Source organism: Brevundimonas sp. KH_025 (assembly GCF_057839885.1).
This window is the reverse complement of the sequence record NZ_CM174501.1, coordinates 2,605,068-2,657,500: the sequence shown is the minus strand read 5'-3', so window position 1 is coordinate 2,657,500 and position 52,433 is coordinate 2,605,068. Positions and strand designations below refer to the sequence as shown.

Below are 52,433 nucleotides of genomic sequence, written 5' to 3'. Positions count from 1 at the left end.
GGCTAAGTGGGAAACGATGTGGGATTGCTTTGACAATCAGGAGGTTGGCTTAGAAGCAGCCATCCTTTAAAGAAAGCGTAACAGCTCACTGATCAAGCGATCCTGCGCGGAAAATGTAACGGGGCTAAAGCCATGCGCCGAAGATATGGGTTTGCAGTTTACTGCAAGCGGTAGCGGAGCGTTCCGTAAGCCTGTGAAGGTCAACCGTGAGGTTGGCTGGAGGTATCGGAAGTGAGAATGCTGACATGAGTAACGATAAACAGTGTGAGAAACACTGTCGCCGAAAGACCAAGGGTTCCTGCGTAAAGCTAATCTGCGCAGGGTTAGTCGGCCCCTAAGGCGAGGCTGAAAAGCGTAGTCGATGGGAAGCAGGTAAATATTCCTGCACCAGCTGGAAGTGACGGATGGCATAACTTGTAAGGGCTTATTGGATTGTCCTTGCAGGGGCGTTGTCCCTGGAAATAACTCCAGCAGAGACCGTACCCGAAACCGACACAGGTGGTCAGGTAGAGCATACCAAGGCGCTTGAGAGAACTGTGCTGAAGGAACTCGGCAAATTGCACGCGTAACTTCGGAATAAGCGTGACTCACCCTGCGCAAGCAGGAATGAGTGGCACAAGCCAGGGGGTAGCGACTGTTTAGCAAAAACACAGGGCTCTGCGAAGCAGCAATGCGACGTATAGGGTCTGACGCCTGCCCGGTGCCTGAAGGTTAAAGGGAGGAGTGAAAGCTCCGAACTGAAGCCCAGGTAAACGGCGGCCGTAACTATAACGGTCCTAAGGTAGCGAAATTCCTTGTCGGGTAAGTTCCGACCTGCACGAATGGCGTAACGACTTCCCCACTGTCTCCAGCACAGGCTCAGTGAAATTGAATTCCCCGTGAAGATGCGGGGTTCCCGCGGTCAGACGGAAAGACCCTATGAACCTTTACTATAGCTTCGCCTTGGCGTTAGCGACCGTATGTGTAGGATAGGTGGGAGGCTATGAAACCGGGGCGCCAGCTCTGGTGGAGCCATCCTTGAAATACCACCCTTACTGTCGTTGACGTCTAACCGAGGACCGTTATCCGGTCCCGGGACATGGCGTGGTGGGTAGTTTGACTGGGGCGGTCGCCTCCCAAAGTGTAACGGAGGCGCGCGATGGTGAGCTCAGAGCGGTCGGAAATCGCTCGTCGAGTGCAATGGCATAAGCTCGCCTGACTGCGAGACTGACAAGTCGAGCAGAGACGAAAGTCGGCCATAGTGATCCGGTGGTCCCGAGTGGAAGGGCCATCGCTCAACGGATAAAAGGTACTCTAGGGATAACAGGCTGATTTTGCCCAAGAGTCCATATCGACGGCAAAGTTTGGCACCTCGATGTCGGCTCATCACATCCTGGGGCTGGAGCAGGTCCCAAGGGTATGGCTGTTCGCCATTTAAAGTGGTACGTGAGCTGGGTTCAGAACGTCGTGAGACAGTTTGGTCCCTATCTGCCGTGGGTGTTCGAAGCTTGAGAGGATCTGTCCCTAGTACGAGAGGACCGGGATGGACATACCTCTGGTGGACCTGTCATGGCGCCAGCCGTGCAGCAGGGTAGCTAAGTATGGAATAGATAACCGCTGAAAGCATCTAAGCGGGAAACTAACCTCAAAACAAGGCTTCGCTGAGGATCGTGGAAGACTACCACGTTGATAGGCCAGGTGTGGAAGTGCGGCGACGCATGAAGCTTACTGGTACTAATAATCCGATCGGCTTGATCGTTTCTCAGCAAAACTCATTCGGTTCTACTTGCCGATAACAAAACGCGACGATGTCTTCTCATTATATTCGGGCTAACGCGCATTCGCGCTGCTTCAGCCCGGATGCTTTTTTATGTGTCTGGTTGACCCCGTGGCTATGTCGGAGGTTCCACACCCGATCCCATTCCGAACTCGGTCGTTAAGCCCTCCAGAGCCAATGGTACTTCGTCTCAAGGCGCGGGAGAGTAGGTCGCCGCGGGGTCTACCAGATACATAAAGAAGTCTTCTCATATTTCTTGTCCTACCGCCCTTTGGGTTACTTGAGGACGAGGATCGAACCACATTCTTCCTTCGCACACCGCCTTGCCGCGGGATGGAGCAGCCCGGTAGCTCGTCAGGCTCATAACCTGAAGGTCGCAGGTTCAAATCCTGCTCCCGCACCCAAGATCCAAAACCCCCGCAGCCCCAAGCTGCGGGGGTTTTCTTGTCTGGGCTGCCCTCACGCCCAGGAGGGCCGACAGGCTGCCGCCCAGTCGACAAGCTCAACCAACTTGCGCTGCTCCGTGCGAGCCCAATGTCGTCCGAGCCGGCGGGTGTTTGGACCGCCCTTGTTCGTCCAGCCGGGCCCGGGCTGACCGGGGGCTTGAGAAAATTGACCGCCAACGCCGCGCGTCGCGGCCCGTGGTCTCATCGGTGGTCGTCGGCAACGACGGCGCGACCGCAAACCTCCGGGCGATCAGCATCGAGCCAGAAATCTATCCGCCCGGCCATGGCGGCGGCCGCCATGGCCGGCGGTCGTTCTACCGGCCTCGCCCGCTGTCGATGAAGACCTTCACCGAGGCGGTGTTGCGGCCCTGGGCGCGGGCGCCGTCGCAGGCGATCGCCTGGATATAGGAGGTGAGGCTGTTCGGGGCGATGTCTTCCCACCCAGCCGTGGCGTTCTCGATGCGGTCGATCTCTGCGCCGTCGGCGCCGTATTCCAGTTCCAGCACGACGCGGGACTGTTTGGCGGCGCAGCGAAGGGCGACGTCTTCCTCCGAGTGGCTGTAGTCGCCGGCGGCGCCGTCGAGCGGCACCCGGGCGATGCGGATCGTCGTGTCGTCGCCGAGCGTGCTGAGGCCGCCGACGTCGGCGAGATAGATCGTGCGGGCGCTACGCGAGAAGACGTTCCAGTCTTCCGCAGCGGCGGCGGTCCCCGCAAGGGCAGCGGCGCCGGTAAGAACGAGGCTAAGGATAACGGGCTTCATCTGAATCCTCCCCAGAATGGCCGGATATCACACCTGAACGGATGAAATTTCAACCGGCGAAGATCGACCAATTGTCGCGATCAGGAGGTAGTGTGGATGCATGAAGCGCATCCTCCTGGTCCTGTTTCTGTTGTTTCTTCCGGCCGCTGTGCGGGCGGAGCCGGCCGTCGGATTTCAGTCCGAGCGTATTGTTGTCGAGGCGCGGGGCGGCGGACCTGATGTCATCCTGATCCCTGGCCTGGCCTCCACCTCGGCCATCTGGGACCGTACGGCGCGGGCGCTTGAGGGGCGTTACAGGGTGCATCTGGTGACCGTGCGCGGCTTTGGCGACGTGCCGCCGTCGGCGAACGGCTCCGGCCTGGTCGGCGGTCCGGCGGCGGCGGAGGTCCGGCGCTATATCGCTGAACAGGGACTGAGCCGGCCCGCCGTCATCGGTCATTCCATGGGCGGCCAGATCGCCCTGCGGGTCGCCGCCGACGCCGGTCCGCGCGTGGGCCGGATCATGGTGGTGGACGCCTCGCCCTTTTTTCCGTCGCTGATCAGCGCGGGGGCGACGAGCAGCGATGTCGAGCCTCTGGCGCGGCTGGCCTATCAGGGGCTGCTGCTGTTCGGCGACGAGGCGCTGAAGACCCAAGCTCAGGGTATGGGGGCGGACATGGGCGGCGCGGCGGACAGCCTGTTCAACACCCTCGGCTGGCAAGGCGGCGACCGGCGCACCCTGGCCCAGGGCCTGTATGAGGTGATGACCGTGGACCTGCGGTCGCGCCTGCCGGCCATCACCGCCCCGGTCACCGTGGTCTATGGCTGGAGCGCCGACGATCGCAGTCCGCGCAGCCATATCGACGGCCTGTTCCGCGCCGGCTATCGCTCCCTGCCGCGCCAGGCCGCCTTCGAGCGGATCGAGGGGGCCGAACACATGGTCATGATCGACCAGCCGCGCCGCTTCCAGGCGGCGGTGGAGCGGTTCCTGCGTTGAAGGCTCAATCCGCCGCGCGCAGGGCCTCCAGCACGCCCTTGCCGTAGCGTTCCAGCTTGCCGGCGCCGACGCCGGAGATGCGGCCCAGGGCGTTGAGATCGCGCGGCTCGCTGAGGGCGATCTCGACCAGGGTCTTGTCCTGGAAGATGACGTAGGGCGGGACGTGCTGTTCGGCGGCGCGGTCGCGACGCCAGGCGCGCAGGACCTCGAAGCGGGCGCGCACGTCCGTGTCCAGCGCCTCGGCGGCCAGGTTGCGGCCGGCGTTGCGGCGCGGGCGTTCGGCCTCGACCACGCGGACCGGGGCCTTGCGGACCTGGATCGGGCGCTCGCCGCGATAGACGGCGCGGACGGCCTCGGGATCGCCCAACTGGATGATGGGCTTGCCCTCGTTCGGGTCCTCGACCAGCAGGCCCTCGAACAGCAGGTGGTCGATGACGTCGCGCCAGCCGGTCAGCGACAGGTCGGCGCCGATGGCCCAGGTGGACAGGTTCGACTCCCAGTTCTGGACGTCCTTGGTCTTGCCCAGCAGGTGATCGACGACGCGGGTGCGGCCGAAGCGCTCTCCCAGACGCTGCACCGCCGCCAGGGCCTTCTGCGCCGGGACCACGGCGTCGAAGGTGGCGGGCGGATCGCCGCAGATGTCGCAGACGCCGCAGGGCTGGGCGTCCTGTTCGCCGAAGTAGCGACGCACCGCCTGGGGCCGGCAGACGGCGCCGTCGAGCATGGCGAACAGCTGGCGGACCTTGCGGGTCTGGACCTGTTTGACTTCCTCGGCCATCGGTCGGCCTTCGAGGCGACGCAGGGACCAGGCGATGTCGGACGGGCCGTAGAGGGTGATGCCTTCGGCCGGTTCGCCGTCGCGTCCGGCGCGGCCGATCTCCTGCCAGTAGGCTTCCAGCGATCCCGGCGGATCGGCGTGGATGACGAAGCGGACGTCGGGTTTGTCCACCCCCATGCCGAAGGCGATGGTGGCGACCATGACGGCGCCGTCCTCGGCCAGGAAGCGCTCCAGCCGTTTGTCGCGGTCCTTGGCGTCGAAACCGGCGTGATAGGCGATGGCGTTGGTCCCGGCGTCGCGCAGAGTTTGCGCCACGCGCTCGCAGCCGTCGCGGCTGCCGCAATAGACCACGCCGGACTTGCCGCGCCGCTCGCGGACCAGTTCGACCACGGCGGCGTCGGTGCGGGCGCGCGAGCCGTTGATCTTGCGCTCGGCCGACAGTTGCAGGTTGGGGCGGGCGAAGCTGTCGACGAAGACGCGGGCTTCGCCGAGGCGCAGCGAGGCGAGAATGTCGTCGCGGGTGCGGGCGTCGGCGGTGGCGGTGACGGCGATGCGGGGGACGCCGGGGAAGACCTCTGCCAGACGGCCTAGGCTTCGGTAGTCGGGGCGGAAGTCGTGGCCCCACTGCGAGACGCAGTGGGCTTCGTCGATGGCGATCAGGCTGAGGTCGATCTCGGACAGGCGTTCCAGCATGGAGCCGGCGGCCAGACCTTCCGGCGAGACGTAGAGCAGGTCCAGCTCGCCGGAGCGGGCGGCGCGCCAGATGGCCGAGCGCTCCTCCATCGGCACGCCGGAATCGAGGCGGGCGGCGGCCACGCCCTGCTGCTTCAGGGCCTCGACCTGATCGGTCATCAGGGCGATCAGCGGCGACACCACCAGACCGACGCCGGGGCGCAGGATGGCCGGGATCTGGTAGCAGACGCTCTTGCCGCCGCCGGTCGGCAGGACGGCCATGACGTCGCGCCCGGCCAGAACCTCGGCCACGACGTGCGCTTGCAGCCCACGGAAATCGGCATGGCCCCAGACCCGGCCCAGAACCTCGCGCGCGTCGCTCAGGTCGAGCGGAGCGGGCGAAGCGAAACGGCGGGGGTCGGCGAGCATCGGCGGGTTGTGCCTGATCTGTTCCGGGGTGTCACGGCTCGCCCTTCGCGAAGAGGCAGGAAAAGGGTATGGGGCGCCCCATGACCACCATTCTCTATGGCCGCCCGCCGGCGGTGTTCGACGTTCCGACCGGGGCCGTGCAGACCTCGCCCCTGATCCCCGGCTCGACCGCGCTGGAAGACCTCGCCCCCGGTTCGGTGGACGAGGCGATGATCTACGCCCCGCCCGGTGTGGTTGAGCGGCGCTATACCCTGGCGATGGCGCTGCGGGCGCTGAAGGTCGGCGGACGGCTGGACGTCATGGCGCACAAGAGCAAGGGCGGCTCGCGTCTGGGCAAGGAACTGAAGGACTTCGGTCTGGAAGTCGGCGAGACGGCCAAGGCCCACCATCGCCGCTGCATCGTGACGCGGCCCGAGACGATCGAGGGTCTGGACGCGGCGATCGCGGCGGGCAGCCTGAAGCAGGTTGAGGGGCTGGAGGCCTGGTCGCAGCCGGGCGTCTTCGCCTGGGACCGGGTCGATCCGGGCACGGCCCTGCTGGCCGGGGTCATGCCGCCGCTGAAGGGCGCGGGCGCCGATCTGGGCTGCGGCTTCGGGGCCCTGTCGCTGGTGGCGCTGCGGTCGCCGGCGGTGACGAGCTTGCGTCTGGTGGACATCGACCGGCGCGCCATCGCGGCGGCGCAGAAGAACGTCGAGGACCCGCGCGTCGCCTTCGAATGGGCCGATGTGCGGACCCTGCCGACGGCGGGCGAACTGAACTTCATCATCAGCAATCCGCCCTTCCATGACGGCGGAACCGAGGATCGGCGTCTGGGTCAGAACTTCATCCGTCAGGCGGCGGCCCTGCTGAAGACCGGCGGCGTGCTGTGGCTGGTGGCCAACCGGCACCTTCCCTATGAGGCCGAACTGAACGCGGCCTTCAAGCGGGTGAAGCCGCTGCTCGACAAGGGCGGCTACAAGATTTTCGAGGCGGTGAAGTAAGTGGCAAAGATCCCGACGTCGCGCGTCGATAAACTGCTCGGCTCCATGGGCTATGGCTCGCGGGCCGAGATGGCGCGGATGGGCAAGGCGGGCGGGATCGTGCTGGACGGCGTCGACCTGACGGATGTGTCCAAGCGCATTCCGGTGACGCCTGACCTGCCGAGCCGGATGGAGATCGACGGCGAGCCGCTGGACCCGGTTCAGGGTCTGGTCATGCTGCTGAACAAGCCGCTGGGCATGACCTGTTCGCGCAAGGAAGACGGGTCGCTGGTCTATGACATCCTGCCGGATCGGTGGAAGCGTCGCGACCCGGCCATCTCGACCATCGGCCGGCTGGACAAGCAGACGACCGGCCTGCTGCTGCTGACCGACGACGGCGACCTGCTGCACCGGGTGATCTCGCCCAAGCGCCACGTGGCCAAGGTCTATCGCGCGACGCTGGCCCGGCCCCTGACTGGCACCGAAGGGGCGCTGTTCGCCTCGGGCGATCTGGTGCTGGAGGGCGAGGACAAGCCGCTGTCGCCCGCCATTCTGGAGGTGGTGTCGCCGACCGAGGCCCTGCTGACCGTGACCGAAGGCCGCTATCATCAGGTGCGCCGGATGTTCGCCGCCGCCGGCAACCACGTCGAGGCCCTGCAGCGCAAACGGATGGGCGGACTGGTCCTGCCCGACGATCTGGCGCCGGGGGAATGGCGGCTGCTGACGCCGGACGAGATCGAGCTGATCTTCGCCTGACATCCCGTCATCCCGGCCGAAGCGTCAGCGGAGAGCCGGGACCGCCCAAGACGCCGCCCTTAGCGCTTCCTGCGGTCCCGGATAGCGGCTGCGCCGCTTCCGGGATGACGAAGAGGGGAGGGCGACGCTTGACCTCGCCTCCTCCCTCGCGCACCTCCCTCCCATGACCCAGCCTAGGACCTTGGCCAAGATCTGCGGACTGACGACGCCCGAGACGCTGGATGCGGCGCTTCAAGGCGGCGCGGCCTTTGTCGGGGCGGTGGTGTTTGAAAAAAGCCCCCGCCACATTCCGCCGCTGCACGCCGCGACCCTGTTCGATAGGGCGCGCAAGCGGGCGAAGATCGTGGCGGTTCTGGTCGATCCCGACGACGCTCTGCTGACCGAGGTGGGGCTGATCCTGCGGCCCGACCTGGTCCAACTTCATGGGCATGAGACGCCCGAGCGCGCGGCCGAGGTGCGGCGGCTGACCGGGGCGGGGATCATCAAGGCCCTGCCGATCCGGGGCGAGGCTGACTTCGCGTCGGTGCCGGATTGGGCGGGCGTGGCCGACCACCTGCTGTTCGACGCCAAGCCGCCCGAGGGGTCGGCCCTGCCCGGCGGGGTCGGGGCCTCGTTCGACTGGTCGCTGATGGCCGGGCGGGCGCTGCCGGCAAACTGGTTCCTCGCGGGCGGGCTGGACCCGGTAAATATCACCGAGGCGGTGCGGATTTCTGGGGCGCCTTTGGTCGATGTCTCCTCTGGCGTCGAAAGCGCGCCCGGTGTTAAGGACCCTGACCTGATCAAAGCCTTCCTCAAGGCCGTATCCCGGTCCTGATTTCGTCGCCTTCCCGCGAAAGACTGCCGCTCGTGAACGCAATCCTCCCGAATTCCTACGCCTGGCCTGACGCCGAGGGCCGCTTCGGCCCCTATGGCGGCCGCTTCGTGCCCGAAACCCTGATGCCTCTGATCCATGAGCTTCAGGCGGCCTATGACGCGGCCAAGGCCGACCCGAGTTTCCAGGCCGAGCTGGACGGCTTCCTGACCCATTACGTCGGTCGCGAGAGCCCGCTCTATTTCGCCGAGCGCCTGACCGACCATTTCGGCGGGGCCAAGATCTGGCTGAAGCGCGAGGACCTGAACCACACGGGCGCGCACAAGATCAACAACTGTATGGGCCAGATTCTTCTGGCCCGCCGCATGGGCAAGACGCGGATCATCGCCGAGACCGGCGCCGGTCAGCACGGCGTGGCCTCGGCCACCGTCTGCGCCCGCTTCGGCCTGCCCTGCACCGTCTACATGGGCGCGGTCGACGTCGAGCGTCAGCAGCCCAACGTCTTCCGCATGAAACTGCTGGGGGCCGAGGTCGAGGCCGTCACGGCGGGGGCGGCGACGCTGAAGGACGCCATGAACGAGGCGATGCGTGACTGGGTCACCAACGTCGAGGACACCTATTACATCATCGGCACGGCGGCGGGCCCGGCCCCCTATCCGGCCATGGTGCGCGACTTCCAGTCGGTCATCGGCAAGGAGATCAAGCGTCAGTCGCTGGCCCAGATCGGGCGCCTGCCCGACGCCGTGGTGGCCTGCATTGGCGGCGGCTCCAACGCCATCGGCGCCATGCACCCCTTCATCGAGGACGAGGGCGTGCGCCTGATCGGCGTCGAGGCGGCGGGCCATGGTCTGGATACGCCCGAACATGCCGCCAGCCTGAAGGGCGGCCGCCCCGGCGTGCTGCACGGCAACCGCACCTATCTGTTGCAGGACGCCGACGGCCAGATCCTCGAGGGCCACTCGATCTCGGCCGGTCTCGACTATCCGGGCATCGGGCCGGAGCACGCCTGGCTGAACGACCTGGGGCGCGGCGAATACCTGTCGGCCACCGACGACGAGGCGCTGGAGGCCTTCCAACTGCTGTCGAAACTGGAAGGCATCATTCCGGCGCTGGAGCCTTCGCACGCGCTCGCCCGCATCGGCGAGGTCGCCAAGGACGTGGGCAAGGACGGCGACGTCGTCCTGGTCCTGTCGGGCCGGGGCGACAAGGACATTTTCACCGTGGCCAAACACCTGGGCGTGGAGCTTTGAGCATGAAGACCCTTCTGATCGCGGCCCTGGCCGCCGCTGTGTCGCCGACCCTGACGCTGGCTCAGACGGCGGCGCCGGCTGCTCCGGCCCCCGCCGCTCAGGCTGCGCCGGGGCCGCAAGGCGCGCCCGCCGCCGACACGCCGCTGCTGGGTGTGGCCCAGGCGGCGCCGGACTGCGGCAACCTGCACGGACTGAACGGCCGCGCCTTCTGCGTCACCGCGCCGCTGGCCGGCATCGGCGCCCTGGCCGACAGCTACATCGCCCATTTCGAGAGCCAGGGCTGGCTGCCCGCGGGCGGCGACGACAACCGCGTGGTTCTGATCAAGCGCAAGGACGGCGGCGTCTGCGACGGGCTGCAGATGGTGGCCTTCTACGACACGGCGGGTCCCTCGGCGCCGGAAACGCCCGGCTACCTCGGCTTCGCCACTATTCCGGGCAACGTCTGCGCCGGCCAGACGGCGGCGGCAGGAGCGACGCCCCAGTGACGACCGCTCGCATCGACGCCCGTTTCGCCGCGCTGAAGGCTGAAGGCCGGGCTGGCTTTATCCCTTACGTCATGACCGGCGATCCCAGCCGCGACGAGGCGCTGGAGATTCTGCGCGGCCTGCCCGCCGCCGGGGCCGACCTGATCGAACTGGGTCTGGCCTTCTCGGACCCGATGGCCGAGGGGCCGCCGATCCAGCGCGCCGCCCTGCGCGGGCTGGCGGCGGGGATGACCCTGCGCGGCACGCTCGATCTGGTGGCCGACTTCCGGGCGGGCGACGACGCCACCCCGGTCATCCTGATGGGCTATCTCAACCCGGTCGAGAGCTACGGCTACGAAGCCTTCGCGCGTGACGCGGCCGCTGCGGGCGTGGACGGCCTGATCGTCGTCGACTGCCCGCCGGAAGAAGCCGGGCCGTTGGCCGCCGCTCTGGACGCGCAAGCCGTCTCGCTGATCCGTCTGGCCACGCCGACCTCGGACGACGACCGGCTGAAGGTCATCGCGCGCGGCACCTCGGGCTTTGTCTACTACGTCTCGGTCGCGGGCGTGACGGGCGTGAAGGAGGCGCAGGCCGCCTCCGTCGCCCCCGCCGTCGAACGCGTTCGCAGGGCCGCGAACCTGCCGGTCGCCGTCGGCTTCGGCGTCAAGACGCCCGAACGCGCCGCCGAGATCGCCCGCGTGGCCGATGCGGTGGTGGCCGGGTCGGTCTTCGTCGACGAAGTCGCCGCCGCCCTTGAGGCGAACGAACCCGCCGTCCCCCGCGTTCTGGCCAAGGTGAAGGCTCTGGCCGATGCGGTTCGCACCGCCAGAACTAGTGCTTCCGTCGCGGAAACCGTCTAAAGGCGCGCTCATGGTCGACAAGAATCCTGAGAACAAGCCGCGCGGCGGCTGGCTTTCCCGCTTCGCTCCCGGCGTGCGCAAGATCGTCAGCCGGCGCGACACGCCCGACAATCTGTGGGTCAAGGACCCGGACAGCGGCGAGATGCTGTTCCGCACCGATCTGGAGGCGGCCCTGTGGGTCACGCCGTCGGGCCGCCACATGCGGATCAACGCCCCGACGCGCCTGAAGGCCACCTTCGACGACGGCAAGTTCGAGAGCATCGACACGCCCGACGTGCCGGAAGACCCGCTGAAGTTCTCGGACGGCAAGCCTTATCGCGACCGCCTGAGTGCGGCGCGCAAGGCGGCGGGCCGCAAGGACACGATGGCGATTGGTTTCGGCAAGATCGACGGCGTGGCCGCGGTCGTCATCGTCCAGGACTTCACCTTCATGGGCGGGTCGCTGGGCATGGCGGCGGGCGAGGCCTTTGTCGCCGCAGCCCGTGAAGCCGTGAAGCGCGGCGTGCCCTTCGTCTGCTTCACCGCCGCCGGCGGCGCGCGGATGCAGGAAGGCGCGCTGAGCCTGATGCAGATGGCCCGCACCACCCTGGCCGTGCAGGAAGTGAAGGCGGCGCAGCTGCCCTATATCGTCGTCCTGACCGACCCGACCACGGGGGGCGTCACCGCCTCCTACGCCATGCTGGGCGACGTCCATCTCGCCGAGCCGGGCGCCCTGATCGGCTTCGCCGGTCCGCGCGTGATCGAGACCACCATCCGCGAGAAACTGCCGCCGGGCTTCCAGCGCGCCGAATATCTGCAAGGCAAGGGGATGGTCGACAAGGTCGTGGCGCGCGGCGAGCTGCCGACCGTCCTAGGCCAGGTCATGTCCATGCTGATGGGCGGCAAGCGCAAGGCGGCCTAAAGCCACCGCATGGACCCGATCTCGCAACGCCTTCTGGCCCGTCACCCGCAACGCATCGACCTGTCGCTGGAGCGGATGCGGGCCCTGTGCGCGGCGCTAGGCAACCCGCAGGATCGCCTGCCGCCGGTGGTCCATGTCGCCGGCACCAACGGCAAGGGCTCGACCGTCGCCCTGATCCGCGCCATCGCCGAAGCGGCGGGCCTGCGGGTCCACGCCTACACCTCGCCGCATCTGGTGCGTTTCAACGAGCGCATCCGACTGGCCGGGACGCTGATCAGCGACGAGGCGTTGAACGCCGTGCTGGACCGGGTCGAGGCCGCCATGGCTGAAACGGGGGGCGAGGCCACCGTCTTCGAAAGCACGACCGCCGCCGCCTTCCTGGCCATGAGCGAGACCCCCGCCGACCTAGCGATCATCGAGGTCGGTCTGGGCGGACTGCTGGACGCCACCAACGTCATCGACCGGCCGCTGCTCAGCGTCATCACCCCCGTTGATCTGGACCACGCCGAGTTCCTGGGCGACAAGATCGAGGGCGTCGCCGCCGAGAAGGCGGGCATCCTCAAGGCCGGGGCGCGCGGCGTCATCGCCCGTCAGTCCGAGGCCGTCATGGCGGTGATCGAACGCCGCGCGGCCGAGGTCTGCTCGCCCCTGACCGTCATGGGCGTGGACTTCGACGCCTGGGCCGAGCGCGGCGGACTGGTCTATCAGGATCAGGAGCGCTTCCTCGACCTGCCGGCGCCCGCCCTCAGCGGTCCGCACCAGTTCGACAACGCGGGCGTGGCCGTGGCCGCCGCCCTGGAACTGGACCTGCCCGAAGCCGCCATAGCCGAAGGGCTGAAAGCCGTGCGCTGGCCGGCGCGGATGCAGCGTCTGACCGCCGGTCCCTATGCCGAAAAGGCGCAAGCCGCCGACGCCGAGCTGTGGCTGGACGGCGGGCATAATCCCCACGCCGGGCGGGCCATGGCCCGGACCCTGGCCGAGCGTCAGGCAAGGGCGCCGCGCCCCCTGGCCCTGATCGTCGCCATGCTGGCCAACAAGGACGCGGGCGGCTTCTTCGAGGCGCTGAAGGGCACCGAGGCCCAAGTCTTCACCGTCGGCTTCGACGGCGCCGCCGCCGATCCGACGGCCCTGGCTGCGGTGGCGCAAGGCCGCGGCTTCGGCGCCCTGGCGGCGGGTTCGGTGGACGAGGCGCTTGATCGCGCCCTGGCCCTCGGCGCCGGCCGCGTCGTCATCTGCGGCTCGCTCTATCTGGCCGGCGAAGTCCTGGGCGCCAGCCCCGAGACCTTCCCCGTCTAGGGGGCCGGTCTGAAGCGCGCATGAAAAAGGCGGCGGGCCATTCGGCGCCGCCGCCTGATTTGGTCGTCTGAGGCTTATCAGTCGGCTTTCACGCCGGCTTCGGCCAGCCATTCGACGATCTTGCCCTTGGGCATGGCGCCGACCTTCATCGAGGCCAGTTGGCCGTCCTTGAACAGCATCAGGGTCGGGATGCCTTTGACGCCCATCTTGGACGGGGTCATGGGGCTGTCGTCGATGTTGATCTTGGCGATCGTCACCTGACCGGCCAGTTCGTCGGCGATCTGCTCCAGCGCCGGGCCGATCTGCTTGCAGGGGCCGCACCACTCGGCCCAGAAGTCCACCAGGACGGGGGTCGAGGATTTCAGGACGTCGGCGTCGAAGCTCTCGTCGGTGACTTTGACAGTCGCCATGAATGGCTCTCCTTTAGGGGTGCTATCGCTCGGCCCGCGGGGCCTCGCTGCTTGAGCACCGAATAAGTGGCGCGCCGAGGATCAGTTCAGCGTTCAGAGGCAGATGTGGGAGCGAATCCCGCACAAATCAACGCGCATTTGAAAGAGCCGCGTCCATCAGGCTTTGCGGCACGGCCATCAGCTTCGGTCCGTCGGTCCAGACCAGGGCCGCCTCGACCGCGCGGTCGGGATAGAGGCGACGCAGCACCGCCGTATAGACCGCCATCTGCAGCACATAGGCCGGGTCGGCGTCCTCGACATGATCCGGGGCCGGGCGGTTGGACTTGAAGTCCACCACCAGCACCCGCTCGGGCGTGACCACCAGCCGGTCGATGCGGCCCGAGATCGAGACGCCGGACGGCAGGTCGGGCGAGGAGCCGGTCAGGGCGACCTCGGCGCGGGAGCCCTCGCCGAAGACGGGATTGAACCGCGCGTCGTCCAGCACGGCGAAGGCGGCGGCGATCATCTCGGTCCGCTGCTCGTCCGACAGGTCGCGCTCGCGGGCCAGCATCCGCGTGGCGGCGTCGGGTCGGTCGGGCGAGGCGATGTCCGGCAACCGCTCCAGCAGACGGTGGATCAGGTCCCCGCGCCGGAACCGGCCCAGACCGGCGCCGGGGCCCTCGCCGCGCGCCAGAGGCGAGGGGGCGGGGATGCGCTTCTGCTCCTGCATCTGCGACGGCGAGGCGAAGCGGGCGGCGGCGTCGCGGGCGGGCGTCCGGCGGGTCCAGTCGGGGGCTTCGGGGCGGGCCTCGGCCGCAGCGGCGACGGCGGGCAGGACGTCGAGATCGACGCCGAAGCGGCGGACGTTGCTGTCCAGCGTGCGGACCTCGTCGCCGAGACGGTTGAAGGTCTCTTCGATCACCGACCACCAGTCGCCGGGTTCGGGCGAGCGTTTCGAGCCGCGGCCCATGACGATGACCCGGTCGCGGGCGCGGGTCAGGGCGACGTAGAGCAGGCGCAGGGATTCGTCGCTGACGCGGGCCTCGCGGGCGTCGCGGGCGGCCCTGGACGCGGCGCAGTCCTCCTTCGACGAGCCGGGACACATCAGCCAGGCCTCACCGTCGTCGGTGGCGACCGGCATCAGGGACGGGCCCTGGGCCTTCGCCTTCATCGTGGTGTCGGGCAGGATGACGACGGGCGCCTCCAGACCCTTGGCGCCGTGGACGGTCATGACGCGGACCTCGCCGCGTGGGCCTTCCAGTTCGCGCTTCACCTCGACGTCGGCGGCTTCCAGCAGGGCGAGGCAGGTCTCCAGATCGACCCCGCCCCGGTTCTCGGCGGCCAGCACCTGATTCAGGGTCTCGTCGATGGCTTCCTCGGCCTCGCGGCCTAGGCGCGTCAGGACCCGGGCGCGGCCCGAGACCCCCGTGTCGTCCACCCGGTTCAGCAGGGTCGAGAAGAAGGCGAACGGATCGCCGTCGCGCGCCGCGCGGGCGCTCAGGCACAGCTCCAGCGCGCGGCGCCATTCGGGGCGTTCCTCGGCGCGTTGCTTCAGTTCGCGCCACAGGCCCTGACGCTTCTCGCGCCCGGCCAGATCATAGAGCGAGGCCTCGTCCACGTCGCAGAAGGGGCTGCGCAGCACCTCGGCCAGCGACAGGTCGTCGCCGGGGAAGAGCGCAAACCGGGCCAGGGCGATCAGGTCGTCGAAGACGATGTGGCTGGACAGCTTCAACCGGTCGGCCCCGGCGACGGGGACGCCCGCGCTCTTCAGGGCGCGGATGATCTCCTCGAAGGTGGCGTCGCGACGACGGACCAGAATGAGGAAGTCGCCGTAGCCGCTGGCGCGGGGCTGGCGGGTCGAACGGTCATAGACGACAGCGCCGGTCTCGACCTGTCGTTTGATCTCCTGGGCCAGGGCGGCGGCCATGCGCTTGCGGGCGCCGGCCACGCCTTCCTGATCGACCGGGTCGTCCCAGGCGTCGCGCTCGGGCGGGGCCTCGTCCATGAACAGGGGCCACAGGTCGACGCCGCCGCGCTGGCCGACGCGGGCGGGCAGGTGGCGGGGAATGTCGCCCGCTTCGCCCACCAGGGCGCGGGTCCGCTCGGGATCGGCGAAGGCGTGGTCGACGAAGGCGAGGACGTCCTCGGTCGAGCGATAGGAGGTCTCCAGCGGCACGCCTTCGAAGGCGGCGCCGGAGCCTCGGACCATCGCGTCATAGACCTGGGCTTCCTGCCGCAGCCGCTCGGGCCGGGCGCCCTGGAAGGAGTAGATCGACTGCTTCTCGTCGCCCACGGCGAAGACGGTCCGGTCGGCAGCCTCGCCCGAGAAGAACTCGCCGGTCAGGGCGCGCATGATGGCCCACTGCTCGGGCGCCGTGTCCTGGGCCTCGTCGATCAGGACGTGGTCGATGCCGCCGTCCAGCTTGTACAGGACCCAGGCGGCGGTCGAGCGTTGGGTCAGCAGGTCGACCGTCTTGGCCACCAGGTCGGAGAAGTCCAGCGCCCCGCGCTCGGCCTTGGCGGCCTCGTAGAAGGCGGCGTGGGCCACGGCGAGGGTCAGCAGCTTGATGGTGTCGGCGGCGACCTTGGCGGCGCGCACCACATCCAGCGTCGCCAGATACTTGTCCTGCAGATCGGTCAGCCAGCCGCCGGCGTCGGGCGGGGCCTGCTTGGTCGCCATCGACTTGCGCGGCGAGCCGGTCCCCGTGAGGAAGACGACGCCGAGACCGTGGAAGCTCCACTCGTGGTCCAGGGCGTGGATCAGTTCGGCGGCGCGATCCTTGTCGGTCTTGCCGCCGGTCGCCATCAGCTCGGCCATGCGGCGGACCTCGCCCCGGTCCAGCCAGCGGATGAAGTCGGCCTCGATGTCGTCGGGCGTCTGTTCGGGATCGGCGCCGGTCAGGAGGTGCGGGCCGGGGGCCGAGCCGTCGCCGACGCGGGCGACATAGTCGGTCAGGTCGGCGCGTTTGGCCTCGATCATGGCCAGCAGGCTCTCGAACCGGCCCCAGTCCAGCTCGACGGCGAAATGGCTATAGGCCTGACCCACCGGACCATCGGGGTCCCTCAGCGCGGCGCGGGCCAGCTCCTCGCGCGCGGCATGGCTGAGGGCGATGGCGGCCTCGTTCTCCAGCACGGTGAAGCGCGGCGAGACGCCGGCCTCGATGGGGAAGCGCCGCAGCAGCTTTTCGCAGAAGGCGTGGATGGTCTGGATCTTCAGCCCGCCCGGCGTCTCCAGCGCGCGGGCGAACAGGCGGCGCGCCTCGGACAGGCGGGCCGGGTTGAGGTCAGCGGGATCGCTGGCGTCCAGTTTGGCCAGTTCGGCCGACAGGGCGGCGTCGTCCATGACCGCCCACTTGCCCAGGGTCTCGAACAGGCGGGCCTGCATCTCGGCGGCGGCGGCCTTGGTGTAGGTGACGCACAGGATGGCCGAGGCCCCGGCCCCGCCCAGCAGAAGCCGGGCCACGCGGCTCACCAGGGTGGTGGTCTTGCCCGAGCCGGCGTTGGCAGTGACGAAGACCGACAGGGCGGGATCGGCGGCGCGGATCTGCGGATCGGGGCGCGCGGTCATCTGCGGAGTGGCGATGTTCATTCGCTGTCGCCTTCTTCGCCGCCGACGACGTGCCATTCCCAGACGCGGGCCAGATGGTCGTAGTTGCCGCCGTAATTGCCCATGAACTGCGGCGCAGCCCAGGAGACGTAGGGCGTGTCGGGATGGTCGAAACGGGCGACCCGTTTCTTCAGGCCTTCGAGCGCGGCTTCGCCCAGCGCCGCAGCCTCCGGCCCCGAGGCGCGCACCGCGACCTCGCCCGCCTTCTTGCGTCCGACGACGCGAACGTAAGTCAGTTCGTCGGCAGGGACGGGACCATTGGTGTCCTTGAACCCGCCGTCGGCCAGGATGGCGGCGGTCAGGGTCAGTTGCGGCGCGAAGCCCGCCTTGACCTGCTTGCCCGAGGGCACGCCGCCGGTCTTGAAGTCCATGATGGCGGCGCCGGTCGCGCCGACTTCGATGCGGTCGGCGTAGGCCTTCATGGTGAAGGGGCCTGCGGGGGCGTCGAACGTCATGGTCCCCTGCTGTTCGATCAGCAGGTTGACGCCGCGCGCCCGACGCTCGACCTCGAACCCGGCCAGCCAGCGGGCGCAGTTGCGCGCCAGCGGCGTCTCGCGCGCCATGGCGGCGTCCTCGAAGCCGTGGGCGGTCAGCTCCTCGATCAGCAACTTCTCGATCTCGGTTTCGCAGTCGTCGGGCAGGACGTGGGGCCACATCAGGGTCATGCGCTCGATGGCTTTGTGCACCGCATTGCCGCGCGCCATCGCCTCGGCCGAGGCGCCGGGCCGGTCCATGATGTTCAGGCCCAGCACCCACTGGGCGTAGATGGCGTAGGGGTCGCGGACCCAGCGCTCGATGCGGGTGACATAGAGGCTGCGCGGGCGGCGATCGACCGGCGGGCGCGGCATGGGACGCGGGGCGAAGCGGGCGGCGCCGGGCGGCGGGGCGTCCAGGGCGCGGGTCCAGTCGGCCAGACCCTCGGGCTTGGGAATGGCGACGGGCGTTTTTTCCGCATGGGCGCCGCGCGTCAGCATCTCCAGCCGCCACAGCCAGCGCGAGCGCACGGCGGGCTGGCCGCCGCGCCGCTCGCAATGGATCAGGACGGCCTCGTCGGCGCAGGCGGCCTGGACGAAGTCCTGCGCCGTCTGGCCCAGACGCCGCTCGGGCGTGGGCAGGCCCAGGGTCTTGCGCATCGGCCGCGACAGGAAGGGATCGACGGGGGCGGGCCGGGGCCAGACGCCTTCCTCCAGCCCGGCCAGGATCATGCGGTCGGCGCGGGTCAGGCGGGCCTCGATGGCGCCGAGAATGCGCAGGCGCGGATGGGTGGCGCCGCCGGTGCGCACCGTCTCCTCGCCCAGCAGGCCGGCGGTCAGGGCGGCGAAGTCGGCGCGGCTGACCTCGCCCAGCGACCCGCCGCCGTCGATCAGGGCGGACAGGAGGGAGGCGGCGGCCTCGCCGTCGGGGCCGGCCCAGGCGTTCTGACCGGCCAGGGCCTCGATCAGGGCGGTCAGGGTGCGGGCGGCGGCGTCGGGGGCGGCGGCCCCGGAAGCGTTTGGCGTGAAGATGGACAGGGCGTCGGCGGCTAGGGTCTCCAGCCGGGCGGCCAGGGCGCGGGCGCCGGACAGGCGGGCGGCTTTCCACTCGGGCAGGGGCTGACCGCCGCGTCCCGGCTCGGCGGCTTTGAGCAGGCGCTTTTGCACCTCGGCCCAGTCGCGCGGACGCGGGCCGCGCAGGGCGTGCTCCTCCAGCGCCGAGGCGGCGTCGGGCAGAGACGTGCCGTCGAGGTCGAGCCGGGTCAGCGGATGCTTGATCAGGGCCAGCAGGGTCTGGGGCTTCAGCGGCGTCTCGATGAAGCGGGCGCACAGATCGACCAGAACCCCCGCGCTCATTCGTGACAGGGGGGCGCCGGTCGAGGCGTCGGGGATGATGCCCCAGCGCGCCAGCCGGGCCTCGACCCGACGCGACAGGTCCAGATCGGGTGTGACGAGGGCGCAGGTCTCGCCGGGGCGTTCCAGCGTCTCCCGCATCAGGAGGGCGATGGCCGTGGCGGCTTCTTCCTCGGCGCGGACGGAGAGGGACGACAGGCCCTTCAAGCCCTCGGCGATGGGGTCGGCGGCTTGCCCGGCCTCGGCGGCGTCGGCGCGCAGGCGGGCGATCTCGGCGCGCCAGTCGTCGGTGGCCTCGGCGGGACGGAGGGCTTCGTTGATGAGGCGCTGGCGCGCGAGGCCGCGCGCCTCGATGCGGGGTTCGACGGCGAGCTTGAACCAGGGGCGGGCCTGATCGCGCGAGACCTCGGCGCGGGCCAGCAGGGCCTTCAGCGCCGCCTGCGGATGCTGGTCGTCGATCCGGTCCCAGACGCCGTCGGCCAGAGCGAGGTCGAGGCCGGGCAGGACCACCACGCCCTGCGGCGCCCGGGCCACGGCGGCCAGGACGTCGGCGGCGGCGGGGACGGTGCCGGTCGAGCCGGCGGCGATGACGGGCTGCTGCGGCGGGCGCGCGTCCCAGGCCTCGGCCAGACGGCGCAGCAGGGTGGCGCGGCGCCAGGCCGGGTCGACCAGACCGAGCGCCGCCAGCCGTCTGGGCCAGGCCTCGACGGCGAGGCCGAGGAAGCGGGCGCTGTCCTGCCAGTGGGCGGCCAGATCCTGTTCGGCCAGGGTGGCGATGCGCGACAGGTCGGAGACTTCCTCGAGCTGGCAGGAATCGAGGAAGCCGCCGAGGGCGTCGGCCATCTCCAAGGCGCGCAGGGGCTTCAGGCCCGGCTCGAACTCCTCGGCGATCATCCGCGCCATCTCGAAGCGGCGCGTCAGGGCGGGGATGGCGGGGGGCAGGTCCAGCCCCAGCTCGCCGGGGGCGAAGGGCGGCTCGTCCTCCTCCAGATCACCGAGCGGGCGGACCTGAGGCAGCAGGACAGGGCGGTCGCCGGCCAGTCGGCCGAGCGCCGAGGAGAAGGCGCGGGCGGCGCGGCGGTTGGGCAGCAGGATCGTGGCGTCGGTCAGGGTCTCGGGCGTCTGATCGCCCAGCCAGTCCAGCACGCCCGCCGCGAGGTCTTCGAGGAAGGGCCGCCATGCGGGCACGGCGCGCCAGCGCGGACCGGACCCGGCGAACGGATCGAAACGGCCCCCCGACATGGTCAGGCTTCTGCTTTCAGGCGCGCTTCGGCTTCGTCGCGGGCCTGCGGATCGCCGACGTGCATCCAGTCGCCGTCCAGCACGCAGCCGAACAGGCGGCCCTCGGCGGCGGATTGGCGCCACAGGGGGCTGAGCGAGAAGGGACCGTCGGGGCCGGCGTCGGCGTAGCCGGGCCGGGTGATGTGGACGCCCATGTAGGCGAAGGGGGCGCTTGCCGCCTCGCCCCGGAAGGTGAGCTGGCCGTCGTCGCCGAGGAAGAAGTCGCCGCCGCCCTCGAAGCCGATGGAGCCTTCGCGCCGGGCCAGCAGCAGGGCGGCGTCCATCCGCTCCGGGTCCCACAGGCGGATCAGGTCGGCCAGGGCGTCGCCCCGATCGATCCAGACGCTGTCGATATTGGCCACGAAGACGGGGTCGTCGCCGAGCAGGGGGCGAGCCTTCTTCAGCCCGCCGCCGGTCTCCAGCAGTTGGGCGCGCTCGTCGGAGATGACGACTGCCGGATGTGTGCGGGCGGCCAGATGGCTTTCCAGCCGGTCGGCGAACCAGTGGACGTTGACCACGGCCTTCTCGACGCCCGCATCGGTCAGCCGGTCGAGGACGTGGTCGATCAGGGCGCGGCCGCCGACCTCGACCAGGGCCTTGGGCCGGTCATTAGTCAGCGGGCGCATCCGCGTGCCGAGCCCGGCGGCGAGGACCATGGCGGTCTTTGGAGCGGTCATGCGCGTTCCCCTTTGCCGTCATCCCGGCCGCAGCGGAGCGGAGAGCCGGGACCGCCCAAGACGGCGGCGTTTCCTGCGGTCCCGGATCGGCCTTTCAGGCCGTCCGGGATGACGGGGGAGGGAGAGTTCATCGACGGACATCCTCCGGCACGTGGCGGTCCATCCAGGCGGCGACGGCTTCGAGGCCCGGGGCCTTCAGGTTGGCGTTCAGGTGGGCCCACATACGCGGCATGAAGGCGGCGTATTTCGGCTTGCCGTCGCGGGCGATCAGGCGGGCGAAGACGCCCAGAATCCGCGCCTCGTTCAGCGCCGCCAGACCATTATAGGACGCCATGAAGGCCTCGCGATCGGTCTCGGGCCGCAGGGCGAAATAGTGGTCCAGCGCCAGGGCTTCCAGCTCGGGCGAGACGTCGCGGCGGGCGTCCTGCAAGAGGGAGTGGAGGTCCCACGACGGGTGGGCCTTCACCGCGTCCTGGAAGTCGATCAGGCCGACCGAGGCGGCGCCGGTCTTGCCGTCCAGCCGGATCAGGTTCTCGGCGTGATAGTCGCGGTGGGCCATGACGGTCGCGCCCGCCTCGCCCGCCGCCGTGACCGGGGCCCAGACGTCGCGCCATTCGGCGACGGCGTCGTCATTGAAGCTCAGCGACGGGATCAGTTTCGGCAGCCATTCGACAAAGAGGTCGGCGCCGCCTTGCAGCGCCGTCTGGTCATAGGTCAGCAGGGGCCAGTCGCCCGCAGCGCCCGTCAGGACATCCGGCGTCGGGGCGGCGTGCAGCACGGCCAGGGCCTCGACGGCGGCGCGGTAGAGGGGGGCTTCCTCGGCGCCCTCGTTGATGACCTTGGCGAACAGGGCGTCGCCGAAGTCCTCGATCACGGCCAGGCCGTTGGGGGCGTCGACGGCGACGATCTCGGGCGCGGACAGGCCGAGCGACTTCAGATGGGCGGCGACGGCGGCGAAGGCCTCGATGCGGCCGGCCGACAGGCGGGCGACGGCGTTCCAGCCGTGGGCGTGGCGCTCGGCGGGCGACCACGACGGGTCGCAGGGCTGGCTCTCGGCGGCGGGGGCCTGATCCATCAGCATCAGGGTGGCGCCCGAGGCCGTGGTCAGCCGCTCGTAACGGCGCGTCGAGGCGTCACCGGGCAGGGGCGCGCGGACGGCCTCGGCCAGACCGGCCGAGCGCAGGAAGTCGAGACGGAGGGCTTCGCGGTCAGACATGGAGTTCCTTCAGTTTCGCTTCCCACGCGCCCACGCCAATAGCGGTCGCAAGGCGGCCCGCGCCATCCTCGGCGATGGTCAGGGCCAGTCGGTCGGGGCCGAGCATCCGGCCGGGGTCGACGCCCAGCCGTTCGGGCCATTCGATCAGGGCGCAGCCCTCGTCCAGCGCCTCGTCCAGACCGATCTCGAAGGCTTCTTCCGGGCGGCTGAGGCGATAGAGGTCGAAATGGGCGATCGCCGGATCGCTATCGTAGAACTGGACCAGGGTGAAGGTCGGGCTGGGCACGTCCTCGTCGGGGTGGGTGAGGGCGCGGATCAGGCCGCGCGCCAGGGTCGACTTGCCCATGCCGAGCGGGCCGTAGAGCAGGACGGAGTCTCCGGGTTCCAGCAGGGGGGCGATGGCCTGACCCAGACGGGTGGTGGCGTCGGCGTCGGAAAGCGTGAAGGTCGTCATTCGAACACCGCGTCGGGATCGGCGGCCAGGACGCGCTCGACGAAGGCCTTCAGCGCCTCGGTGGCGCGGGCGGCGTCGATGTCGAGCGCCTCGGGCGCGATGGGCAGGCCGACGCTGAGGTCGAACTCGCGGCCCTGCTTGTTGAGCAGTTCGTGGAAGAGGGTGATGTCGCGCAGTTCCTGCGAGAAGCGGTCGAACAGGTGGAACAGGCGGCTGGACGGGCCGGCGACGTGGATCGGCGTGACCGGGGCGGCGTATTTGCGCGCCAGAGACGCCGCCGTCGTGGCCCATTCGGGATCGGTCAGTCGGCCCTCGGCGTCGACGCGGGCCAGCCGCCCGGCGGGGAACATGACGACGCAGCGTTCGGCCTCGAAGGCTTCCTTGGCCGCCAGCAGGGTGGCGCGGGTCTTCTCGCGGGTGCGCTTGGCCGTGACCCATTCGACCGGGATGACGCTTTCGGCCAGACGCGGCGAGACGCGCAGGGCGTCGGCGTTGGCGAAATAGATGACGTCGTCGCGCACGGTGCGGATGGCGTCGTGCACCGCCAGGCCGTCGGCGATCCCGGTCGGATGGTTGCACACCACCAGGCAGCGGCCCGTGGCGGGCAGGCGGTCCAGATTCAGCGTCTCGGTCTTCAGCGACAACAGGCCGGAGACATGGTCCAGCGCCGCCTGACCGGACAGGGGGCCGATGGCGTCCGCCATGCGTCGGGCCTTGGCGTAGTCCAGCAGGCCGTAGAGAGCGGGGCGGACCAGCGGCCAGGCGGCCGAGCGCGTCAGGCGCGGCGCGCGCTCGGCGATCAGCACGTCGACGATATGACGGGAAGAGGGACTCATGCCCCTGCTTGTCGCTGCTCCGGACGGCGGCGGCAAGCGGCTTGGCGCTCGGGATTCGACGGCCTATCAACAGGCGACGCTGTTTCAGGGATGGGTACGACGATGCAATCACGCTGGATGCTGGCCGCCGCCTTCGGGGCCTTGATGACGGCGGCTTCGCCCGTCTTCGCGCAGACTGTCGCGACCCCCGCCGCCGCTGAGGCGCCCGCCGCGCGCGCCGGGCTCGACGTCAAGGAATTGGCGATGATGGAGCGGGTCGGCGATCCGCGCGTCTCGCCCGACGGCCGTCGCATCCTCTATTCCGTGCGCGCCACCGACTGGGACGGCAACAAGGGCGTCAACGCCCTGTGGTTGGCCGAGGCCGACGGGGCGGCCGCGCCGCGCAAGCTGGCGGTGTCGGAGGGCGGCGTCTCGGGCGCGCGCTGGGCGCCGGACGGCCAGGCCATCTACTTCCTGTCGTCGCGCGGGGGATCGAACCAGGTCTGGCGCGCCGATCGCGAGGGCATGGCGGCCGCGCAGGTGACGACCTTGCCGATCGACGTGTCCGGCTTCCGCATCGCCGAGGACGGCCGTTCGCTGATCCTGGCCGTGTCGGTCTTCACCGATTGTCAGACCCTGCAATGCGTCAAGGACCGTCTGGCCGAGCGCGCCAAGAGCGGCCAGCAGGCCTATGATCGCCTGCCGCTGCGGGTGTTCGACCGCTGGGCTGACGGCCGCCGCACCCACCTGTTCAGCCAGCCGCTGAACGGCTCCGGCCTGGCCGGCGGCGAGGCGCGCGACCTGATGCCTGGGCTGGACGCCGACGTGGCGGCGGGCGACGGCGACTTCACCCTGTCGCGCGACGGCAAGACCCTGATCTATGCGACCCAGACCCAGGGCGCGGGCGAGGCCTTCACCAACAACAGCGACCTGTATCGGGTGTCGCTGGACGGCGGCGCGCCGGTCAATCTGACCGAGGGCAACAAGGGCAGCGACGGCAATCCGGCCTTCTCGCCCGATGGTCGCCGCCTGGCCTGGCTGTCGGCGCCGCGTGAGAACGTCGGCGGGGATCAGGCCGTGGTCATGCTGGCCGACGCCAGCGGCGCCAATGCTCGGCGGCTGACGAACTGGGACCGCGGGCCTTCGGGCCTGACCTGGCGTTCGGACGGCCGGGCGCTTTACGTCACGGCCTCGGACGAGGGGCAGAACCGTCTGTTCGAGATCGACGCCCGTACCGGCGCGGTAAAGGCCCTGACCGGCGACGGCGCGGTCAACGCCTTCGACGAGGCGGCGGGCGTCCTGGCCTACGCCCATGACAGCTTCACCGCCCCGACCCAGGTCTTCGTGTCGAAGAACGGCGCGGAGGCCCGTCAGGCGACCCAGCACAACGCCGAGGTTCTGGCGCGGCTGGACCTGCCGGAAGCCGAGGCCCTGAGCTTCGCCGGCTGGAACAATGAGACGGCGCACGGCTGGGTGTTCAAGCCCGCAGGCTTCGTCGAGGGCCGCAAATATCCGGCCGTCTATCTGATCCACGGCGGGCCCAAGTCGCCCTGGACCGAGAGCTGGTCCTATCGCTGGAACCCGCAGGTCTATACGGCGGCCGGCTATGCGGTGGTCATGGTCAACTTCCATGGCTCGCCGGGCTATGGCCAGGCCTTCACCGACGCCATCAACGACCACTGGGGCGACCGCCCGCTGGAAGACCTGCAGAAGGGCTGGGAGGCGGCGCTTTCGGCCAACGCATGGATCGACGGCGACCGGGCCTGCGCCCTGGGCGCCTCCTACGGCGGCTATATGGTCAACACCATCGCGGGCAAGTGGAACGGGCCGTGGCGCTGCCTGGTCAACCACGCCGGGGTGTTCGACGTGCCGCAACTGATGAACGCCATGGACATCGGCAACTTCATCCATGAGTTCGGCGGCCCCAGCTGGACCCGCAAGGACCTGTACGACGCCTTCAACCCCGAGACCTATGTCGCCGACTGGAAGAAGCCGATGCTGGTGCTGCACGGGTCGAAAGATTTCCGCGTGCCGATGGAGCAGGGACTGGCCACCTTCTCGGCCCTGCAGCGCGAGGGCATCCCCAGCCGCTTCGTCCACGTCCCGGACGAGAACCACTGGGTGCTGAAGCCCCGGACCTGGGTCGACTGGCAGCAGGAGATCCTGGACTGGACCGCGCGCTGGACGGCGGAGGGGCGCAACTAAAGCCGACCTTTGCGGGCGGCGCGCGGCGGTGATAGGCCTTCGGCCAGATCGAAATCCGCTTGAGGAGCGCCCATGCGCCGCCTGTCCCATCTTCTGTCCGGCCTCAGCGCCGTCGCCCTGCTGACGGCCTCGGCCCTGCCCGCCCTGGCCGAGGCGCCCGCTCCGGCGGCGGCCACGGCCCAGGCCACAAGCAACGCCTTCACCTATCAGGACATGATCTCGGCCAACCGGCTGGGCGATCCCCAGGTGTCGCCGGACGGCGAGTGGGTGGTCTATGCGCTGACCCAGACCGACGTGGCCGCCAACCGCCGTTCCAGCGCCCTCTACATCCTGAGCCTGAAGGGCGAGGGCCAGGCGCAGAAGCTGGCCATCTCCGAAGGCGGCGCCAACACCGCCCGCTGGGGCGCCGACGGCAAGCTCTATTTCCTGTCGGGCCGTTCGGGTTCGAGCCAGGTCTGGGTCTCAGCCGACAAGGGCGCAACAGCGACCCAAGTCACCAGCCTGCCGACCGACGTCAACGCCTACCGCGTCAACGGCGCGGGCGACGCGGTGGCCGTGTCGCTGGCCGTCTATCCGGAAGCCGCCGACCTGAACGCCTCGGTCGAGCGCGCCAAGGCCGCCGCCGAAGTGAAATCGACGGGCCAAGTCTATGACCGCATGTTCGTGCGCCACTGGGATACGTGGAGCGACCACACCCAGAACCACCTGTTCGTCCAGACCATCGGCGCTGACGGCAAGGCGGGCGGCGCTCCGGTCTGGGTCACCAAGGGCTTTGACGGCGACACCCCCTCCAAGCCGTTCGGCGACGAGAGCGAGTTCACCTTCGCCCCCGACGGCCGCTCTCTGGTCTTCTCGGCGCGCGAAGCCGGCAAGAGCGAGCCGTGGAGCACGGACTTCGACCTCTACAGCGTGGCCGTCTCGGCGCCGGGCCAACTGACCAATCTGACCGAGTCCAACCCCGCCTGGGACACCGGCCCGGTCTTCTCGCCGGACGGTCAGACCCTGGCCTATCGCGCCATGGCCCGTCCGGGCTTCGAGGCCGACAAGTATTCGATCTTCCTGCGCGACGTCGCCACCGGCCAGACGCGCCAGATCGCCGCCAACTGGGACCGTTCGGCCGACACCCTGCAATGGTCGAAGGACGGCAATACGCTTTACACCACCGCCGGCGACGTCGGTCAGACCCGCCTGTTCGCCATCGACACGCGCAACGGCGCGGTCATGCCCCTGACCGGCGAGGGCCATGTCTCGGCCTTCGGCCAGACGCCGTCGGGCTTCGTCATGGCGGTCGACACCCTGACCTCGCCCAGCGACCTCTATTTCAAGACCTGGCGCGGTCGCGAAATGCCGCGCCGTCTGACCAATGTGAACCCGCAGCTGGCCTCCAAGGCCTTCGGCGAGGCCGAGCAGTTCAGCTTCCCCGGCTGGAACGATGAGACGGTCCACGGCTTCGTCATCAAGCCCGCCAACTACGTCGAAGGCCAGAAGTACCCGGTCGCCTTCCTGATCCACGGCGGGCCGCAGGGTTCGTTCGGCAACGGCTGGTCCTATCGCTGGAACCCCGAGACCTACGCCGGCGCGGGCTATGCGGTGGTGATGATCGATTTCCACGGTTCGACCGGCTACGGCCAGGAATTCACCGACGCCATCAGCCAGCACTGGGGCGACCGCCCGCTGGAAGACCTGCAGAAGGGCTGGGCCGCGGCTCAGGCCAAGTACAGCTTCCTCGACGGCCAGAACGCTTGTGCGCTCGGCGCCTCCTACGGCGGCTATATGATCAACTGGATCGCCGGCAACTGGTCCGACGCGTTCAAATGCCTGGTCAACCACGACGGCGTCTTCGACACCTTCGGCATGGGCTATTCGACCGAGGAGCTGTGGTTCACCGAGTGGGAATACGGCGGCCTGCCGTGGGAGAACCCGGAGGGCTATCAGAAGTTCAACCCGGCCAACCACGTCCAGAACTGGAAGACGCCGATGCTGGTGGTCCAGGGCGACCTCGACTACCGCATCCCGACGGCCCAGGGCCTGTCGACCTTCACCGCCCTGCAACGCCGCGGCATCGACAGCCGTCTGGTCTTCTTCCCCAACGAGAACCACTGGGTGCTGAAGCCGGCCAACAGCCTGCAATGGCACAACGAGGTCTTCGGCTGGCTGGACAAGTATCTGGCCAAGTAGGGCCGGGTCTCTGACCAAGAAGAAGGGCGCGGCCAGCGATGGCCGCGCCCTTTGTCGTTCTGGAATAGGGGTTTAGTGCGCGGCGTAGGCCTGGGTCAGCTGGACGTAGCGGCCATGCTCGCGCTCGGTCATGCAGCGCGGCGTGGTCCAGCCCTGGCCGGCGGCCTTGGCCTCGACGGCCTCGCGCGCGGTCAGGAAGACCGGTTCGGCGCCGTACTGACGAGAGAAGGCGCTGCGGGTGGCGGCGTCAGTCTCGCAGATCAGCACCACGCGCTGCGGCTGGGCGGTCGAGACGCGCGTCGGCTGCGGCCTCTGGCTCTGCGGACTCTGCTCGGGGCTCTGAGCCAGGGCGGGGGCGGCTCCGGCGAGCAGCAGGGCCGAGACGGCGACGGCGATCAGGCGCATGCGATATCCTCCCTTGGCCGGAATTCGCTCCGGACTCAGAGCGAATTATGCGCTCAATTTTCAGAATGTAAATATTATGCGACAAATCGATGAGTGAAGTGTGACGTTTGCCGGCGGGTGGCGGCCGGGGATTGAGCGGAAGCAGCGCTTCGTGCCTAAAAAGACGAGTTTCCCCGGTCGTCGGAGCGCCATGACCCGCAGAGGCCTGTTCGTCTCCCTGCTCGGCGGCCTGCTGGCCGCGCCGTTCGGCGGCGCGGCGGCGGCCGGGCGCGCGAAGGGCGGCCTGCGCTATGGCGAGGATCCGCGTCAGACGATCGAGATCCATGCGCCGCGCTGCGCCCTGGGTCTGCCGGTGCTGGTCATGTTCGGCGGCGAGCGGCCCGAGGCGCGCCGGGCCGCGCGGGGACTGGCGAGGCGCGGCTTCGTCGTGGCCCTGGCGGGGCTGCGGACGATGCGGCCCTCGAGCGCGGTCTTCATGGCCGACGCCGCCGCCGCGACCGCCTGGGTCGCAGAACAAGCTGAGGCGTTCGGCGGCGACGCGACGCGGCTGGGCGTCCTGGGTCTGGGCGCGAGCGCGGACGCGGCGTTGATGATCGCTCTGGATCGGCGTTACTTGGCGGCGGTCGGGCGGGACGGCCTGATCCGGGCGGCGGCGGCGCTGGATCGGACCTCCGCCGCGCCGGGGCCTGATCCGACCCTGACGCGGCCGGAAGCCTATGTCCGCGCCGACGCCGCGCCGCTCTGGCTGGGCGGTCGACGCGCGGCCGAGACAGCGCTGGCGGCGCGGATCGAGGCGGTCGGCGGGCGGGCGCGGAGCGTCGTCCGGCCGGACAGCGCCGGTCTGCTGGACGAGGCGGCGGCCTTCTTTCGCCGCGAACTGGCCTAGTCGGCGGTCTCGGCCCGGGTCTTCAGATTGGCCAGTTGCGTCGACAGGACGCCGTCGACCGGGCGGGCCCAGGCTTCCAAGCCGCCCGGCGTATAGCCGCCGACGATATAGGACCAGGTCAGGACGGCGCCTTCGCCCTCGGCCTTGAGGTCGAAGGTCAGCCCGCCGCTCGCGCCCTGACCCTGCAGGGGGCCGAGCCCGCCGCGCAGCACCAGTTTCGATCCCGGCTCGACCAGGGCCGTTTCCAGGTGGCGCGAGACGCGGCCGTCCGCCGCCTGTTCGCACCAGCAGCCGCCGGGGGCCAGGTCGAGCGACAGGCTCGAGCCCTTGAACCAGCGGTGGTCGCGGCTCCACCAGGCGTCGGGCGCGCTCAGCACGGCCCAGACGCGGGCGGGCGGGGCGGCGATGGCGACCGATCCGCCGACCTCGAAACCGCCCGGCGTCGCGGACTTCACCTCGGCCAAGGCGGGTGCGGCGACGAAGGCCAGCAGGGCGGCGGCGGCCGAAATCAGGCGTCTGAGCATGGGTGTCCTCCTGAGCGACAGCGGAACCCTGTCCGGTGCCTTGGGTCAACAGTCGTGTCCTTGTGTTTCCCCCGTCTCGCCATGGTCACGGTTTTCCGCTAGAGGAAGTCATGACAGACAAGATGACCCCCCAGGCGGCGCTGGACCGCCTCGAAACCCTCTACAATCAATCCGTCGCCAATCTGCGCAGTGCAGTGAAGCGCTTTATCGAGACCGGCGAGCGCGCCGATCCCGAGGCGCGGGCCGCCGGCCTGTTCGCCTATCCCCGACTGACCGTCAGCTGGTTCGGCGACCGTCCCCAGGATCTGGAGACGCGGGCCTTCGCCCGCCTGTCGCGCACCGGCGTCTATACGACCACCGTCACCCGCCCCGACCTGTACCGCGCCTATCTGCTGGAACAGCTGACCCTGCTGGCGACCGAATACGGCGCCACGATCACGGTCGAACCGTCGGATCAGGAGATTCCCTTCCCCTATGTGCTGGACGGCTCGGGCGTGGCGCTGGACAGCACCATGACGGCGGCCATCGCCCGCTGGTTCCCGACCACGGAGCTGGCCCATATCGGCGACGAGATCTCGGACGGCCTGTTCGCGCCGGGCGAGGAGTTCCCGCTGGCCCAGTTCGACGGCCTGCGCACCGACTTCTCGCTGGCCCGCCTGCGTCACTACACCGGCACCCCGGTCGAGGACGTGCAGTCCTACGTCCTGTTCACCAACTATCACCGCTACGTCGATGAGTTCGTGCGCTGGGCCTGCGCCCAGCTGGCCGATCCGGACAGCCCTTACGAGACCCTGTCCTGCGCCGGCGGCGTGATCATCGACCGCGCCACGCCGAACCCCGAGACGGCCATTATGGACGCGGCCTGGCGCCGGCATCAGATGCCCGCCTACCACCTGACCGCGCCGGGCGGGACGGGCATCACCCTGGTCAACATCGGGGTCGGGCCGTCGAACGCCAAGACCATCTGCGACCACCTGGCCGTCACCCGGCCGCACGCCTGGATGATGATCGGTCACTGCGGCGGCCTGCGCGCCAGCCAGACCATCGGCGACTATGTCCTGGCCCACGCCTATCTGCGCGACGATCACGTCCTGGACGCGGTGCTGCCGTCGGATATCCCGATCCCGTCGATCGCCGAGGTCCAGCGCGCCCTCTATGACGCGACCAAGCTGGTGTCCGGCGCGCCGGGCGAAGAGGTCAAGAAGCGGCTGCGCACCGGCACCGTCGTCACCACCGACGACCGCAACTGGGAGCTGCGCTATTCCAAGTCGGCCCTGCGCTTCAACCAGAGCCGCGCCGTCGCCATCGACATGGAATCGGCCACCATCGCGGCCCAGGGCTATCGCTTCCGCGTGCCCTACGGGACCCTGCTGTGCGTTTCGGACAAGCCGCTGCACGGCGAGATCAAGCTGCCGGGGCAGGCCAACCGCTTCTACGAAGGCTCGATCTCGGAGCACCTCCAGATCGGCATCCAGGCGGTCGACCTGCTGCGGGCCGAGGGCGCCAAGCTGCACTCGCGCAAGCTGCGGGCCTTCGACGAGCCGCCATTCCGCTAAGAAGAAGGGCGCTAACGCGCGCGACGCGGTCGCGCGCTGCTTGAGCGCAAGTACAGCGGCCTATTGATGAAGGGGCGCTCGGGGATTTCTCCGGGCGCCTTTTCATTCAGCCCTTCCCGAACAGGTAGAGGCCGAAGCCGAGGTAGGGGGCGCCGAAGTCGAGCATCATCTTGATGCGGTGCGCCGTGACGGCGACGCTTGGCGCGTCGGCGTGGTCGGGGTGGGCGTCCAGCCAGTCGGCGATGGCTGTCTCCATGCCCGTGCGATAGGTCGCCCATTCGGCCTCGTCGCTGATCTCGGCCGAGACGACCGCCAACCTCGCCTCGCGCGCGGCCGCTTGCAAGGCGTCATGGCCGACGTAGTAGCCGCCGGTCTCGACCAGTTGGCGCAAGGGCGCGGGCGGTTCGTCCTTCCAGAACAGATCGCCCCACAGCAGGGCGCCGCCCGGCGTCAGATGCTCGGCCAGGGCGGCGAAGACGGCGGCGGGGTCGCGCAGACCCTTGCCCGCCGGCGCGGTCGTGCCGATGGCGACGATCAGGTCGAAGGCGGGCAGGGCCGCCAGCGCCGCCGCCGAGGTCTCGCGCCGCACCGTGATCCGGTCCGGCAAGCCCGCCGCCTGGATGCGCGCGTGGGCGCCCTCGGCCATGACCGGGTCCAGTTCGACGGCCGTGACCCGCGCGTCGAAGGCGCGGGCCAGATGGATCGAGACCTCGCCATAGGCGCAGCCGATGTCCATGACCGGGGCGTCCGGCTGCAGCCCGGCGCGCTTCACGGTCGCCTCCAGCCGCGCCATCGACAGGGCGTTGCAGACGGCCAAGGGTTGATAGGCGATGTGGTGAAAGGCGACGCGCATGGCCAAGGCCTAGATTGCGTCGTGCGCTTCGTCTCAGAAAAAGAACTTTACAACACAAAGTTCTTGATGCACCTTCTGATCAACAGGCAGGGAGAAACCTCATGACCCGCGACCAAGTTCAGTCCGTCCACGACGACATCGCCTATATGAAGGCCCTGGCCCAGGAGGGGCGGCAGGCCCCGCTGCTGGGCGGCTCGATCCTGATCGCCGCCGGTCTGGTGTTCGGCCTGGCCTCCATCGTCGCCTATGGCATCGACAGCGGAATCCTCAATGTGCCGCCGGTCGCCTATGCGGTCTTGTGGGGCGGGGCGATGCTGGTCTTCCTCGTCATCCTCGCTTGGCAGATCCGCCGGACCGATCGCAAGCCCGGCGCTCTGTCGGCCGCCAATCGCGCCGCGGGGGCCGGCTGGATGGGGGTCGGCCTTGGTATCTTCGTCATGTCGCTGTCGATGGCGGTGATTAGTTGGAAGGTGCAGACCGAGATTCCGTTCCTGATCTTTCCCTCGCTGATCTTCGCCCTCTACGGTGCGGGCTGGGCCGTGTCGGCGACCATGAGCGACCAGAAATGGCAGTGGAAGCTGGCGATCGCCTGCTGGATTGCGGCGCCGCTGATCGCCTTCCTGACCGGCAGTCCGCTGATGTGGCTGGGCTATGCGGCGGGACTGTTCCTGTTCGCCCTGCTGCCCGGCGTCCTGCTGGTGCGTCAGGAACCGTCGGAGGTGATCTGATGACGACCGAAGCGGCTCCGGGTTCGGCCGAAACCTTCGACATCGGTCGGATCGACGAGGTCATCCACGGCCGGGTGCGGCTGGGGGTCATGGCCTATCTGTCGGGCGTCGGGACCGCCGACTTCAACGAACTGAAGGCCCGGTTGCAGACCACCGACGGCAATCTGTCGGTGCACTTGCGAAAGCTGGAGGAGGCGGGGTTCGTCGACGTCTCCAAAACCTTCCAGGGCCGCAAGCCCCTCACCCGAGCGACCATGACCGAGGCCGGACGCGACGCCTTCGTCGCCTATCTGGACGCCATGTCCGGTCTGGTCGGCGCTCGCTAGCCTCCCCGTTAGCGTCAATGCGCGAATAGTCTAAGGAAGGCGGTCATGAGCGACCGCCTTCCGCCGTTTCAGGCCATCGACAATTTCCGCGACTATGGCGGTTACGCCGTGGGCGGGGGGCGGATCGCGCGCGGACGCCTGTATCGCTCGGCGCATCAGGCGCGGGCGACCGAAGCCGACCTGGACCGGCTGGCGCGGTTGAGCATCGCCACGGTGGTCGACCTGCGCCGCCCCAGCGAACGGCGCGACCAGCCCTCGCGGCGACCCGCGAACTGGGCCGGGCAGGTGATCGAAAGCGACCATGACGACGGCGGCGAGGCGCCGCACATCACCTTCCTCAAGACCGCCGACCTGACCGAGGATTCCGGCCGCGCCTTCATGACCGCTGTTTATCGCCGCCTGCCGTTCGAACCTGCCCATGTCGAGCTGTTCAGCCGCTATTTCCGCGCCTTGGCCGAGGGCGAAGGCCCGATTCTGATCCACTGCGCGGCGGGCAAGGACCGCACCGGCCTGCTGGCGGCCCTGACCCACAGCCTGCTGGGGGTGTCGCGCGACGACCTGATCGCCGACTATCTGCTGACCAATGTCGCCGTCGATCTGGAGGGCCGGGCCGAGGGCATTGCGCGTCAGCTGACGGCAATGACGGGTCGTCAGGCCTCGCACGGCGCCGTGGTCGCCTTCCTTGGCGTCGAGATCGACTATCTGAACGGGGCCTTCGCCGAGATCACGGCGCAGCACGGCTCGCTCGCCGCCTACCTGGAGCAGGCTCTGGGCGTCGACGCCGCCCTGGCCGAGCGCATTCGGGCGCGGCTGACCGAATGAGCCGGCCCGTCGTCCATATCGAGCGGCTGGACTGGGGCGAGCCGCTGAGCGTCGCCGCCGGGCTGAACCAGCGCGAGGGGGCGCTGGCCCTGCTGGCCGGGGCGGGCGATCCCACGGCGCACGGCGGCCGCTGGTCCTTCATCGCCTGCGAACCGGATCGCGTTCATGTCGGCCCGGTCGACGAGGCGGCGGCGTTCGACGCTCTGCGCCATTCCGATTTCGCGGGCGGCGGCGTGGTCGGCCTGATGAGCTATGACGCCGGGGCGCGCCCGGCGACCGGGCGGCGCGCCGAGGCCTGGCCCGACCTGATGCTGGCCCGCTATCCGGCCCTGCTGGCCTTCGATCATGCGGCGCAGGAAGTTCGCGCCGTGGGACGGGGCGCCGACGCCGCCGAAGCCGAGGCGCAAGGCCGACGCGCGACGGCCTGGCTGGCCGAGGCGGTCACACCGTCGATCCCGTCCGCCCCGGCCGACGCCTTCACAGGCGAGGCCGCGCCCGAAGCCTATGAGGCCGCCGTGGCAGACGTCGTGGCGCGCATCGCGGCGGGCGAGCTGTTTCAGGCCAATATCGCCCGCGCCTGGAGCGGAAGCCTGAACGCGGGGCGCGATCCGTTCGAGGTTTTCCTCAGGCTGTCGGCGGAACGGGGCGCGGCCTATGGGGCCTTCTGGCGGCTGGGCCAGCGGGCCCTGGTGTCCAACTCGCCCGAGCTGTTCCTGACCTTCGATCCTGAGACCGGTCGGATCGAGACGCGGCCGATCAAGGGCACGCGGCCGCGCGACGCCGATCCCGCGCGAGACGCCGAACTGGCCGCTGACCTGGTCGCCAGCGCCAAGGACCGGGCGGAAAACCTGATGATCGTCGATCTGATGCGCAATGATCTGGCGCGGGCGGCGACGCCTGGGTCGGTGCGGGTCGAACGGCTGTTCGAGGTCGAGAGCCATCCGACCGTCCATCATCTGGTCTCGACCGTGACGGCGACGGCGCGGCCCGGCGTCGGCGCGGCCGAGGTGCTGGAGGCCACCTTCCCGCCCGGCTCGATCACCGGGGCGCCCAAGCATCAGGCCATGAAGGTCATCGCGGGCCACGAGCCGCCGCGCGGGCCGTGGTGCGGTTCGCTGTTCGGTCTAGGGCTGACGGGCGAGGGCGGCCTGATCGCCTCGGTCCTGATCCGCACGGCCGCGTTCGAGCTGGGCGACACGAGCTGGCGTTGGCGCGCCCTGGCCGGCGCCGGCATCGTCGCCGACAGCGACCCGCGCGCCGAACGCGAGGAGACCGAGGCCAAGATCCGGGCGCTGCAAGAGGCCCTGGTCGGCCCCTAGCAGTTGCTGCAGAGGACCTTGTCCACCGTCCGCGGCCGCAGATAGTAGCTGCGGTTGAAGTTGATCGGCGTCTTGATCACCTGGGCGAAGGGCGAGGTGTATTTGAACTCTGTCTCGCCGAGGATCAGGCTTTCGCCCTTTTCGATCAGGCCGGGCGGCAGGTCGCTGACGACCGAGGCCTTGACCCGTGCGGTCAGGGCCTTGTTGTTGCCCCGGCTCCAGTCGACGCGCGCCACCCCGTTGGCGTCAATGGTGACGCTGGAGACGCGGATGGACAGGGGCGAGGACGGGAAGGGCCGCATGATCATGTCGCCGATGGCGAAGACGCTGGTCAGGTCCTGGGTCGTGGTCGCGTCCGATTGCGCCACCAGGTCGGCGACGATGGAGGCGGTGTGGCTGGCGCGGCGACTGGCCATATAGCCCTGGCAGAACTCGACCAGGCCGAAGTAGATCACCAGCATCAGCGGCGCGATCAGGGCGAACTCGATCGCCGACACCCCGCGCGCGTCGCGCCAGAATCGCCGGATCTCGCGGGATATCAAGCGCCGGCTCACTGGTAGGGCTCGTTGCGGAAGGCCAGCGACGTCGTCAGCAGCACCTTGTCGTCGGTGGTGCGCGACAGGGCCTGGGCGATGAAGGGCGTGGCGATGGGCTGTTCGTACCAGATCCGCACCAGAATGCGGTCGCCGGGTCCGCCGGGCTGATAGGTGAGCTTGCTCTGGTCGAACACGCCGGACGCCAGGGGGTCGGGCGCGATCGGGGTGCTGAAATTATCGACCACGCGAACGTCGATGAAGGCGCGCGTCGGACAGTCGGCGGCGAAGACGCTCATGCGTTCGCACATCTTCTGCTTGATCGCCGAGGGCGTGAACGCCTGCTGCTGGGCCTGGCCTGTGCGCACCAGGCGCCCGGTGTCGGAGACCGCCGTCTCGACCACGGCGTCCAGCAAGAGCAGCAGTCCCACTTCCAATATGCCGAACAGAAGGATGAAGAAGGGCAGGGCGACCATGGCGAACTCGACCGCCGTGGAGCCCTCGCGGGCGCGCTTGCGTCGCCGCATCAGCGACGGTCGGCCGGGGCGATGGAAAAGCGGCCCGATCATCGGTCAGGGCGCCGGGGCGGCCCGCACGCTGGGCGAGCAGCTGGTTCCGCAGGCCATTTCGGTGGCTTGCGCGCCGCGCCAGACACGGACCGAGCCGGCCGAGCCGGCGCTGACCACGACCTGGCTCTGGAACAGGGGGCGGCCGACGGCGTCGACGGCGACCACTTCGGTCACGCCATAACCCTTGCCCGTGATGAACAGGGTGTTGGCGTCCACCACCGTGACGTCGGCGATCTTGGGATTGGCCACGATCACCGATCCGGCCGGCGCCCGCAGCTGCACGCGGGTGGCGTGGTCGATCTCGACGTTCAGCGGGCGCGACTGGGCGTGAACGGCGGCGGCGGCGCTGAGCGCGACCAGGGCGGAGGCGGCGCCGACGGCGAGCCTCTTGAGGGACCTGGGCATGGGCGACGGCTCCGAAAGAATGAATGGGCGCGCGCGAGCGCTAGGCGTGAAACCTCGCGCCGAAAGATCAAGAAATCCTGAAGGTGGGCTGAAATCGGGCTTGTCGGGATAAATCTATAGTAAACAGGTTAGTAACCATCAAAAAATCGAAGCAGCCATCGTCATTTTACTCGCCCTTAATGATCGGCGGCGCATTGTCGCCATGCAAACGGGGGTCAAGCGGGCAAAACCGGTGACCCTGGTGGTGGAACTGTTGCTCGCTTAGACAAAGAAGGAAGATATCCATGCGTAACTTCATCAAGAACTTCGCCAACGACGAATCCGGCGCCACGGCCATTGAATATGGCCTGATCGCTGCTCTGATCGCCGTCGCGATCGTCGCCGTCCTGACCACCCTCGGCCCGAAACTGGCCGGCGTGTTCACCAAGGTGGAAACCTCGCTGCCGGCCGCCTAAGGTCAGCAACAAGGTCTAAAGGCTGGGGCCGGAACGGAAACGTTCCGGCCTTTTCCTTGTCCGGGCCTCGGCAACCTGCGGAAACTTGACCTTAAAGGTTGTTGTCGCACGGTGGCCGCATGACCGAGCTTTCTCTTGTCCTGTTGAGCATCCTGCCCGTGCTGGTGATCATCGCCGGGTTGCATGACCTGACGACGATGAAGATTCCGAACTGGATCTCGGGTCTGTTGATCCTGGGATTCTTCCCTGCGGCCCTGGTCGTCGGCGTTCCGATGACGGACATGGCGATCGCTCTGGGCGTCGGGTTCGCAGCGCTTCTGGTCGGCATGGGAATGTTCGCCCTGCGTTGGATCGGAGGCGGGGACGCCAAGCTGATGGCGGCGGCCTGTCTGTGGCTGGGGTGGTCGGGCGTCGCGCCCTTCCTGCTGTTCACGGCGCTGGCCGGCGGCGGCTTCTGCCTTCTGCTCATCACCGCCCGGTCGCAGCTTCAGCCCTATGCCGCCAATGCACCCGGCTGGATCTCGCGGTTGATGCAGCCCAAGGGCGACATCCCCTATGGCGTGGCTATCGCCATCGGCGCCTTGCTGGCCTATCCGTCGAGCGTTCTGGTTCAGGCTTTTTCCGGCGTCTGACGTCCGTTCGCTTCGCTTAGGAGCGCGTTAACCGGCGGGCCTCATTGTCGTTAACGGCAGGGGGCGAAGAACCGAATCCGCGTCGCCGCTCATGCCGGAGACCGTCGATGAAGCCCGCCAAGATCGCCGTCATCTGTATCGCCGCCATTTCGGCCGTCGGCCTGGCCCTGGTCGTGCGCGCCATGGGGTCCTCGTCCGGGGAACCCGCCGCGACCGCCGTCGCCGCCGTCGAGGCGCGCCCCATGGCCAAGGTCCTGGTCGCCGCCAAGGATCTGGAGCCGGGCCGCCGTCTGACCGACGGCGACCTGAGCTGGAAGGACTGGCCGGTCGACGAACTCAATCCCGTCTTCATCACCGACGGCAGCGTGCCGGTTCCCGCCGCGCCGACGGCAGCCGCGCCCGCCGACGCCAAGCCCGCCGAGGCGGCCAAGCCGGACGCCAAGGCCGAGGGCGCCGCCGCCCGCGTGACCCGCGCCGCGACCGATCTGGCGACCGGCGGGGCCAAGGCCGACTACATCGGCGCGGTCGTCCGCGAACCCATTCTGGCCGGCGAGCCCATCATCGGCCGCAAGATCGTCCGCGCCGGCGACAGCGGCTACATGGCCGCCTACCTGGAGCCCGGCATGCGGGCCATGGCCATTCGGGTGACGGTCGAGACCGCCGCCGGGGGCTTCATCCTGCCGGGCGACCGGGTCGATGTCCTGCTGACCCGCGAGGTCAAGCTGCCTGCCGGCACGGCCGGCGGCGAGACGTCGAAGTTCGTTTCCGCCACCGTCATGCGGAACGTCAAGGTGCTGGCCATCGACCAGAACACCCGCGCCGCCGAGAACGAGCAGGCCGTGGTCGGCGCCACCGCCACCATGGAAGTCAGCGGCCGCGACGCCGAGATTATGGCCCTGGCCAAGTCCGAGGGCGAACTGTCGCTGGTGCTGCGCTCCTACGCCGACACCGCCGGGCCGTCGGGTCATGTTCCGGGCGCGGTGAACCGCGGCAATGCAGCCGCCTCGGGCGGCGTCGTGCGCGTCTATCGCGAAGGCCAGGCCGAAGCGGTCACGGTCCCATGAGGAAACCAGGCATGAATCGTTTGATCGCGGCGGCCTGCGCCTCGCTGATCGCCCTGGGCGGCGCCGCCTCGGCGCCCCTGGCCCAGACCCGCGCCGCCGTCTCAACGGGCGCGGCGCCTCAGATGGTCAATCTGCCGCGCGGCACCTCCTTTGCGGTGGATCTGCCCGCCGACGCCCGCGACGTGATCGTGTCGAACCCGCAGGTGGCCGAGGCCATGCTGCATTCGCCGCGTCGCATCACCGTCATCGGCGTGGCCGCCGGCGAGACCGACGCCGTCTTCCTGGACGCCGCCGGACGCACCATCCTGGCCCTGCGCGTGCGCGTCGACGCCGGGACCAGCGCCCTTCAGGACACGCTGAGCCGCGTCGCGCCGGGGTCGAACGTTCGCGCCGAAGCGGTGAACGACAGCATCATCCTGACCGGAACCGCCGCCAGCCCGGCCGAGGCCCAACGCGCCGCCCAGGTGGCCCGCGCCTTCGTCTCGGCCCCGGAGAAGGTGGTCAACATGATCAGCGTCGCCGGCTCCGATCAGGTGACGCTGAAGGTGCGCGTCGTCGAGGTGCAGCGCAGCGCCATCAAGCAGCTCGGCTTCGACACCCAGGCGGTGATCGGCCGCATCGGCGACACCCAGTGGCTGCTGGGCAACGCCGCCACCTGGGGCGTCAACGGCTCCCTGCTCGGCGGCATCACCGGCGGCGTGGCGCGCGACACGACCAAGAATTTCCAGATGCAACGGCCCTGCGGCCCCGGCTGGCCCGCGGACGCCATGTGTCAGTTCACGGTCGACGGCCCCGAGGACGCATCCAACTGGGACACGGCCAAGCCCGGCACCGGCCCTGGCTCTGACGGGCTGAACAAGGGTGAGGCCACGATCAAGGCCTTCGAGCGCGTCGGCCTGGTCCGCACCCTGGCTGAGCCCAATCTGACCTCGGTCAACGGCGAGGCGGCCAGCTTCCTGGCCGGCGGTGAATTCCCTCTGCCGACGGGCCGTGACCGCGAAGGCCAGATCTCGGTCGAATACAAGCCCTACGGCGTGGGACTGTCGTTCCGGCCGATCGTCCTGACCGGCGGCCGCATCTCTCTGCAGGTCAAGGTCGAGGTGTCCGAGCTGACCCCGCAGGGCGGCCTGACCATCGGCGCGGGCACGCCTTCGTCGATCACCCTGCCGGGCCTGTCGGTCCGCCGCAGCGAGAACACCATCGAAATCCCCTCGGGCGGGTCGATGATGATCGCCGGGCTGCTGCAGGAGACGACCCGCCAGAACATCGATTCCCTGCCGGGGATGACCAATCTGCCGGTGCTGGGCCAGTTGTTCCGCTCGCGCGACTATCTGATGGGCGAGACCGAACTGGTCGTGATCGTCGAGCCCTATATCGTCAGCCCCACCTCGCCGGGTCGGATGCAGACGCCGGCCGACGGCCTGCGTATCGCCCATGACGCCCAGACCATCTTCTTCGGCCAACTGAACCAGGCCTACGGCTCGCCGGCCCCGACCGCCCAGGGCGCCGGATGGCACGGCCCTGTCGGCTATGTGATCGAGTGAGCGCGATGACCCGCAACGCCAAATCCCTTCTTTCCCTGTCCTCGGCGCTGGCGCTCGGCGGCCTGCTGCTGGCCGGCTGTATGGGCGGCCCCGCCAGCCTGGACGGCGAGCCGCCGCTGACGCCGGCCTCGCGCTACAGCCTGCAGGTCGAGCCGGGCGTGGACCGTATCGCCCTGGCGGTGCACGAGACGGGTCTGTCGGCGAACCAGCAGGCGGCCCTGGCTGATCTGGTCGCCCGCTTCGCCGTCGAAGGCGCCCCTGTTCTGGTGGTCGAGGCTCCGGCCGGCGGCGATCCCGTCGCCGCCGACGCCGCCTGGCGCGTCAAGTCGGCTCTGGAGGCCGCGGGCGCGCCCTCCCACATGATCCGCGTCGTCAGCTATACCGGCCCCGACGCACGCGCGCCGATCCTGGCCGGGTTCGAGACCGTTCGCGCCGTCGTGCCGCAATGCGGGACGCAGTGGGGCAGCCTCAGCCGCACCGGCGACAACCAGTCGTCCGCGAACTTCGGTTGCGCGGTCACCGCCAATCTGGCGGCCCAGATCGCCAACCCGCGCGACATCGTCGCGCCGCGCGCCATGACCCCGGCCGACGCCCAGCGCCGTTCGGTGGTGTTCGATCACTACGCCAAGGGCGAGCGGACCGCCGCGACCCGCGAAGAGCTGATCGTCGGCACACGCATTTCCCGCGCCGTGGATTGATGGACATGACCAAGCCCTTCGCCGCACAGGATTTCGACGCCCTCGACACCTTCGACTTGGACGACGAGTTCATCGACGCCGCCGCCGCGCCGACGCGCGAGCCGCTGCAGTTCACGCCCCCGCCGGGCGCGTCTGTCGCGTCGGCGCCGTCGCCGCTCGAAGAAAGCTACAATCCGGTCGGGCGACTGGTCGCCGAGACCGAGACGGCGGTCGCCGCCGTCGTGTCCCCAATGCCTGCCGTAATGACGCCTGACGAGACCGCCCCAGCCCATCCGATTGACGAGCCCCTGGCCCCGGTCGCCTCCCTGGCGACCTATGAGCCGGCCGGTCTGCCGATCGTCTCGAACGCCGGAGCCGAGGTCTCGATTCCGCGCATCGGCGTTCACGTCTTCGCCGAGCGTCAGGACACCCTGGCCTCGGCCGAGCGCGCGGGCCAGGACCGCCGCATGTCGCGCGCCACGACCCAGATCCGCATCGGCGGGGTCGCCGCCGCCATCGAGGCCTATCAGTCCGAACCGACGCCGCCGCTGATCGTCGTCGAGAGCATGAAGGACGCCCAGACCCTGCTCTGGGAGATCGACCAACTGGCCGAGGTCTGCGACGCCGGCACCAAGGTGGTGATCATCGGCGCCACCAACGACATCCTGTTGTTCCGCGAACTGATGCGGCGCGGCGTCAGCGAATACCTGGTCGCCCCGGTGCAGCCGCTGCAGTTGATCTCGGCCATCGGCGGCCTGTTCGCCGACCCGGCCCAGCCCTTCATCGGCCGCTCGATCGCCTTCGTCGGCGCGCGCGGCGGGGCCGGCGCCTCGGCAGTGGCCCACAACACCGCCTATGCGATGAGCGAGCGGATCGGCGTCAACACCGTCATCGTCGATTACGACCTGCCGTTCGGCACCGCCGGTCTGGACTTCAACCAGGACCCGCTGGGCGGGGTCGCCGACGCCCTGAGCCAGCCCGACCGTCTGGACGCGACCCTGCTGGACCGGATGATGGTCCGCTGCACTGACAAGCTGAGCCTGTTCGCCGCGCCCGCCACCCTGGACGCCGACTGGGAGATCGGGCCCGACGCCTTTGAAGAAGTGACCAGCCGCATCCGCTCCACGGCGCCCTTCGTGGTGCTGGACCTGCCGCACCTGTGGTCGGGCTGGATGCGCAAGACCCTGATCGCGGCCGACGAGGTCGTGGTGGTGGCGACGCCTGATCTGGCGTCTCTGCGCAACGCCAAGAACATGATCGACCTGATCAAGCAGGCGCGTCCCAATGACGCCCCGCCGCGCCTGGTGCTCAACCAGGTCGGCGTGCCCGGCCGCCCCGAGATCCCGGCCAAGGACTTCGGCGCGGCGCTCGGCATCCATCCCAGCCTGATCATCCCCTTTGACGCCAAGGTGTTCGGCGCGGCCGCCAACAACGGCCAGATGATCGTGGACTCGGGGGCCAAGACCAAGGCGGCCGAGGCGTTCGAGACCCTGGCCCAGATCGTGTCGCGTCGCGAACTGCCGACGGCCCCTGTGAAGGGCAAGGCCGCGCCGGCGCCGGGCGCGCCGGCCAAGAAGGGCGGCTCTCTCTTCGCCTCCCTGTTCAGCAAGAAGCGCTGAGGCCATGTTCGGCAAGCGCACCGCCCAACCTGGCGTCGCGGTGGCCCCGCGGCCCGCTCCGGCGCCGGCTCCCCAGCCGGCTGCGGCGGACATGCGCGCGCTTGATCCCGTAGACGCCTTCCCGATCGAGGAACTGGAAGCGGACGCCGCCCCGTCCTCGGCCTCCGCCGACCGGCTGGACGCCCTGGCCGCCCGCCCGCGTCCCGAGGCGGCGGCGCCGACCCCGGGCGGCCCGGCCAAGGGACCGCGCGCCACGCCCGGTCTGGAACAGCTGAAGAAGGCTCAGGCGGTCGCCGAGATCGTCCGCGAACAGTCCGACTATTATCACGCGACGAAGACGACGATCTTCAATGCGTTGATGAACACCATCGACCTGTCCCAGCTGGCGCAGCTGGACACCAAGGCGGCGTCCGAGGAAATCCGCGACATCGTCGCCGAGCTGGTGGCGATCAAGAACGTCTCCATGTCGGTCGCCGAGCAGGAGCACCTGGTTCAGGACATCGTCAACGACGTCCTCGGCTACGGTCCGCTGGAGCCGCTGCTGGGCCGCGACGACATCGCCGACATCATGGTCAACGGCGCCGGCCGGGTCTTCATCGAAGTCGGCGGCAAGGTGCAGCTGACCAACGTCCGCTTCCGCGACAACACCCAGCTGATGAACATCTGCCAGCGGATCGTCAGCCAGGTCGGCCGCCGCGTCGACGAATCCAGCCCGATCTGCGACGCCCGCCTGCCGGACGGGTCGCGCGTCAACGTCATCGCCCCGCCGCTGGCCATCGACGGCCCGACGCTGACGATTCGTAAGTTCAAGAAAGACAAGCTGACGATGAAGAACCTGGTGGAGTACGCCTCCATCAGTCCCGAGGGCGCGCGCGTCCTGGGCGTCATCGGCGCGTCGCGATGCAATCTGGTCATCTCGGGCGGCACCGGCTCGGGCAAGACGACCCTGCTCAACACCCTGACGGCCTTCATCGACCCGACCGAGCGGGTCATCACCTGCGAAGACGCCGCCGAACTGCAACTGCAGCAGCCCCACGTCGTGCGTCTGGAAACCCGGCCGCCGAACCTGGAAGGCCAGGGCCAGATCACCATGCGCGATCTGGTCAAGAACTGCCTGCGGATGCGTCCTGAGCGGATCATCGTCGGCGAGGTGCGCGGCCCGGAAGCCTTCGACCTGCTGCAGGCCATGAACACCGGCCACGACGGCTCGATGGGCACCCTGCACGCCAACTCCCCGCGCGAGGCCATCAGCCGGATGGAGTCGATGATCACCATGGGCGGCTACGGCCTGCCGTCGCGGACCATCCGCGAGATGATCGTCGGTTCGGTCGACGTCATCGTCCAGGCGGCGCGTTTGCGCGACGGCTCGCGCCGCATCACCCACATCACCGAGGTGGTGGGCCTGGAAGGCGAGGTGATCGTGACCCAGGATCTGTTCGTCTACGAAATCACCGGCGAGGACGCCCACGGCAAGATCACCGGCCGTCACCGTTCGACCGGCATCGCCCGCCCGCGTTTCTGGGACCGCGCCCGCTACTACGGCCTGGAACGCGAACTGGCCGAAGCCCTGGATGCGGCGGAGTAGGGTCTGATGCTCGCCATTCTCGCGGCCTTCCTGGCCTTCATCACCATCGGCGGCGTCGGTTGGGTTCTGGTCAGCGGCGACGACGGCTCGGCCCAGGCGGTCAAGCGCGCCAAGTCCATCAGCGCGGCTCGGCCGGAAGCGGCGAACAAGCGCGCCGCCGTGGTCAACACGCCCGAGGCGCGCCGCAAGCAGATCATGCAGCAGTTGCAGGAGGTCGATCGGCGCGACCGCAAGGCGCGCATGACCATGAGCGCCAAGCTCAAGCAGGCCGACCTGTCGATCAGCCTGCGCACCTTCATCATCGTCAGCGTCGTTCTGGGCGTCGCCAGCGCCCTGATGGCGTTTCTGCTGCACCTCAATCCGTTCCTGTCGCTGGGCATCGGCGTGGCCATGGGGCTGGGTCTGCCGCGCTGGGTCGTGGGCATGATGGGCAAGAAGCGGATGAAGAAGTTCTCGCTCGCCTTTCCCGATTCCGTCGACATCTTGGTGCGCGGCATCAAGACCGGTCTGCCGGTCCACGACTGCTTCAAGATCATCGCCCGTGAAAGCCCGCAGCCCCTGGGCGCCGAGTTCCAGCTGCTGGTCGAAGGGCTGGGGGTCGGCATGACCCTGGCCGAGGCGCTGGACAAGATGTTCGAGCGGATGCCGGTGCCCGAGCTGAAGTTCTTCGCCATCGTCATCGCCATCCAGCAGAAGAGCGGCGGCAACCTGGCCGAGGCCCTGGGCAATCTGACCTCGGTTCTGCGCGCCCGGCGCATGATGGGCGAGAAGATCAAGGCCATGTCGTCGGAAGCCATCGCCTCGGCGGCCATCATCGGCTCCCTGCCGCCGGCGGTGATGATGTTGGTGATGATCTCCAGCCCCGCCTACATGATGCTGCTGTTCACGGACATGCGCGGCCAGATGATGCTGCTGGGATCGGCGGTGTGGATGGGCTGCGGCATCTTCATGATGAAGCGTATGATTTCGTTCAAGTTCTGAGGGGGAGGGCGCCGTGAACAGCTTCATGCATTTCATCACCGACCCGCAGAACCTGCTGAGCATCGGCGTGGGCATCGCCGTCTTCGCCAGCGTCCTGACCCTGCTCGGCTCCTTCATGGGCGGCGAGCGCCTGGACAAGCGGATGAAGGCCGTGGCGGAGCGCCGCGAAGACCTGAAACGCCGTTCGCGTCAGGCGATGAAGGGCGGGACGGCCGGATCGCCCGGCGGCGCCACGCTGCGTCACTCCGACGAAGGCTTCAAGAAGCGCGTCGTCGAACGCCTGAACCTGACCAAGCTGCTGGAAGATCCCAAGGTCGCCGAGAACATGGCCCAGGCCGGGTTCCGCGGTCCGCGTCCGCTGACCACCTTCTACTTCTTCCGTTTCGCCACGCCCTTCATCTTCATGGTGCTGACGGCGCTCTATCTGTTCGCGGTCAATGATTTCGGCTTCAATCTGACGCTGAAGCTCTGCGCCCTGGTGTTCGCCGCCGCGGCGGGCTTCTACGCCCCGAACCTCTATGTGCAGAACCGTATCGCCTCGCGGCGTCAGTCGATCGTGGCGGCCTTCCCCGACTCGCTGGACCTGCTGCTGATCTGCGTCGAATCCGGCATGTCGATCGAGGCCGCGATCCAGAAGGTCAGCCAGGAGGTCGGCAGCCAGTCGATCGAACTGGCCGAGGAACTGAGCCTGCTGTCGGCCGAACTGTCCTATTTGCCCGATCGGCGCATGGCCTATGACGGCATGGCCAAGCGCACCAATCATCCGGGCATCCGCGCCGTGGCCACCGCCATGACCCAGGCCGAGACCTACGGCACGCCGCTGGGCAACGCCCTGCGGGTGATGGCCAAGGAGAACCGCGAACTGCGTCTGGCCGCCGCCGAGAAGAAGGCCGCGGCGCTTCCAGCCAAGCTGACCGTGCCGATGATCGTCTTCTTCCTGCCGGTGCTGTTCGTCGTGATCCTGGGGCCGGCGATCATCAACATCCAGGACATGATGAAGGGCGGCTGATCGGCCGCGCTCAGGCCGGGTCGCGTCAGCCTTCGGCGGCGCGCCTCAGGCCCTCAGCGATCTCTTCATAGGCGCTGCGGATCGTCTTGCGGTGCTTGTCGTGGAAAAGCTCGCCGCGCAGGCCGGTGAAGATCACTCCGTTGGAGACGATGCAGTTGCCGCGCTCCAGCTCCTCGATCTCGTAGTAGCGGATGGCGTTGAACAGCCAGCCGCGCTTTTCGGCCCAGACCAGTTGCGAATAGGGCTGCCAGTCGCCGAGACGCGCCTGGACCTGACGCTCGGCCATGCCGGGCAGGGCCTCGGTCAGGTTGATGCCGGCGCCGAAGGCCAAGGCCCCGGTGACTCCGGTTTCATAGGGATTCCAGAGGTGCCAGTTCTCGAGATCGCTGAGGATCTCCCAGATGCGGTCCGACGGCGCGCGCACGCCGATACGCTTCTCGATACGGGTGGTGTCCATGGATTTGCCTCTGACACGGCTTTTGGACTTTAGGAAGTCGTCTCGACCGGATCGGGTCCGGGCAGGGACGGTTTGAGCCGCCGCCCGTCGTCCAGGCCCAGCCGCGCCTTGACCTCGAACAGATCGGCGCCGGCCGGCACGATCAGCAGCTCTTCGGGGCGGCGGGCGTTGACCGCGACCACGGCGCCCTTGGGGCAGACGTCGAAGCAGTCGGCGCCGACGACAGCGAGGTCTGCCTTGCGCCCCTTGCCCGCGTGCAGATAGCGGCGCAGGGCTTTCTTCAACGTCTTGTCGCCGTCGGGGCCAAAGCCGCCGTCCAGCTTTTTCGAGCATTTGCGGCACACCAGAACCACCTCGTTCCAGCGAGTCTTGGAAACCTTGAAGGTTTTGGACGTCTTGCTCATGCCGCCTGAAGATCGGTGTTCGCGGCGGCTTGCACAAGCGTCGCCGGCTTGCGCAACATGAACTTCACAAAAGGGGAGTTCGTCATGATCATCCGTCGCCGTCTGGCCCAGACCCTGAGCCTGTCCGTCGCCGCCGCAGCGGTTCTGATGACGGCGGGCGCCGCCGCCGCCCAGGTTCCGGCCGCCAGCGTCTCGGCCGCCGTGGACCGGGTCATGCCCGAGGTCGTGGCCTGGCGTCGCGACCTGCATCAGCACCCGGAACTGGGCTTCGCCGAGACGCGCACCGCCGGGTTGGTCGCCGACCACCTGCGCAGCCTGGGGCTGGAAGTCCGGACCGGCGTCGGCAAGACGGGCGTGGTCGGGGTCCTGCGCGGCGCCCGGCCGGGCCGCACGGTGGCGCTGAGGGCGGACATGGACGCCCTGCCGGTCAAGGAGGCGACGGGCCTGGCCTTCGCCTCGACCGCGACCGGGACCTATATGGGCGAGACGGTGCCGGTGGCCCACGCCTGCGGCCACGACGCCCACGTCGCCATGCTGATGGGCGCCGCCGAGGTGCTGGCGGGGATGAAGGACCAGATCAGCGGGACCGTCGTCTTCATCTTCCAGCCGGCCGAGGAGGGCGCGCCTCCGGGCGAGCGCCTGGGCGGGGCCGCCCTGATGATCGAGGAAGGCGCGCTGAAGGACCCGGCGCCCGAGGCCGTTTTCGGCCTGCACGTCGTGCCGGGCGCGCCGGGGACCATCTTCTATCGACCGCAGGGATTCATGGCGGCCTCGGATCGGGTGGACATCGTCCTGCACGGCAAGCAGACGCACGGGGCCTGGCCGTGGAAGGGCGTCGACGTGATCGCCGCCGCCGCCAATGTGGTCCAGACGGTCAACACCCTGACGGCGCGCACCATCGACCCGACCACGACGCCGACCGTCTTCACCATCGCCACCCTGGATGCGGGGGTGCGCTACAACATCATCCCGGACAGCGCGCGGCTCAGCGGCACCCTGCGCACCTTCGACACAGCCCAGCGCGACGCCCTGGTCGCGCGGGCCGAGGCGGCGATCGACAACGTGGCTGAGGCCTACGGCGCCACCGCCGACTTCGCCGTGAAGCAGAACGCCGCCCTGGTCTTCAACGACGAGGCCCTGTCGGCCTGGCTGGCGCCCGTGCTGGAGGAGGCGGCGGGGCCGGGCAAGGTCAATCCGGCCACGCCCCCGACCACGGTGGCCGAGGACTTCAGCTACTTCCAGCGGGCGGTTCCCGGCGTCTTCTATCATCTGGGCGGCAGTCCCGACGGCGTCGATCCGGCGACCGCAGCGCCCAACCATTCGCCCCAGTTCGACGTCAACGAGAAGATCCTGCCGCTGGGGGTGAAGGCCCATGTCTTCAGCGCGTTGCGTTTCCTGGAGCGACGAGAAAACTGATTGTTTCTGTTTATCAGGGGGTAAGCATGACGGCGCATCCTCAGGCGTCTGATGAGGGTTCGCCTATGTCGCGTCTGCCGATCAAGCTTCCGCCCGCCGCCAACCAGCCCGCGCGCGGTCGTCTGCGCGACGCGGTCTTCTTCTGCATCGCCTTCGCGGCGGTCTTCATCGCCGCCCTTCTGGCGATGGAGATGATGCTGGGCTAAGCCGGAGGCTCGATTTCAGGAGCCTTCCCATGATCACCCGCATCCAGCCCGGCGCCCGCATGAGCGAGGCCGTCATCCACGGGAACACCGTCTATCTGGCCGGTCAGGTCGGCGAGCCGGGCGACGACGTCACGGCACAGACCCGCACCACCCTGGCCGAGATCGACGCCCTGCTGGCCGAGGCCGGCACCGACAAGTCAAAGATCCTCAGCGCCACCATCTGGCTGGCCGACATCGCCGACTTCGAGGCCATGAACGCGGTCTGGGACGCCTGGGTCGACCCCGCCAACCCGCCCGCTCGCGCCACCAGCGAGGCCAAGCTGGCCACGCCCGACTACCTGGTCGAAATCATCGTCGTGGCGGCGATCTGATGCCCAACACGATTGAACTGGAGCGGTTCAAGGCGACCCGCGTCACCGCCCTCTACCGCCTCGACCTGATCGAGAAGGGGGCGAAGCTGACCTATGAGGACGGCACGCCCGTCGACATGGCTTCCGAGAAGCAGCGCCTGAAGGATCAGGTCGCCGATATGGACCGCCGCATCGCCAAGCTGGAGGCGGCGGGCGAAGCCTAAACCGCCAGCCGCTCGAACACCGTCCGAATGACGTTGTGATAGGCGTCGGCCAGGGCGCGCAGTTCGGCCTCGGGCACGCGTTCGTCGATCTGGTGCATGGTCTGGCCGACCAGGCCCAGCTCCAGCACCGGGCACAGGGACCGGATGAAGCGGGCGTCGGAGGTGCCGCCGGTGGTCGAGGCCTCGGGGCGGCGGCCCAGCGTCGCCTCCACCGCGTCCTGAACCGCCGTGACGAAGACGCCCGGCTCGGTCAGGAAGGCTTCGCCCGAGCACATGTGCTCCAGTTCGATGCGCAGGCCGGTCTCGGCCTGCACCGCCCCCGCCTCGCGGTTCAGCCAGTCGATCAGGCCGTCGCCAGTATGGGTCGGGTTGAAGCGGATGTTCAGCCGCGCCTTCGCCTCGGCCGGGATGATGTTGGTCGCCGGATTGCCCACGTCGATGGTGGTGATTTCGAGGTTCGACGGCGGGAACTCCGGATAGCCGTCGTCCAGCACATGGGCGTCCAGCCGGGCCAGCAGCTTCGCCACGACCGGGGCCGGGTTGGCGGCGCGGTCGGGATAGGCGACGTGGCCCTGTTTGCCGTGAACGGTGATCCAGGTGTTGAGCGAGCCGCGCCGACCGACCTTGATCATGTCGCCCAGATGATGCGCCGAGGACGGCTCGCCGACGACGCAGGCGTCGATGACCTCGCCCTCGGCGGCCAGGGCCTCGACCACCCGCTTGGTGCCGTGCAGGGCCGGGCCTTCCTCGTCGCCGGTGATCAGGAAGGAGAGGGAGCCGGGCGCGTCGCCTTCGGAAAGGACGCGCGAGACGGCGGCGACCCAGGCGGCGATCCCGCCCTTCATGTCCACGGCGCCGCGACCATAGAGGACGCCGTCGCGGGTCTCGCCCTCGAACGGGGCGGCGGTCCAGGCGGCGAGGTCGCCGGTCGGCACCACGTCGGTATGGCCGGCGAAGCAGAGGTTGGGCGAGGCCGCGCCGCGCCGGGCGTAGAGGTTCTCGATGCGAGCGTCATGACCGACGCCGGTCGGTCCCTCGAACACCATGCGGCGGCAGGTGAAGCCGAGGCCGGTCAGGGTGCGCTCCAGCACATCCATCGCCCCTTCGTCGGCGGGGGTGACGGAGGGAATGCGGATCAGGTCGCGGGTCAGTTCGACAGGATCGATGACGGAATGTGATGCGGCGCTCATGGGCGCTATGCTTTAGGCATATCCGGCATCCGCGAGAAGACCCGTGCCCAAGATCGACATCGACGCCGCGCCCACCGGCCACGGCACCGGATACCCGGATGAGTTCGCCGGTCCCTGCAAGCCGCGCCGCCGCTGGCGGCTGGGCGACGCGGTCGGCCTTAGCCAGTTCGGGGTCAATCTGCTGCGCCTGCCCGCCGGGGCCTGGTCCAGCCAGCGCCACTGGCACACGGCCGAGGACGAGTTCGTCTGGGTGGTCGAGGGCGAGGTGGTGCTGGTCGAGGAGGACGGCGAGACCATCCTGACGGCGGGCGACTGCGCCGGCTTCAAGGCGGGCGTGCCGAACGGCCACAAGATCGAGAACCGCAGCAAGCGTGAGGCGGTGCTGCTGGAGGTCGGATCGCGCCGCCCGACCGAGGACGCCTGCGACTATCCCGACATCGACATGATCCTGCCTCAAGGTTCCGACGGCTATCTCCACCGCGACGGAACCCCCTATCCGAAGACGCCCCGAAGAACGTGACGACTGAATCCGTAGACACCGCCCCGACGGTTCCGCCCCTGCCGCCCTTGCCGCCCGGTCCGCCGGACAGCGGGCCGTCCAGCCCGTGGGCCATTCGCGATTTCCGCCTGCTGTGGGTCGGGCGCGTCGCCGCTGTCCTGGGCATTCAGATCCAGTCCTCGGCCCTGTTGTGGCAGGTCTATGAGATCGCCCGCCGCGACCATCCCATCGCCGAGGCCAGCCTCTATCTGGGGCTGGTGGGACTGTGCCAGTTCCTGCCGCTGCTGGCCTTCACCCTGCCCGCCGGGGCCATGGCTGACCGGCGCGACCGCAAGCACACCGTGACCCTGTCCATCCTGGTCGAGAGCCTGTGCGCCCTGGCCTTCCTGGCCATGGCCCTGCACGGCTCGCCGCCGCTGTGGGGGCTGCTGGCGGTGGCCGCCGTGTTCGGCGCGGCGCGCGCCTTCCTCGCTCCGGCCAGCCAGGCCTTCCTGCCCATGGTGGTGGGGCGCAAGGCCCTGCCGCCGGCCATCGCCGCCCAGTCCATCGCCTTCCAGACCGGGGCCATCGCCGGCCCGGCCCTGGGCGGGGTGATCGTCGGCTTCGCCGTGCCCTGGGCCTACGCCTCGGCCATGGCGCTGTTCCTTGTCGCCATCGCCTGCTTCCTGCTGATCCGCACCAGGGGCAAGCCGGTTTTCGTCGAGACGGGGGTGGGGCCGCTGGAACTGGTCAAGGAAGGTCTGGCCTATGTCTGGAAGACCAAGATCGTGCTGGGCGCCATCTCGCTGGATCTGGTGGTGGTGCTGCTGGCGGGCGTGGCCCTGCTGACGCCGATCTTCGCGCGCGACATCCTGCACGTCGGGCCCGAAGGCTTCGGCTTGCTGCGCGCCGCCTTCGGGGTCGGGGCCCTGCTGATGGCCCTCTATCTCAGCCGTTTCCCGATCCGTCGCCACGGCGGGCGCTGGATGTTCGCGGCGGTGGCCGTGTTCGGGATCAGCACCCTGGTCTTCGGCCTGTCCAAGAGCGTCTGGCTGTCGGGCGCGGTGCTGTTCATCGGCGGCGCCGCCGACATGATCAGCGTCAATATCCGCCAGACCCTGATCCAGCTGGCCACGCCCGATCACATGCGCGGGCGGGTGTCGTCGGTGTCCATGCTGTTCATCGGCGCCTCCAACGAACTGGGCGAGGCCTATTCCGGCGTCATGGTGCGTCTGCTCGGCCCCATCGGCGCGGCGGTGTTCGGCGGGATCGGCGCCCTGGCCGCGACCGGCGTCTGGGCCAAGGTCTTCCCCAGTCTACGGAAGGCGAACAAGCTGACCTGAGGCAGGCCCTTCTTCGCGAAGAAGAAGGGCCTCGTTCCGTCAGTTCTTGGCGGGAACCCGCGTATCCGTGGCCGGGTCGACGGCGCCGGGGCGGCCTTCGGCGGCGGCCT

General features: G+C 69.0%; 51 protein-coding genes, 1 tRNA gene and 2 rRNA genes (2 of these 54 cut by a window edge). 35 read left to right on the top strand and 19 right to left on the bottom strand.

Translation table 11 applies throughout. From position 1 onward, the window contains the following. From AC3IS2_RS13210 to AC3IS2_RS13200, 3 genes are all read left to right on the top strand, one after another. Nucleotides 1-1,738: ribosomal RNA gene (locus AC3IS2_RS13210) — 23S ribosomal RNA — on the top strand; it begins 1,048 nt to the left of the window's first position. Between the two features lie 125 nt (nucleotides 1,739-1,863). Further along, nucleotides 1,864-1,978, top strand: a 5S ribosomal RNA gene (rrf, locus tag AC3IS2_RS13205). 105 nt (nucleotides 1,979-2,083) lie between these two features. Next, nucleotides 2,084-2,160 (top strand) — tRNA-Met (locus tag AC3IS2_RS13200). Between the two features lie 356 nt (nucleotides 2,161-2,516). On the opposite strand, the gene AC3IS2_RS13195 is transcribed toward AC3IS2_RS13200, so the two are convergent. Then, a complete protein-coding gene (locus AC3IS2_RS13195) occupies nucleotides 2,517-2,963 on the bottom strand; it encodes a hypothetical protein (RefSeq protein WP_489198237.1) in 447 nt (148 codons plus the stop codon). A 100-nt stretch (nucleotides 2,964-3,063) separates the two neighbouring features. On the opposite strand from AC3IS2_RS13195, the gene AC3IS2_RS13190 reads away from it, so the two are divergent. Further along, the gene (locus tag AC3IS2_RS13190; protein WP_489198236.1) at nucleotides 3,064-3,939 is read left to right on the top strand and encodes an alpha/beta fold hydrolase; all 876 of its coding nucleotides are present in this window, start codon (nucleotides 3,064-3,066) and stop codon (nucleotides 3,937-3,939) included. 4 nt (nucleotides 3,940-3,943) lie between these two features. Here the strand turns inward: AC3IS2_RS13190 and recQ are convergent, their stop codons facing one another. Beyond that, nucleotides 3,944-5,818, bottom strand: coding sequence for a DNA helicase RecQ (gene recQ, locus AC3IS2_RS13185; RefSeq protein ID WP_489198235.1), 1,875 nt, complete (start codon nucleotides 5,816-5,818; stop codon nucleotides 3,944-3,946). Between the two features lie 80 nt (nucleotides 5,819-5,898). Here recQ and AC3IS2_RS13180 point away from each other — a divergent pair, with 80 nt between their 5' ends. From AC3IS2_RS13180 to AC3IS2_RS13145, 8 genes are all read left to right on the top strand, one after another. Next, entirely contained in the window at nucleotides 5,899-6,798 is a 900-nt protein-coding gene (locus AC3IS2_RS13180) for a class I SAM-dependent methyltransferase (RefSeq protein WP_489198234.1), read from the top strand. After that, nucleotides 6,799-7,533, top strand: a complete 735-nt coding sequence (locus AC3IS2_RS13175) for a pseudouridine synthase (RefSeq protein WP_489198233.1) — start codon at nucleotides 6,799-6,801, stop codon at nucleotides 7,531-7,533. It abuts the gene before it with no gap. 163 nt (nucleotides 7,534-7,696) lie between these two features. Further along, the gene (locus AC3IS2_RS13170) at nucleotides 7,697-8,347 is read left to right on the top strand and encodes a phosphoribosylanthranilate isomerase (RefSeq protein ID WP_489198232.1); all 651 of its coding nucleotides are present in this window, start codon (nucleotides 7,697-7,699) and stop codon (nucleotides 8,345-8,347) included. 32 nt (nucleotides 8,348-8,379) lie between these two features. Beyond that, nucleotides 8,380-9,594, top strand: a complete 1,215-nt coding sequence (gene trpB, locus AC3IS2_RS13165) for a tryptophan synthase subunit beta (RefSeq protein WP_489198231.1) — start codon at nucleotides 8,380-8,382, stop codon at nucleotides 9,592-9,594. A 2-nt stretch (nucleotides 9,595-9,596) separates the two neighbouring features. Beyond that, nucleotides 9,597-10,079, top strand: a complete 483-nt coding sequence (locus AC3IS2_RS13160) for a hypothetical protein (RefSeq protein WP_489198230.1) — start codon at nucleotides 9,597-9,599, stop codon at nucleotides 10,077-10,079. After that, entirely contained in the window at nucleotides 10,076-10,918 is an 843-nt protein-coding gene (gene trpA, locus AC3IS2_RS13155) for a tryptophan synthase subunit alpha (RefSeq protein WP_489198229.1), read from the top strand. Before AC3IS2_RS13160 ends, trpA begins: the two co-directional genes overlap by 4 nt. Nucleotides 10,919-10,928: 10 nt before the next feature. After that, nucleotides 10,929-11,819 (top strand): acetyl-CoA carboxylase carboxyltransferase subunit beta, encoded by an 891-nt coding sequence (locus tag AC3IS2_RS13150; protein ID WP_489198228.1) that lies wholly within the window; start codon nucleotides 10,929-10,931, stop codon nucleotides 11,817-11,819. Between the two features lie 9 nt (nucleotides 11,820-11,828). Beyond that, a complete protein-coding gene (locus AC3IS2_RS13145) occupies nucleotides 11,829-13,115 on the top strand; it encodes a bifunctional folylpolyglutamate synthase/dihydrofolate synthase (RefSeq protein WP_489198227.1) in 1,287 nt (428 codons plus the stop codon). Nucleotides 13,116-13,192: 77 nt separating this feature from the next. On the opposite strand, the gene trxA is transcribed toward AC3IS2_RS13145, so the two are convergent. From trxA to AC3IS2_RS13110, 7 genes are all read right to left on the bottom strand, one after another. After that, nucleotides 13,193-13,525: a thioredoxin gene (trxA, locus tag AC3IS2_RS13140; RefSeq protein ID WP_296173687.1), complete on the bottom strand. Its 333-nt coding sequence runs from the start codon at nucleotides 13,523-13,525 to the stop codon at nucleotides 13,193-13,195. Between the two features lie 127 nt (nucleotides 13,526-13,652). Further along, nucleotides 13,653-17,093: a double-strand break repair helicase AddA gene (gene addA, locus AC3IS2_RS13135; protein WP_489198226.1), complete on the bottom strand. Its 3,441-nt coding sequence runs from the start codon at nucleotides 17,091-17,093 to the stop codon at nucleotides 13,653-13,655. Then, nucleotides 17,090-20,179, bottom strand: a complete 3,090-nt coding sequence (gene addB, locus AC3IS2_RS13130; protein ID WP_489198225.1) for a double-strand break repair protein AddB — start codon at nucleotides 20,177-20,179, stop codon at nucleotides 17,090-17,092. Before addB ends, addA begins: the two co-directional genes overlap by 4 nt. Before the next feature lie 2 nt (nucleotides 20,180-20,181). Continuing rightward, on the bottom strand, nucleotides 20,182-20,895 hold the full coding sequence (murU, locus tag AC3IS2_RS13125) for an N-acetylmuramate alpha-1-phosphate uridylyltransferase MurU (RefSeq protein WP_489198224.1): 714 nt from the start codon (nucleotides 20,893-20,895) through the stop codon (nucleotides 20,182-20,184). 127 nt (nucleotides 20,896-21,022) lie between these two features. Then, nucleotides 21,023-22,111, bottom strand: a complete 1,089-nt coding sequence (amgK, locus tag AC3IS2_RS13120; protein ID WP_489198223.1) for an N-acetylmuramate/N-acetylglucosamine kinase AmgK — start codon at nucleotides 22,109-22,111, stop codon at nucleotides 21,023-21,025. Further along, nucleotides 22,104-22,565: a tRNA (adenosine(37)-N6)-threonylcarbamoyltransferase complex ATPase subunit type 1 TsaE gene (gene tsaE / locus AC3IS2_RS13115; protein WP_489198222.1), complete on the bottom strand. Its 462-nt coding sequence runs from the start codon at nucleotides 22,563-22,565 to the stop codon at nucleotides 22,104-22,106. The genes amgK and tsaE overlap by 8 nt, the downstream gene beginning before the upstream one ends. Beyond that, nucleotides 22,562-23,401, bottom strand: coding sequence for a GNAT family N-acetyltransferase (locus tag AC3IS2_RS13110; protein ID WP_489198221.1), 840 nt, complete (start codon nucleotides 23,399-23,401; stop codon nucleotides 22,562-22,564). The genes tsaE and AC3IS2_RS13110 overlap by 4 nt, the downstream gene beginning before the upstream one ends. A 102-nt stretch (nucleotides 23,402-23,503) precedes the next feature. Here AC3IS2_RS13110 and AC3IS2_RS13105 point away from each other — a divergent pair, with 102 nt between their 5' ends. Then, nucleotides 23,504-25,585 (top strand): dipeptidyl-peptidase 5, encoded by a 2,082-nt coding sequence (locus tag AC3IS2_RS13105; protein ID WP_489198220.1) that lies wholly within the window; start codon nucleotides 23,504-23,506, stop codon nucleotides 25,583-25,585. 72 nt (nucleotides 25,586-25,657) lie between these two features. Continuing rightward, nucleotides 25,658-27,763, top strand: coding sequence for a dipeptidyl-peptidase 5 (locus AC3IS2_RS13100; RefSeq protein WP_489198219.1), 2,106 nt, complete (start codon nucleotides 25,658-25,660; stop codon nucleotides 27,761-27,763). Nucleotides 27,764-27,835: 72 nt separating this feature from the next. On the opposite strand, the gene AC3IS2_RS13095 is transcribed toward AC3IS2_RS13100, so the two are convergent. Further along, nucleotides 27,836-28,168: a hypothetical protein gene (locus AC3IS2_RS13095; protein WP_489198218.1), complete on the bottom strand. Its 333-nt coding sequence runs from the start codon at nucleotides 28,166-28,168 to the stop codon at nucleotides 27,836-27,838. A 190-nt stretch (nucleotides 28,169-28,358) separates the two neighbouring features. On the opposite strand from AC3IS2_RS13095, the gene AC3IS2_RS13090 reads away from it, so the two are divergent. Then, nucleotides 28,359-29,054 carry an alpha/beta hydrolase gene (locus AC3IS2_RS13090; protein ID WP_489198217.1) on the top strand — a complete coding sequence of 232 codons (696 nt, stop codon included), beginning with the start codon at nucleotides 28,359-28,361 and terminating at the stop codon, nucleotides 29,052-29,054. On the opposite strand, the gene AC3IS2_RS13085 is transcribed toward AC3IS2_RS13090, so the two are convergent. After that, a complete protein-coding gene (locus AC3IS2_RS13085) occupies nucleotides 29,051-29,578 on the bottom strand; it encodes an SRPBCC family protein (protein ID WP_489198216.1) in 528 nt (175 codons plus the stop codon). The genes AC3IS2_RS13090 and AC3IS2_RS13085 overlap by 4 nt on opposite strands. Before the next feature lie 110 nt (nucleotides 29,579-29,688). Between AC3IS2_RS13085 and AC3IS2_RS13080 the strand changes: the two genes are divergently transcribed. Next, entirely contained in the window at nucleotides 29,689-31,134 is a 1,446-nt protein-coding gene (locus AC3IS2_RS13080) for an AMP nucleosidase (RefSeq protein WP_489198215.1), read from the top strand. Between the two features lie 106 nt (nucleotides 31,135-31,240). Here AC3IS2_RS13080 and AC3IS2_RS13075 read toward each other — a convergent pair whose 3' ends face one another. Beyond that, nucleotides 31,241-31,987 (bottom strand): SAM-dependent methyltransferase, encoded by a 747-nt coding sequence (locus AC3IS2_RS13075; RefSeq protein ID WP_489198214.1) that lies wholly within the window; start codon nucleotides 31,985-31,987, stop codon nucleotides 31,241-31,243. 101 nt (nucleotides 31,988-32,088) lie between these two features. Between AC3IS2_RS13075 and AC3IS2_RS13070 the strand changes: the two genes are divergently transcribed. Genes AC3IS2_RS13070 through AC3IS2_RS13055 form a run of 4 tightly spaced genes read left to right on the top strand, consistent with a single transcriptional unit; the run spans nucleotide 32,089 to nucleotide 35,182 of the window. Next, the gene (locus tag AC3IS2_RS13070) at nucleotides 32,089-32,715 is read left to right on the top strand and encodes a hypothetical protein (RefSeq protein ID WP_489198213.1); all 627 of its coding nucleotides are present in this window, start codon (nucleotides 32,089-32,091) and stop codon (nucleotides 32,713-32,715) included. Continuing rightward, a complete protein-coding gene (locus tag AC3IS2_RS13065) occupies nucleotides 32,715-33,041 on the top strand; it encodes a winged helix-turn-helix domain-containing protein (RefSeq protein ID WP_489198212.1) in 327 nt (108 codons plus the stop codon). The genes AC3IS2_RS13070 and AC3IS2_RS13065 overlap by 1 nt, the downstream gene beginning before the upstream one ends. A gap of 45 nt (nucleotides 33,042-33,086) precedes the next feature. Then, nucleotides 33,087-33,863: a tyrosine-protein phosphatase gene (locus AC3IS2_RS13060; RefSeq protein WP_489198210.1), complete on the top strand. Its 777-nt coding sequence runs from the start codon at nucleotides 33,087-33,089 to the stop codon at nucleotides 33,861-33,863. Then, nucleotides 33,860-35,182 (top strand): anthranilate synthase component I family protein, encoded by a 1,323-nt coding sequence (locus AC3IS2_RS13055; protein WP_489198209.1) that lies wholly within the window; start codon nucleotides 33,860-33,862, stop codon nucleotides 35,180-35,182. Before AC3IS2_RS13060 ends, AC3IS2_RS13055 begins: the two co-directional genes overlap by 4 nt. On the opposite strand, the gene AC3IS2_RS13050 is transcribed toward AC3IS2_RS13055, so the two are convergent. Genes AC3IS2_RS13050 through AC3IS2_RS13040 form a run of 3 tightly spaced genes read right to left on the bottom strand, consistent with a single transcriptional unit; the run spans nucleotide 35,179 to nucleotide 36,689 of the window. Continuing rightward, a complete protein-coding gene (locus tag AC3IS2_RS13050; RefSeq protein ID WP_489198208.1) occupies nucleotides 35,179-35,724 on the bottom strand; it encodes a TadE/TadG family type IV pilus assembly protein in 546 nt (181 codons plus the stop codon). The genes AC3IS2_RS13055 and AC3IS2_RS13050 overlap by 4 nt on opposite strands. Before the next feature lie 8 nt (nucleotides 35,725-35,732). Next, complete coding sequence (locus AC3IS2_RS13045; RefSeq protein WP_489198207.1) at nucleotides 35,733-36,242, bottom strand: TadE/TadG family type IV pilus assembly protein; 510 nt, start codon at nucleotides 36,240-36,242, stop codon at nucleotides 35,733-35,735. A 45-nt stretch (nucleotides 36,243-36,287) separates the two neighbouring features. Next, nucleotides 36,288-36,689, bottom strand: a complete 402-nt coding sequence (locus AC3IS2_RS13040; RefSeq protein ID WP_489198206.1) for a pilus assembly protein N-terminal domain-containing protein — start codon at nucleotides 36,687-36,689, stop codon at nucleotides 36,288-36,290. A 284-nt stretch (nucleotides 36,690-36,973) separates the two neighbouring features. Here AC3IS2_RS13040 and AC3IS2_RS13035 point away from each other — a divergent pair, with 284 nt between their 5' ends. The 9 genes from AC3IS2_RS13035 to AC3IS2_RS12995 all read left to right on the top strand — a co-directional run bounded on the left by AC3IS2_RS13035 (nucleotide 36,974) and on the right by AC3IS2_RS12995 (nucleotide 46,255). Then, a complete protein-coding gene (locus AC3IS2_RS13035) occupies nucleotides 36,974-37,144 on the top strand; it encodes a Flp family type IVb pilin (protein ID WP_331033946.1) in 171 nt (56 codons plus the stop codon). 119 nt (nucleotides 37,145-37,263) lie between these two features. After that, the gene (locus AC3IS2_RS13030) at nucleotides 37,264-37,776 is read left to right on the top strand and encodes an A24 family peptidase (protein WP_489198205.1); all 513 of its coding nucleotides are present in this window, start codon (nucleotides 37,264-37,266) and stop codon (nucleotides 37,774-37,776) included. A gap of 107 nt (nucleotides 37,777-37,883) precedes the next feature. Then, nucleotides 37,884-38,840 carry a Flp pilus assembly protein CpaB gene (gene cpaB, locus AC3IS2_RS13025; RefSeq protein ID WP_489198204.1) on the top strand — a complete coding sequence of 319 codons (957 nt, stop codon included), beginning with the start codon at nucleotides 37,884-37,886 and terminating at the stop codon, nucleotides 38,838-38,840. 11 nt (nucleotides 38,841-38,851) lie between these two features. Then, complete coding sequence (locus tag AC3IS2_RS13020) at nucleotides 38,852-40,384, top strand: type II and III secretion system protein family protein (RefSeq protein WP_489198203.1); 1,533 nt, start codon at nucleotides 38,852-38,854, stop codon at nucleotides 40,382-40,384. 5 nt (nucleotides 40,385-40,389) lie between these two features. Further along, the gene (locus AC3IS2_RS13015; RefSeq protein ID WP_489198202.1) at nucleotides 40,390-41,082 is read left to right on the top strand and encodes a CpaD family pilus assembly protein; all 693 of its coding nucleotides are present in this window, start codon (nucleotides 40,390-40,392) and stop codon (nucleotides 41,080-41,082) included. Nucleotides 41,083-41,087: 5 nt separating this feature from the next. Next, nucleotides 41,088-42,680 carry a CpaE/TadZ family protein gene (locus tag AC3IS2_RS13010; RefSeq protein WP_489198201.1) on the top strand — a complete coding sequence of 531 codons (1,593 nt, stop codon included), beginning with the start codon at nucleotides 41,088-41,090 and terminating at the stop codon, nucleotides 42,678-42,680. A gap of 4 nt (nucleotides 42,681-42,684) precedes the next feature. Then, a complete protein-coding gene (locus tag AC3IS2_RS13005) occupies nucleotides 42,685-44,265 on the top strand; it encodes a TadA family conjugal transfer-associated ATPase (protein WP_489198200.1) in 1,581 nt (526 codons plus the stop codon). 6 nt (nucleotides 44,266-44,271) lie between these two features. After that, the gene (locus AC3IS2_RS13000; RefSeq protein WP_489198199.1) at nucleotides 44,272-45,246 is read left to right on the top strand and encodes a type II secretion system F family protein; all 975 of its coding nucleotides are present in this window, start codon (nucleotides 44,272-44,274) and stop codon (nucleotides 45,244-45,246) included. Nucleotides 45,247-45,259: 13 nt separating this feature from the next. Then, nucleotides 45,260-46,255, top strand: coding sequence for a type II secretion system F family protein (locus AC3IS2_RS12995; protein WP_489198198.1), 996 nt, complete (start codon nucleotides 45,260-45,262; stop codon nucleotides 46,253-46,255). A 25-nt stretch (nucleotides 46,256-46,280) separates the two neighbouring features. On the opposite strand, the gene AC3IS2_RS12990 is transcribed toward AC3IS2_RS12995, so the two are convergent. After that, entirely contained in the window at nucleotides 46,281-46,712 is a 432-nt protein-coding gene (locus AC3IS2_RS12990) for an SRPBCC family protein (RefSeq protein ID WP_489198197.1), read from the bottom strand. Between the two features lie 29 nt (nucleotides 46,713-46,741). After that, a complete protein-coding gene (locus AC3IS2_RS12985; protein WP_489198196.1) occupies nucleotides 46,742-47,116 on the bottom strand; it encodes a hypothetical protein in 375 nt (124 codons plus the stop codon). A 147-nt stretch (nucleotides 47,117-47,263) separates the two neighbouring features. Between AC3IS2_RS12985 and AC3IS2_RS12980 the strand changes: the two genes are divergently transcribed. From AC3IS2_RS12980 to AC3IS2_RS12965, 4 genes are all read left to right on the top strand, one after another. Beyond that, nucleotides 47,264-48,532, top strand: a complete 1,269-nt coding sequence (locus AC3IS2_RS12980) for an amidohydrolase (RefSeq protein ID WP_489200155.1) — start codon at nucleotides 47,264-47,266, stop codon at nucleotides 48,530-48,532. 65 nt (nucleotides 48,533-48,597) lie between these two features. Further along, nucleotides 48,598-48,738, top strand: a complete 141-nt coding sequence (locus tag AC3IS2_RS12975) for a hypothetical protein (protein ID WP_489198195.1) — start codon at nucleotides 48,598-48,600, stop codon at nucleotides 48,736-48,738. Nucleotides 48,739-48,767: 29 nt separating this feature from the next. After that, on the top strand, nucleotides 48,768-49,109 hold the full coding sequence (locus AC3IS2_RS12970; RefSeq protein ID WP_489198194.1) for a RidA family protein: 342 nt from the start codon (nucleotides 48,768-48,770) through the stop codon (nucleotides 49,107-49,109). Continuing rightward, nucleotides 49,109-49,312: a hypothetical protein gene (locus tag AC3IS2_RS12965; RefSeq protein WP_489198193.1), complete on the top strand. Its 204-nt coding sequence runs from the start codon at nucleotides 49,109-49,111 to the stop codon at nucleotides 49,310-49,312. The genes AC3IS2_RS12970 and AC3IS2_RS12965 overlap by 1 nt, the downstream gene beginning before the upstream one ends. On the opposite strand, the gene dapE is transcribed toward AC3IS2_RS12965, so the two are convergent. Then, nucleotides 49,309-50,502, bottom strand: a complete 1,194-nt coding sequence (dapE, locus tag AC3IS2_RS12960) for a succinyl-diaminopimelate desuccinylase (protein WP_489198192.1) — start codon at nucleotides 50,500-50,502, stop codon at nucleotides 49,309-49,311. The two genes, AC3IS2_RS12965 and dapE, sit on opposite strands and share 4 nt — an antisense overlap. A gap of 43 nt (nucleotides 50,503-50,545) precedes the next feature. Here dapE and AC3IS2_RS12955 point away from each other — a divergent pair, with 43 nt between their 5' ends. Next, the gene (locus tag AC3IS2_RS12955) at nucleotides 50,546-51,022 is read left to right on the top strand and encodes a cupin domain-containing protein (RefSeq protein ID WP_489198191.1); all 477 of its coding nucleotides are present in this window, start codon (nucleotides 50,546-50,548) and stop codon (nucleotides 51,020-51,022) included. 38 nt (nucleotides 51,023-51,060) lie between these two features. Continuing rightward, nucleotides 51,061-52,323 carry an MFS transporter gene (locus AC3IS2_RS12950; protein WP_489200154.1) on the top strand — a complete coding sequence of 421 codons (1,263 nt, stop codon included), beginning with the start codon at nucleotides 51,061-51,063 and terminating at the stop codon, nucleotides 52,321-52,323. Between the two features lie 39 nt (nucleotides 52,324-52,362). On the opposite strand, the gene AC3IS2_RS12945 is transcribed toward AC3IS2_RS12950, so the two are convergent. Further along, nucleotides 52,363-52,433 carry the 3' end of a hypothetical protein gene (locus AC3IS2_RS12945; protein ID WP_489198190.1) on the bottom strand. It continues 229 nt past the right edge of the window, so the window shows 71 of its 300 coding nt (coding positions 230-300); the start codon falls outside the window, past its right edge; its stop codon occupies nucleotides 52,363-52,365.

Bases quoted from the DNA above. Each gene is read 5' to 3' on its own strand.
- tsaE (WP_489198222.1), bottom strand. From the start codon at position 22,565: ATGACGACCTTCACGCTTTCCGACGCCGACGCCACCACCCGTCTGGGT.
- amgK (WP_489198223.1), bottom strand. From the start codon at position 22,111: ATGTCTGACCGCGAAGCCCTCCGTCTCGACTTCCTGCGCTCGGCCGGT.
- AC3IS2_RS13005 (WP_489198200.1), top strand. From the start codon at position 42,685: ATGTTCGGCAAGCGCACCGCCCAACCTGGCGTCGCGGTGGCCCCGCGG.
- AC3IS2_RS13045 (WP_489198207.1), bottom strand. From the start codon at position 36,242: ATGCGGCGACGCAAGCGCGCCCGCGAGGGCTCCACGGCGGTCGAGTTC.
- AC3IS2_RS13090 (WP_489198217.1), top strand. From the start codon at position 28,359: ATGACCCGCAGAGGCCTGTTCGTCTCCCTGCTCGGCGGCCTGCTGGCC.
- AC3IS2_RS12980 (WP_489200155.1), top strand. From the start codon at position 47,264: ATGACGGCGGGCGCCGCCGCCGCCCAGGTTCCGGCCGCCAGCGTCTCG.
- AC3IS2_RS13195 (WP_489198237.1), bottom strand. From the start codon at position 2,963: ATGAAGCCCGTTATCCTTAGCCTCGTTCTTACCGGCGCCGCTGCCCTT.
- AC3IS2_RS13075 (WP_489198214.1), bottom strand. From the start codon at position 31,987: ATGCGCGTCGCCTTTCACCACATCGCCTATCAACCCTTGGCCGTCTGC.
- AC3IS2_RS13060 (WP_489198210.1), top strand. From the start codon at position 33,087: ATGAGCGACCGCCTTCCGCCGTTTCAGGCCATCGACAATTTCCGCGAC.
- addA (WP_489198226.1), bottom strand. From the start codon at position 17,093: ATGAACATCGCCACTCCGCAGATGACCGCGCGCCCCGATCCGCAGATC.
- AC3IS2_RS13070 (WP_489198213.1), top strand. From the start codon at position 32,089: ATGACCCGCGACCAAGTTCAGTCCGTCCACGACGACATCGCCTATATG.
- AC3IS2_RS13170 (WP_489198232.1), top strand. From the start codon at position 7,697: ATGACCCAGCCTAGGACCTTGGCCAAGATCTGCGGACTGACGACGCCC.
- recQ (WP_489198235.1), bottom strand. From the start codon at position 5,818: ATGCTCGCCGACCCCCGCCGTTTCGCTTCGCCCGCTCCGCTCGACCTG.
- trxA (WP_296173687.1), bottom strand. From the start codon at position 13,525: ATGGCGACTGTCAAAGTCACCGACGAGAGCTTCGACGCCGACGTCCTG.
- AC3IS2_RS13160 (WP_489198230.1), top strand. From the start codon at position 9,597: ATGAAGACCCTTCTGATCGCGGCCCTGGCCGCCGCTGTGTCGCCGACC.
- AC3IS2_RS13010 (WP_489198201.1), top strand. From the start codon at position 41,088: ATGACCAAGCCCTTCGCCGCACAGGATTTCGACGCCCTCGACACCTTC.
- AC3IS2_RS13015 (WP_489198202.1), top strand. From the start codon at position 40,390: ATGACCCGCAACGCCAAATCCCTTCTTTCCCTGTCCTCGGCGCTGGCG.
- AC3IS2_RS13180 (WP_489198234.1), top strand. From the start codon at position 5,899: ATGACCACCATTCTCTATGGCCGCCCGCCGGCGGTGTTCGACGTTCCG.
- AC3IS2_RS13095 (WP_489198218.1), bottom strand. From the start codon at position 28,168: ATGCGCCTGATCGCCGTCGCCGTCTCGGCCCTGCTGCTCGCCGGAGCC.
- AC3IS2_RS13150 (WP_489198228.1), top strand. From the start codon at position 10,929: ATGGTCGACAAGAATCCTGAGAACAAGCCGCGCGGCGGCTGGCTTTCC.
- AC3IS2_RS13055 (WP_489198209.1), top strand. From the start codon at position 33,860: ATGAGCCGGCCCGTCGTCCATATCGAGCGGCTGGACTGGGGCGAGCCG.
- AC3IS2_RS13085 (WP_489198216.1), bottom strand. From the start codon at position 29,578: ATGCTCAGACGCCTGATTTCGGCCGCCGCCGCCCTGCTGGCCTTCGTC.
- AC3IS2_RS13020 (WP_489198203.1), top strand. From the start codon at position 38,852: ATGAATCGTTTGATCGCGGCGGCCTGCGCCTCGCTGATCGCCCTGGGC.
- AC3IS2_RS13035 (WP_331033946.1), top strand. From the start codon at position 36,974: ATGCGTAACTTCATCAAGAACTTCGCCAACGACGAATCCGGCGCCACG.
- AC3IS2_RS13000 (WP_489198199.1), top strand. From the start codon at position 44,272: ATGCTCGCCATTCTCGCGGCCTTCCTGGCCTTCATCACCATCGGCGGC.
- AC3IS2_RS13080 (WP_489198215.1), top strand. From the start codon at position 29,689: ATGACAGACAAGATGACCCCCCAGGCGGCGCTGGACCGCCTCGAAACC.
- dapE (WP_489198192.1), bottom strand. From the start codon at position 50,502: ATGAGCGCCGCATCACATTCCGTCATCGATCCTGTCGAACTGACCCGC.
- AC3IS2_RS13145 (WP_489198227.1), top strand. From the start codon at position 11,829: ATGGACCCGATCTCGCAACGCCTTCTGGCCCGTCACCCGCAACGCATC.
- AC3IS2_RS13190 (WP_489198236.1), top strand. From the start codon at position 3,064: ATGAAGCGCATCCTCCTGGTCCTGTTTCTGTTGTTTCTTCCGGCCGCT.
- AC3IS2_RS13040 (WP_489198206.1), bottom strand. From the start codon at position 36,689: ATGCCCAGGTCCCTCAAGAGGCTCGCCGTCGGCGCCGCCTCCGCCCTG.
- cpaB (WP_489198204.1), top strand. From the start codon at position 37,884: ATGAAGCCCGCCAAGATCGCCGTCATCTGTATCGCCGCCATTTCGGCC.
- AC3IS2_RS13110 (WP_489198221.1), bottom strand. From the start codon at position 23,401: ATGAGTCCCTCTTCCCGTCATATCGTCGACGTGCTGATCGCCGAGCGC.
- AC3IS2_RS12970 (WP_489198194.1), top strand. From the start codon at position 48,768: ATGATCACCCGCATCCAGCCCGGCGCCCGCATGAGCGAGGCCGTCATC.
- AC3IS2_RS13030 (WP_489198205.1), top strand. From the start codon at position 37,264: ATGACCGAGCTTTCTCTTGTCCTGTTGAGCATCCTGCCCGTGCTGGTG.
- AC3IS2_RS13065 (WP_489198212.1), top strand. From the start codon at position 32,715: ATGACGACCGAAGCGGCTCCGGGTTCGGCCGAAACCTTCGACATCGGT.
- AC3IS2_RS13100 (WP_489198219.1), top strand. From the start codon at position 25,658: ATGCGCCGCCTGTCCCATCTTCTGTCCGGCCTCAGCGCCGTCGCCCTG.
- murU (WP_489198224.1), bottom strand. From the start codon at position 20,895: ATGACCGCTCCAAAGACCGCCATGGTCCTCGCCGCCGGGCTCGGCACG.
- AC3IS2_RS13105 (WP_489198220.1), top strand. From the start codon at position 23,504: ATGCAATCACGCTGGATGCTGGCCGCCGCCTTCGGGGCCTTGATGACG.
- AC3IS2_RS12985 (WP_489198196.1), bottom strand. From the start codon at position 47,116: ATGAGCAAGACGTCCAAAACCTTCAAGGTTTCCAAGACTCGCTGGAAC.
- AC3IS2_RS12975 (WP_489198195.1), top strand. From the start codon at position 48,598: ATGTCGCGTCTGCCGATCAAGCTTCCGCCCGCCGCCAACCAGCCCGCG.
- AC3IS2_RS12965 (WP_489198193.1), top strand. From the start codon at position 49,109: ATGCCCAACACGATTGAACTGGAGCGGTTCAAGGCGACCCGCGTCACC.
- AC3IS2_RS12990 (WP_489198197.1), bottom strand. From the start codon at position 46,712: ATGGACACCACCCGTATCGAGAAGCGTATCGGCGTGCGCGCGCCGTCG.
- addB (WP_489198225.1), bottom strand. From the start codon at position 20,179: ATGTCGGGGGGCCGTTTCGATCCGTTCGCCGGGTCCGGTCCGCGCTGG.